General features: G+C 37.9%; 41 protein-coding genes and 1 pseudogene. 33 read left to right on the top strand and 9 right to left on the bottom strand.

Annotation, left to right across the window (positions count from 1 at the left end; translation table 11 throughout):
* The 4 genes from ACFIJR_RS07810 to ACFIJR_RS07795 form a co-directional block, all read left to right on the top strand.
* Positions 1-198: autotransporter outer membrane beta-barrel domain-containing protein (locus ACFIJR_RS07810; RefSeq protein WP_375652059.1), on the top strand; the 198-nt coding region annotated here is incomplete at its 5' end.
* Positions 199-1,367: 1,169 nt separating this feature from the next.
* Complete coding sequence (locus tag ACFIJR_RS07805) at positions 1,368-3,845, top strand: autotransporter outer membrane beta-barrel domain-containing protein (protein ID WP_375653928.1); 2,478 nt, start codon at positions 1,368-1,370, stop codon at positions 3,843-3,845.
* Between the two features lie 653 nt (positions 3,846-4,498).
* On the top strand, positions 4,499-6,910 hold the full coding sequence (locus ACFIJR_RS07800) for an autotransporter outer membrane beta-barrel domain-containing protein (RefSeq protein WP_375652061.1): 2,412 nt from the start codon (positions 4,499-4,501) through the stop codon (positions 6,908-6,910).
* A gap of 145 nt (positions 6,911-7,055) precedes the next feature.
* Positions 7,056-8,276 (top strand): autotransporter outer membrane beta-barrel domain-containing protein, encoded by a 1,221-nt coding sequence (locus ACFIJR_RS07795; RefSeq protein WP_375627446.1) that lies wholly within the window; start codon positions 7,056-7,058, stop codon positions 8,274-8,276.
* A 257-nt stretch (positions 8,277-8,533) separates the two neighbouring features.
* On the opposite strand, the gene ACFIJR_RS09330 is transcribed toward ACFIJR_RS07795, so the two are convergent.
* Positions 8,534-8,878 (bottom strand): hypothetical protein, encoded by a 345-nt coding sequence (locus tag ACFIJR_RS09330; protein WP_404978548.1) that lies wholly within the window; start codon positions 8,876-8,878, stop codon positions 8,534-8,536.
* A gap of 28 nt (positions 8,879-8,906) precedes the next feature.
* Between ACFIJR_RS09330 and ACFIJR_RS07790 the strand changes: the two genes are divergently transcribed.
* Together ACFIJR_RS07790 and ACFIJR_RS07785 are read left to right on the top strand one after the other, a co-directional pair.
* Entirely contained in the window at positions 8,907-11,492 is a 2,586-nt protein-coding gene (locus ACFIJR_RS07790; protein ID WP_404978547.1) for an autotransporter outer membrane beta-barrel domain-containing protein, read from the top strand.
* Positions 11,493-12,172: 680 nt separating this feature from the next.
* Positions 12,173-12,298 (top strand): hypothetical protein, encoded by a 126-nt coding sequence (locus ACFIJR_RS07785; RefSeq protein ID WP_375653925.1) that lies wholly within the window; start codon positions 12,173-12,175, stop codon positions 12,296-12,298.
* A gap of 189 nt (positions 12,299-12,487) precedes the next feature.
* Here the strand turns inward: ACFIJR_RS07785 and ACFIJR_RS07780 are convergent, their stop codons facing one another.
* Together ACFIJR_RS07780 and ACFIJR_RS07775 are read right to left on the bottom strand one after the other, a co-directional pair.
* On the bottom strand, positions 12,488-12,724 hold the full coding sequence (locus ACFIJR_RS07780) for an EexN family lipoprotein (protein WP_375626376.1): 237 nt from the start codon (positions 12,722-12,724) through the stop codon (positions 12,488-12,490).
* A gap of 1,046 nt (positions 12,725-13,770) precedes the next feature.
* Positions 13,771-14,511 carry a hypothetical protein gene (locus ACFIJR_RS07775; RefSeq protein ID WP_375626378.1) on the bottom strand — a complete coding sequence of 247 codons (741 nt, stop codon included), beginning with the start codon at positions 14,509-14,511 and terminating at the stop codon, positions 13,771-13,773.
* A 399-nt stretch (positions 14,512-14,910) separates the two neighbouring features.
* Here ACFIJR_RS07775 and ACFIJR_RS07770 point away from each other — a divergent pair, with 399 nt between their 5' ends.
* From ACFIJR_RS07770 to ACFIJR_RS07665, 22 genes are all read left to right on the top strand, one after another.
* Entirely contained in the window at positions 14,911-15,231 is a 321-nt protein-coding gene (locus ACFIJR_RS07770; RefSeq protein WP_375626379.1) for a TrbC/VirB2 family protein, read from the top strand.
* Positions 15,232-15,540 carry a type IV secretion system protein VirB3 gene (locus ACFIJR_RS07765; RefSeq protein ID WP_212112790.1) on the top strand — a complete coding sequence of 103 codons (309 nt, stop codon included), beginning with the start codon at positions 15,232-15,234 and terminating at the stop codon, positions 15,538-15,540.
* Positions 15,541-15,562: 22 nt separating this feature from the next.
* Entirely contained in the window at positions 15,563-17,917 is a 2,355-nt protein-coding gene (locus ACFIJR_RS07760; RefSeq protein WP_375653924.1) for a VirB4 family type IV secretion/conjugal transfer ATPase, read from the top strand.
* Complete coding sequence (locus ACFIJR_RS07755) at positions 17,914-18,435, top strand: type IV secretion system protein VirB5 (protein ID WP_375626381.1); 522 nt, start codon at positions 17,914-17,916, stop codon at positions 18,433-18,435. The genes ACFIJR_RS07760 and ACFIJR_RS07755 overlap by 4 nt, the downstream gene beginning before the upstream one ends.
* Entirely contained in the window at positions 18,422-19,408 is a 987-nt protein-coding gene (locus ACFIJR_RS07750) for a type IV secretion system protein (RefSeq protein ID WP_375626427.1), read from the top strand. Before ACFIJR_RS07755 ends, ACFIJR_RS07750 begins: the two co-directional genes overlap by 14 nt.
* Before the next feature lie 210 nt (positions 19,409-19,618).
* Complete coding sequence (locus ACFIJR_RS07745) at positions 19,619-19,921, top strand: type IV secretion system protein VirB7 (protein WP_375626383.1); 303 nt, start codon at positions 19,619-19,621, stop codon at positions 19,919-19,921.
* Positions 19,875-20,579 (top strand): virB8 family protein, encoded by a 705-nt coding sequence (locus ACFIJR_RS07740; protein ID WP_273788313.1) that lies wholly within the window; start codon positions 19,875-19,877, stop codon positions 20,577-20,579. The genes ACFIJR_RS07745 and ACFIJR_RS07740 overlap by 47 nt, the downstream gene beginning before the upstream one ends.
* On the top strand, positions 20,576-21,442 hold the full coding sequence (virB9, locus tag ACFIJR_RS07735; RefSeq protein WP_375626385.1) for a P-type conjugative transfer protein VirB9: 867 nt from the start codon (positions 20,576-20,578) through the stop codon (positions 21,440-21,442). The genes ACFIJR_RS07740 and virB9 overlap by 4 nt, the downstream gene beginning before the upstream one ends.
* A complete protein-coding gene (gene virB10 / locus ACFIJR_RS07730; protein WP_375626387.1) occupies positions 21,435-22,595 on the top strand; it encodes a type IV secretion system protein VirB10 in 1,161 nt (386 codons plus the stop codon). The genes virB9 and virB10 overlap by 8 nt, the downstream gene beginning before the upstream one ends.
* The gene (gene virB11, locus ACFIJR_RS07725; protein ID WP_015856713.1) at positions 22,592-23,662 is read left to right on the top strand and encodes a P-type DNA transfer ATPase VirB11; all 1,071 of its coding nucleotides are present in this window, start codon (positions 22,592-22,594) and stop codon (positions 23,660-23,662) included. Before virB10 ends, virB11 begins: the two co-directional genes overlap by 4 nt.
* A gap of 65 nt (positions 23,663-23,727) precedes the next feature.
* A complete protein-coding gene (locus ACFIJR_RS07720) occupies positions 23,728-23,943 on the top strand; it encodes an antitoxin VbhA family protein (protein WP_015856714.1) in 216 nt (71 codons plus the stop codon).
* Positions 23,944-23,953: 10 nt separating this feature from the next.
* A complete protein-coding gene (locus ACFIJR_RS07715) occupies positions 23,954-25,588 on the top strand; it encodes a BID domain-containing T4SS effector (RefSeq protein WP_375626390.1) in 1,635 nt (544 codons plus the stop codon).
* A gap of 155 nt (positions 25,589-25,743) precedes the next feature.
* Entirely contained in the window at positions 25,744-27,660 is a 1,917-nt protein-coding gene (traG, locus tag ACFIJR_RS07710) for a Ti-type conjugative transfer system protein TraG (protein WP_375653923.1), read from the top strand.
* Positions 27,661-28,813: 1,153 nt separating this feature from the next.
* Positions 28,814-30,412 (top strand): BID domain-containing T4SS effector, encoded by a 1,599-nt coding sequence (locus ACFIJR_RS07705; protein WP_375627375.1) that lies wholly within the window; start codon positions 28,814-28,816, stop codon positions 30,410-30,412.
* 313 nt (positions 30,413-30,725) lie between these two features.
* On the top strand, positions 30,726-32,039 hold the full coding sequence (locus tag ACFIJR_RS07700; RefSeq protein ID WP_375653921.1) for a BID domain-containing T4SS effector: 1,314 nt from the start codon (positions 30,726-30,728) through the stop codon (positions 32,037-32,039).
* Between the two features lie 325 nt (positions 32,040-32,364).
* Positions 32,365-33,648, top strand: a complete 1,284-nt coding sequence (locus tag ACFIJR_RS07695) for a BID domain-containing T4SS effector (protein WP_375653920.1) — start codon at positions 32,365-32,367, stop codon at positions 33,646-33,648.
* 210 nt (positions 33,649-33,858) lie between these two features.
* Positions 33,859-35,673: a BID domain-containing T4SS effector gene (locus tag ACFIJR_RS07690; RefSeq protein ID WP_375653919.1), complete on the top strand. Its 1,815-nt coding sequence runs from the start codon at positions 33,859-33,861 to the stop codon at positions 35,671-35,673.
* A 316-nt stretch (positions 35,674-35,989) separates the two neighbouring features.
* Positions 35,990-37,021 (top strand): Fic family protein, encoded by a 1,032-nt coding sequence (locus ACFIJR_RS07685; RefSeq protein ID WP_375653917.1) that lies wholly within the window; start codon positions 35,990-35,992, stop codon positions 37,019-37,021.
* Positions 37,022-37,142: 121 nt separating this feature from the next.
* Complete coding sequence (locus ACFIJR_RS07680; RefSeq protein WP_375653916.1) at positions 37,143-37,454, top strand: hypothetical protein; 312 nt, start codon at positions 37,143-37,145, stop codon at positions 37,452-37,454.
* Between the two features lie 236 nt (positions 37,455-37,690).
* A complete protein-coding gene (locus ACFIJR_RS07675) occupies positions 37,691-38,350 on the top strand; it encodes a Fic family protein (RefSeq protein ID WP_375653930.1) in 660 nt (219 codons plus the stop codon).
* Entirely contained in the window at positions 38,335-38,571 is a 237-nt protein-coding gene (locus tag ACFIJR_RS07670) for a BID domain-containing T4SS effector (protein ID WP_375652014.1), read from the top strand. The genes ACFIJR_RS07675 and ACFIJR_RS07670 overlap by 16 nt, the downstream gene beginning before the upstream one ends.
* A 154-nt stretch (positions 38,572-38,725) precedes the next feature.
* The gene (locus ACFIJR_RS07665) at positions 38,726-39,172 is read left to right on the top strand and encodes a hypothetical protein (protein WP_375653914.1); all 447 of its coding nucleotides are present in this window, start codon (positions 38,726-38,728) and stop codon (positions 39,170-39,172) included.
* Between the two features lie 289 nt (positions 39,173-39,461).
* Here the strand turns inward: ACFIJR_RS07665 and ACFIJR_RS07660 are convergent.
* Positions 39,462-39,693: pseudogene (locus tag ACFIJR_RS07660) on the bottom strand (integrase); the annotation flags it as partial.
* 334 nt (positions 39,694-40,027) lie between these two features.
* Here ACFIJR_RS07660 and murJ point away from each other — a divergent pair.
* From murJ to ACFIJR_RS07640, 4 genes are all read left to right on the top strand, one after another.
* Positions 40,028-41,599, top strand: a complete 1,572-nt coding sequence (gene murJ / locus ACFIJR_RS07655) for a murein biosynthesis integral membrane protein MurJ (RefSeq protein ID WP_375653913.1) — start codon at positions 40,028-40,030, stop codon at positions 41,597-41,599.
* 60 nt (positions 41,600-41,659) lie between these two features.
* Positions 41,660-42,730 (top strand): tryptophan--tRNA ligase, encoded by a 1,071-nt coding sequence (gene trpS / locus ACFIJR_RS07650; protein ID WP_375627368.1) that lies wholly within the window; start codon positions 41,660-41,662, stop codon positions 42,728-42,730.
* A gap of 62 nt (positions 42,731-42,792) precedes the next feature.
* Positions 42,793-43,284 (top strand): universal stress protein, encoded by a 492-nt coding sequence (locus ACFIJR_RS07645; RefSeq protein WP_375626412.1) that lies wholly within the window; start codon positions 42,793-42,795, stop codon positions 43,282-43,284.
* Between the two features lie 59 nt (positions 43,285-43,343).
* Positions 43,344-43,922: a NifU family protein gene (locus ACFIJR_RS07640; protein ID WP_015856727.1), complete on the top strand. Its 579-nt coding sequence runs from the start codon at positions 43,344-43,346 to the stop codon at positions 43,920-43,922.
* Between the two features lie 1,139 nt (positions 43,923-45,061).
* On the opposite strand, the gene ACFIJR_RS07635 is transcribed toward ACFIJR_RS07640, so the two are convergent.
* Together ACFIJR_RS07635 and ACFIJR_RS07630 are read right to left on the bottom strand one after the other, a co-directional pair.
* Positions 45,062-45,397, bottom strand: coding sequence for a zinc ribbon domain-containing protein YjdM (locus ACFIJR_RS07635; protein ID WP_375618296.1), 336 nt, complete (start codon positions 45,395-45,397; stop codon positions 45,062-45,064).
* Between the two features lie 1,056 nt (positions 45,398-46,453).
* Positions 46,454-48,082 carry an alpha-D-glucose phosphate-specific phosphoglucomutase gene (locus tag ACFIJR_RS07630; RefSeq protein WP_375653912.1) on the bottom strand — a complete coding sequence of 543 codons (1,629 nt, stop codon included), beginning with the start codon at positions 48,080-48,082 and terminating at the stop codon, positions 46,454-46,456.
* 216 nt (positions 48,083-48,298) lie between these two features.
* Here ACFIJR_RS07630 and ACFIJR_RS07625 point away from each other — a divergent pair, with 216 nt between their 5' ends.
* Positions 48,299-48,820 (top strand): peroxiredoxin, encoded by a 522-nt coding sequence (locus tag ACFIJR_RS07625; RefSeq protein ID WP_375626417.1) that lies wholly within the window; start codon positions 48,299-48,301, stop codon positions 48,818-48,820.
* 619 nt (positions 48,821-49,439) lie between these two features.
* Here the strand turns inward: ACFIJR_RS07625 and ACFIJR_RS07620 are convergent.
* The 3 genes from ACFIJR_RS07620 to pyrF form a co-directional block, all read right to left on the bottom strand.
* A complete protein-coding gene (locus ACFIJR_RS07620) occupies positions 49,440-49,985 on the bottom strand; it encodes a replication protein (protein ID WP_375627366.1) in 546 nt (181 codons plus the stop codon).
* Positions 49,986-50,556: 571 nt separating this feature from the next.
* Complete coding sequence (hisS, locus tag ACFIJR_RS07615; protein ID WP_375627365.1) at positions 50,557-52,044, bottom strand: histidine--tRNA ligase; 1,488 nt, start codon at positions 52,042-52,044, stop codon at positions 50,557-50,559.
* A gap of 534 nt (positions 52,045-52,578) precedes the next feature.
* The gene (gene pyrF / locus ACFIJR_RS07610; protein ID WP_375626423.1) at positions 52,579-53,424 is read right to left on the bottom strand and encodes an orotidine-5'-phosphate decarboxylase; all 846 of its coding nucleotides are present in this window, start codon (positions 53,422-53,424) and stop codon (positions 52,579-52,581) included.
* Positions 53,425-53,841 lie beyond the last annotated feature (417 nt).

Genomic DNA, 53,841 nt, shown 5'->3' with positions numbered 1-53,841 from the left:
GGTGATGATGGTACCATTCATATTGGTAGAGACTTTGACCTTGATCCTATGGGACCTGCAATTGAAGGCGGCATTGGTATCAATGCACAACTGTCTCACAATTTCTCCCTTCATGGTGATGTGAATTATCAACAAAAGCTTCAGAAAACTGGTATAAGTGGTGCAAACTTTTCAGGTGGAATACGCTATCAGTTTTAAGGAAAGGCTGTAAATAGCCTATTCATTCTATTCAATTTAATAAAAAGGCAGTATAGTATACTGCCTTTTTTAATCTATGTAAGCTACTATTCTTATCCCCTAAAACTTTTTTCTTTCTCCTCAATGATCTCCTTCTCTGCTATTTACACGAGTCACGCGGCATATTCATTATCGAATTTGTCTATACAGCTAAGCAAAGTGTATTTTTAGGCAATATAAAGAAAACAACATTGGAAAAGATAATGATAAAAGAAGTTCTCTGTTCATACCTTTGCTATCTGTTTCTTCAATCCATTAGCTTAACACCACCCTGTAAGAATTCATTTATATTTCCATGTACCGTTTTTTAGGCAAACCATTTTGACAATGCTTATCCCTATCATTCCATATAATATATTGATTTATAAATATAATTCTTTGTTTTACATGTTGTAATGAGAGTCCGGAATATCGTAGGATTCTCTCATTTCAAACTTGTTTTATGTTGAATCAATTAAAAATTTTCTTGCACGTTACAAGCGGAGCTGGCGTGTGGAGCAAAGTTATATAAGAAAAGCCTAAGAACTCCTATAATGAACTGTCTCAAGAACCAAGAGCTTGTCACAAACATTAGGAGCTAGCAAAGTGTGTGATGGGCTTGCTCTTTTATTAAGCTTAAAGGTATCAGCTTGCTCCTTCGTAAGCGTAAAGATGATGAGACTCTATGGCTTTAGCGTTATAGCATTCATGACCACATCGTCGCGAAATAAGCTTTGGTACCCTTAAAGAAAAGTCTCTTTAAAGAAAGCCTGTGAATAGCCCCCTCATCTCTTTTTCTTATAGCAGAGAAAATTTGCTGATCGTTTTGGTGAGTGCATAAAATAATACATCTCAATGCTATAGAGCTTTTATAACGATTATCCTTAATAGACAATTTTAAATATCATACTTCATAGTGTTTTTAGCATAAGCTTGAGCAAGCTAGGTTTTATGAAATCCATTTTTCCCGACTTCTTATGATCATTAAAAAGTTTTTCTTAAGAAAAACTTCAAATCATAGAGAACACCATAACTATAATTCGTTTTGTTGTTTACAATAAAAACATAATGATATAAAAACTGATTGGGTACTTGCGCCATCAGGGGAATGAAGTAAGCATCAAAGCATACCAAATATTAAAGGCATATCTATGTGTAAGAAATATATTTATAAGAAAAATTTTTTGTTATGTACAATTGCTGGAACTTTCATTTTTTCTCATTTTGCTCCAACTTATGCAAATAGACAACCTCCTGAAATTATTAGTGAGTTTAAGCTGGAAAAAGGAGAAGAAAAAACTCTTAATAACGTTTTTATCCGCAATGGATTGAGCGCAGTGCACGCCTCTGAAAAAGCAATTGCCACAATTACAAACTCAACAATACATTCAGCTTCGTTTGCTTTTGCTGTATCACAAGGTGGACGTATTAATGCTAAAGGAGTAAACGTCAATGCCTTGTACACTGGTCTATCGATTTCAAACGGTATCATTAACATTGAAGATTCATTCATAGAAAGCAAAAAACAATCCGGTATTATTTTTCATAGCATTTTAGATGTTTTTGTGAAAGATGGTGAAGAAGTTATCAATAAGGCAATTCTTAACAATACAAAACTTCTTGTGGAAAATGGTGTCGGTATTTTAGGACCATCATCTTCAAAGTCTGTTGCCGAGGTTCAACTTAGAAATTCAGAAATTCGTTCTGATGTACTATTACAAAATAATGTAAAAAAGAAAACAGATTCAGATCCTCATCCTGTGACTTTTGTATTAACCGCCGATAATTCGATTATGGAAGGAAGAGCAAGAACCTTAGCAGTAAATACAACTGTTTTTAATTTAAATAACAACAGCAAATGGTATTTAAATGTAAGTCAATACGACATAAATCGTGATTTTAGTTCATTTAATTATGCACTCCATGATATTAAGCAACGAGCACTATCTACCGTTTCAGTACTGAACTTCAATAATAGCTCTATTGTGTTTAATGCGCCACATAGGCTGGCAAAGGGTCAATATCAAACCTTGAGTGTAGGACGAACAATTGAGATCCCTAAACCACACGAAAACAGGGATTCCGCTATAAAAACCGTTTATAATGCGACAGGTAATGCAAGGATTTATTTCAATACAGAATGGAGTGATGGTTTAAAAAGAGAACAACAAAAAACGGACCGCCTTCTTGTCCATGGAGATGTATCAGGCACCACGACAATTAGTTTCAATAGTCTTTCAAAAGGTGAGCCATCAAAAGAAGAAGCTTCTATTCCCGCGAATATGCGTGGACTGTCGCTCATTCAAGTATCTGGAAAAACAGATGAAAATGCCTTCAAACTAGCAAATGGCTATGTCACAATGGACGGTTTGCCTTATAAATATATCTTAAATGCCTATGGACCAACATCACGTCTTGGAGAAGCAGAGAGCACACAAAGCCATTTAGGAGAAGTAACTCAACAATCACAAGAAAAGTCCTCAAAAACCGACACGACCCCCGTTGTATTAGGTGGTGTGGTTTTGAAGATTGAGGATAATATAAAAGGTGAATCAACGGCAAATTCTGAGCAAATAGGGAGCACACAAAACCATTTGAGAGAAAATCAGAATTTCTGGGATTTCCGCTTGCAAAGTGCAACGCTCGATGATGAAGGAAAGATCAGAGCTCTCGTTCCTCAAGTGGCAAGCTATTTGTCCATGCCTAGCGCACTATTCTCAGCTGGACTGGCTGATGTAAACAATCAAAACACTTTACTGAACACGATACAAAAAACAGGCTTTGAGAAAAAAAATCATAAAAACAAAGGGATCTTCTTCTCGACTTATGGAAATAAGATGACATTATCCTCTCACCGTACGCCATTGCAATATGGCTATGGTGCCGATATTCACTATGCTGCTTTACAAGCAGGCTTTACATTAGTAGCTCTAGAAGATCAAAACATAACCACCAATTTGGGTCTTTTCGGGACATATGGGAAATTAGCTTTCACCCCAAAAGATATGGAAGGTGCTGACAAGAGTACACTCAATAAATGGTCAATTTCTGCATATAGTGGACTGCGCCATAATAATGGTGCATATATCCATGCTCTCTTTTCTTATGGAATGCTCAAGGGAGATATCACCACAGCTCTCATAGGAAAGACTGCAGAATTGAAAAACGCTGATACATTCAGTGCATCGGCGACCATTGGACAAAAGTTCGAAACCAGTACAAAAGGATTGGTCTTTGAACCACAAGCACAAGTTGTTTATCAGCGTCTCATGCTTGGCACATTCTCAGATGTCGATGGCTTTGATGTAGATATGGGAAATCCTCATCAATACTTAGTGCGTGCTGGTGGGCGCTTAACACAAACGACGATTTCTATTGAAAAAGGCAGTATTCTTTCTCTCTATGGTAAATTGAATATTATTAAAGCTTTTTCTAACAATGACACCATACAGATTGGTGAATCATTCCACTTTGGTTCTATGGGGGCTTCTGTTGAAGGTGGACTTGGTGTGAATGCACAATTATCACAAAATATCGCCCTTTATGCTGATGTTAACTATCAACATAAGCTTCAAAAAACTGGTATATCTGGAGCAAGCTTTTCAGGCGGAATACGCTATCAGTTTTAAGAAAAGGCAAAAAACAATTTATAGTCTATGCATTTTTAATAAAAAAGCAGTACGAATGTACTGCTTTTTTGCAATCTATCGTAAAGAGCCATCAATAACGGTTCTTTCTATACAGCTTTCTCGAAAGGATTAATTTCATTCAAACCAAATGCAACAAAATTCCTTATCTCTCAATGACTGCTGAAGTCTCAAGAGAACTGCCTTTTTGATTTATAAAAATTTTTGTATATCGGTAAAAAATACAAAATATTTTAGCTTTTTTACATCAAAAAAATTCATAGTGAATAATTCTATATGCAAGAAAAACAACTGAACGATTTTTGTAAATGCACAACAAATCTTCTCCAAAAACTTTGTAGAGTTTTCATAACAACAGCCTTAAGCAATAAACATCCTTGTAAAATATTTTGATCCTTAGCACTTTAAAACAAAAATACTTATCAAGCTAGGTTTTCTGAAATCCATCTTCGCTGCATTGCGCTTTCTATTTTAAAAGCTCTTCTAAGACCAATTTTTAAACGATAAATAACAAAGCATAATATTCGTTTTGTTGTTTACAATAAAAATATAATGATATAAAAACTGATTGGGTACTTGCGCCATTAGGGGAATGAAGTAAGCATCAAAGCATACCAAATATTAAAGGCATATCTATGTGTAAGAAATATATTTATAAGAAAAATTTTTTGTTATGTACAATTGCTGGAACTTTCATTTTTTCTCATTTTGCTCCAACTTATGCAAATAAACAACCTCTTGAGATTCCTACGGTCCAAGTAGCTAATGGAGAAGAGAAGAGCCTTCATAATGTTTTTGTTCGTGGTAAGTATGATGCCGTGGTTGCTAAGAAAGGTCATATTACCATTACAAACTCAGTAATGCACTCAGGCTTTACTTTGCTTTCTGCAACATCAGGTGGTCAAATTAATGCCAAAGGAATTGTGGGAGAGGCAGAAGGGCATGGTTTGTCACTCACAAACGGCACAATCCATATTGAAGATTCAACATTAAAGGTCATAGGCCACAGCAGAGCCTATGGTATCAATTTTGGTTATATTTCAAGTTCTACAATAAAAGAAGGAGAAGAAGTTGTAAACAAAGCAATCCTTAATAATACAAAAGTTCTTGTAAAGGACGGTGTAGGTATTTTCGGACCTTATTATCCCAAAACGAATGCAGCGTACCTTAAAAACTCAGAAATTCGTTCTGATATGTTATTAAAAAATGAAGTCTCACCCTTCTTCGAGGTTCAACCTGCTACTTTTACATTAGAGGCTGATAATTCGATTATGGAAGGAAGAGCAAAAACGCTTCCTCAAAATACAACGGTTTTCACCCTAAACAATAACAGCAAGTGGCATTTAAAAATTAGTCTATTTGAGTTGGAAAATAGTTTTAGTCTATTTAATTATAAGCTCCTTGATCTTAAGCAACGAGCACAATCTATCGTTTCAGTCCTAAACCTTAATAATAGCTCTATCATATTTAATGCTCCGCATAAACTAGCAGACAATCATTATCAAACCTTGCATGTAGGAAAACATCCACAAAAAGCAGAGCAAAACAGAAGCTCCGATGCAACAACGGTTTACAATGCATTGGGGAACGCAAGAATTTACTTTAATACAGAATGGAGTAATGGTCTTACAAAAGAACAACAAAGAACTGACCGTGTTCTCGTTCATGGTGATGTCTCAGGCACCACAACGATCTATTTCAACAATCTTTCAAAGCATGCAGAACCATTCGATGATGAAGAAGATTCAATTCCTTTGAATATGCGTGGGCTCTCACTTATTCAAGTTTCTGGGCAAGCAAATGAAGATTCCTTCAAACTTGCCCATGGCTACACCACAATGGAGGGCTTACCTTATAAATACATACTCAATGTTTATGGACCAACATCCAGCCGTGGGAAAGCCGATAAGACACAAAGTCATTTAAGCGGAATATCACAAGAATCAAAACAGAAAGATGCACAAAATATCAATGCATCATCCCTTAAAAAAGAAAACTATGGACAAGCTCCCTTGGAAGAAAATGAGAATTTCTGGGATTTCCGCTTGCAAAGTGCGACTCTCGATGATGAAGGAAAGATCAAAGCTCTTGTTCCTCAAATGGCAAGCTATTTGGTTATGCATAATGCAATATTCTCCTCTGGCTTGGCTGATATAAACAATCAAAATACACTGTTAGATAATATGCACTCAATAGTTTTCGGATTAGAAGGTCATAAACAGAAAGGGATATTCTTATCGACTTATGGCAACAAGATAACGTTATCTTCCAGCCGTAGTCCATTAGAATATGGTTATGGTGCAGATGTTCGTTATGCTGCTATCCAAGCAGGCATGACATTAGCAACGTTAGAAAATCAAAATATGACCGCGAATCTTGGTCTTTTAGGCACATATGGAAAGCTTTCTTTTGCGCCAAAGGATATGGAAGGTTCTGACAAAAGCATACTGGATAAATGGTTTTTTACGGCATATGGGAACCTCCACCATGACAATGGTCTCTATGTTAATACACTTTTCTCTTACGGCATTTTAAACGGACATATTACAACAGCCCTTATCGGCAACACCACAGAGTTAAATAATACGGATACATTAAATATATCAGCTACCGTTGGACAAAAACTAGCAACTGGTGTTGAAGGAGTGTCCTTTGAACCACAAGCACAACTTATTTATCAACACATTACATTTGGCACTCTTTCAGATATTGATGGCTTCCAGGTTAATATAAAGACCCCTCATCAATGGTTGGTCCGTATTGGAGGGCGTTTAACGAAAACAATGCTTCCCATTGAAAAAGATCGTGTTCTTTCTTTTTATGGTAAATTGAATGTCATCAAAGCTTTTGGTGAAAAGCGCACTATAGATGTTATTGAATCTTTCTATCTCGATTCTATGGGCTCTTCCCTTGAAGGTGGGCTTGGCATTAACGCGCAACTTTCTAAAAATATCGCACTTCATGCTGACGTTAATTACCAACATAAACTTCAAAAAGCTGGTGTCTCTGGAATTAATTTTTCCGGTGGAATGCGTTATCGCTTTTAGAAATCTTAGCTCTCTATTTTGACGCATAAGCAGCGCTGAGATGAAAACAGTGCTGCTTATATTTTACTACATTACAAAAAACGTAGTGTGTCAAAAAGTGGTTTATTTTTAGCAAAACAAAGAAAATATCTTAAGGAACATCTCTATGCATAAGAATCTTTTGTTATGTACAGCCGCTTGTGCTTTGTTTTTTTCTTCTTTTAATTTTACGTCTACCAGTACCGCTTCTGGCTTAAACCCTCAAACACGCCATACCATTGATTTAATAAACACACCAACACAAGCATCGAAAACGACTCTTAACACATCCGCAAAAGCTCATGTGAAATTACCCACAAAAGTTAAGAGAACCGCTACCGCTGATACCGAAAGCACCTCTAAACTTACAGATAATGAAGCAGCCGCAACTTCTGCTTCTCTTGATTTGGCAGAAAAAAGAACAGTTCTTATGCCACAAAAAGAAAGCTCTTTAGTTATGCCTATCGCGATGTTTTCTGTCGGTTTTTCTGATTTCAACAATCAAAATATCTCGTTAGACAACATGCAAATAACGATGTTTGAACCCAAAGATCATCCAGAGAGAGGCGTTTTCTTATCCACTTATGGCAATAAGAGCACCTTTTCTTCCAGCATTCAAGAAAAACAAGATGGTGTTCAAGCAGATATTCGCTATGCTGCATTGCAAGCAGGAGCAACATTAATAGCGCTATACGATCAAAATATCAGCAGCAATTTTGGTCTTTTCGGAACATATGGGAAATTGTCTTTTACGCCTAAAAACAAAGAAAGCTCTCATAAGAAAATGCTTGATAAATGGTCACTCACTGCATATGGAAATATTCAACATGACAGTGGCCTCTATGCACATGCATTTCTCTCTTATGGAATTTTCAAAGAAAATAACACCAGAGCTTTCATCAAACATACCTCAAAAGTAAATAATAGTAAAACATTAGGGGCTGCTGCAACTGTTGGTCAAAAACTGTCAACCAGTTTGGAAGGTGTAATCCTAGAACCGCAAGCACAACTTGTTTATCAGCGTCTCATGCTTGGCTCTTTCTCAGATGACGATAACTCTAAAATAGACATAAGCAAACCTCATCAATGGTTGCTCCGTATTGGCGGACGTTTGACGCAAAACAAAGGCCATGCCCTTTCCTTCTACGGCAAACTGAACGCGATCAAAACTTTTAGTGAAAACCTTCCGCTTGCTGCTATGGGATTTTTAATCGAAGGTGGTTTTGGTATTCAGGCGCACTTATCTGAAAATATCGAGTTTCATAATGATCTCAGCTATCAACATAAATTCAAAAAAGATGGCATATCTGCAATAAATATTTCCGCTGGAATGCGCTATCACTTTTAAAAATACTTGTATTTGCATCTTGAAATACAAAGTACTCTCATTATGTTTCGTTTTGTCTCTTACAAAAGAAACATAATGAGGTTAAAGTTTTATCTTTTATGAGAGAGGGGAAATATTTAGGAATACATCTATATGAAAAAAAGTTTTTTACTATACACAGTTTCTGGAGTTCTGTTTTGTTCTTCCACCAGCTTGTCTTATGCTCTTCATGATACAGATGCACGATCTACAATAGATCTCCCGTCTCCACAACCCGCTCATTCAAATGCATCATCTTCATATCCACCTTTAACATCTAGCTCTACAAGAACGATCATACCCCCTCCTCTTACAAAGAGTGAATCTACAACGCCTACTCCTACGAGCACTCTACCTTCCACAACCAAACTTGAAGGAAATTTAGTTCGAAATACAATTTCTTCTTCAAAACAAAACTCTAATCTTAGCCAAGGAAATACACAAACATCAAAGACTAAAGTGGCAAAAAGTGTACAATCTAACCCTACAGCCACACAAGATATTCTTACACAATCTCCAACGACAGAAATAGCTCCAACAGCAGGAATGGAAGTAAAATCTAGAAGACGTTCGGGTGTTTCCACCTCTTCTACAAACTCTTCCAGAGAAAAAATGTCCGAAAATTCTGCTGTATCCTCACAGTCAGAACCTCCTCAACCTGCACCGAATTTACAACCAACACCTATAAACTTAAAACCTACAAGAGCGGAACCTACAAAACCGGCAACAGAGCTATCGCCAGCGCTTAAAGAACCAGAACTCGCACAGCCAATATCTTTAAGACCAGAAACTGGAAAACCAGCATTATCGGTACCACCAAAATCTGTAAAACCAGCGCCCGTACAATCTGCCTCTGCACAAAAAATATCTGAAAAATCAGAGCTTAAAAAACCAATATCACCAATAAAACAACCTGAAAATTCTACACAAATTGAGGATATAAGCTCCAGAATTGAGGCTGAAAACGGTAAGACCATAACGCTATATAACAAAAAAATTCAAGACAATGGTTTTGCTGTACATGCAGAGGGCAATAATTCAAAAATCAACATGATAGGGGGAACAGTTGATGCGCGTTTTGTTGCGCTAAGTGTATCAGATGGTGGAGAAATTGATGCTACAGGTATTACTGTAACAGCAGAAACAGTTGGTTTGCTAAACATAGAGGGAACAATCAAACTGAAAGATTCAAGCGTACATGTCACGGGTAATCATGAAGTGGACGGTATTATTTTCCGCAACAATCCGTATAGTGCCCCTAGAAAACGATATACACGCAATGCTGAAAGGAATGCCAACGCCGTTCAAGAACAAGATGGAGCCAATATTGCCGATAAAGTAACTCTAGAGAATACAAGGATTTTCGTTGAACATGGTAGAGGTATCAACCTTTATGGAACAGGCATAAACGGTGAAGTCAGCCTTAAAAATTCAGAAATTCATGCCGATATTTTATTAAAAAATATAAAAAACGAAAATGCTTTCACAAACACCCTTACACTGGTTTCTAACCACTCTTCTTTAGAAGGTGGAGTGAGAACTTCTAAAGATAATAGAACTGTTTTTGATCTAAAAGAAGGGACAAAATGGCTTTTAAAGGCGAATAAAAACGCCCAAAATAATGATAATGTTTCAGATGACCATGTACAGTTTGGTGTTGATAAAAAATCATACTCTAACCTTTCTGAATTGCGCCTTACAGACAGTGCCATTATGTTTGACAAGCCAGTGGAAGGACATTATCAAACTCTGTTTATAGGACCTAATCTTCCGAAAAGAAATGAAATAGCTCATACAGCAGCGGTTTACAGTGCAACAGGTGTTGCAGAAATTTATGTAAATACTCAATGGAATAAACATTCTCCTATCACGGAGCAACAAACCGATCGCATTGTGATTAATGGTGATGTCTCAGGGCGTACTGTTGTTCACATCAATCTCCGAAAAACAGATAAAAAAACAACCGATAGCTCTGCTGTTTGGGGAGAACACATGGCGTCACTTCCTTTAGGGACACATGGGATTTCAATCATTCAAGTTTCCGGACAAGCAAACGAAAATTCCTTCACGTTAGCAGGAAACTATATGACAATAGGGAAACAACCTTATAAGTATGTACTTACAGGCTATAAACCTGGAACATCTCATGAGAGCCAAAACCTTTTTGGTAAGAACAGTAATTTCTGGGATTTCCGCTTACAGAATGCCTACATTGATAAGGATAAAAAAGTTCGAGCACTTTTACCACAGGTAGCAAACTATTTAACCATATCTAATACTTTATTTTCTGCTGGATTTACTGATGTCAGCAATCAAAACACGTTGTTAGACAATATGCGAACAACAGTATTTGGGGCAAAAGACAATAAAAAGAATGGTATCTTTTTCTCTTCCTACGGCGAGAAAGTCACCTTATCTTCCAACCGCGATCCACTGCATTACGGTTATGGTGCTGATGTAAACTATACTGCTTTACAACTGGGTGCCATATTAGCCGCCTCGGAAGGCAAAGACATAAGCACACATTTTGGTTTTTTAGGAACATACGGAAAACTTGCCTTTACGCCAAAAGAGATGCAAGATTCTGAAAAGACAACACTTGATAAATGGTCTCTTGCCGCTTACAGCAGCATCCAACATAGCAATGGTATATATGTAAACACACTTCTTTCTTACGGAAAGTTAAAAGGAAATATTACCACAGCTCTTGTTGGAAATGCCGCAAAACTGGATGGTACTGAGATGCTTAATATATCTGCAACCATTGGTCAGAAATTAGCAACCAACACAAAAGGATTGGTATTTGAACCACAAGCACAATTCATTTATCAAAATCTCATTTTTGATATCTTCTCAGATGCCGATGGCTTAAAAGTAGACATGGGCAACCCGCATCAATGGTTGGTGCGGATTGGTGGACGTTTAACAAAAACTATAATGGCTGCTGAAGAAAATAAGGCTGTCTCCTTCTATGGTAAAATGAATGTGATCAGAGCTTTTGGTGATGGTAAAACCATAAAAATTGCTGATACCTTTCATGTTGATCCTACCGGCTCTTCAGTTGAGGGAGGCATGGGGGTGAATGCATATCTTTCTCAAAATATTGTATTAAACGCCGATATCAGCTATCGGCAAAAACTGCAAAAAGCCGGAGTATCTGGCACCAATTTGTCTGGCGGGATACGTTATCGTTTCTAAAGCAGAAGCTAATTTTAACTTAAATATAAAGAGCAGAACTTTGTGCTGCTCTTTATATTTAAACTTATATTTTTTTTAATTCTCAAAAATCATTATCACATTAAAGAAGATTTTGACTTATAATGTTTCTTTTACATATTGAATAAAAAACTGAATACCATAGCATTCTCTCATCAAAACACCCCATGCATAAAGTTTTTATACCTTACACCACACCTCAAACGATGATGTTTTTACAGCACAACAGAATAAGCATTCATGCGGATTTTAAAAAATTAGCCCCTTCTTCGCTGTGGACGCTCCATTTATTTTAGATGATCTGCATTTAATATACCTGCTATAAAGACTTGCTATCTGTTATAAATTCTTAAAGGCATATTTTTCCTCTAAAATCTCAATGCCACACCAACTCCACCATAAGACAATACATTGATTTATAAAGAGTGTTCATTGTTTTACATGTTAAATAAGAATCCAGAATAGCGTAAGATTCTTTCATTTCAGATCCGTTCCATGTTGAAGCAACAAAAACCATATCTCTTGCAAGTTACAAGCGGGCAGAGCCCTTTTGGATAAAAACTATTAAGAAAGGATTAAAAATACCCCTAATGAACCGTCTCAAATGCCAAGGGTTGTAGCAACACCCACGAGCTAGCAAATATGCACCTGCTTACTCCTTTATGAAGCGTAAAGATCGTGGTGCTCAATGGATTTACCTTTATACCATTCACGGACACCACCGTGAAATGGGATTGGTTGCCTTAAGAGATGTTTCTATAAGACAATGCTATCCTGTTTTCTCATGATCATAATCCTCAATCTAACAAAGATGAAACAAACAATAGGATTGCAAATATGATTTGGGGAGCTCATCTGAAAGATGAAAAATGATAAAAATCTCCGCTATAAAAATTAAAGAAGAAACTATTCGTTGAAACGTAACTTCTTTATTTTAGAATTTTTATATAACACTTTACTGTTGAGATGCATAACCGTTAAAACGCATGACCACGATCTGTAGAATTAAGCTTTGGCGAGAAAAACATTTCAGTATCTGCTTGTAAAACATTTTTACAATTTTTAGATTCCTTAACAGCTTGTCCTGAAAGAAAACACTTCTTTCCCCATTCTTCCCTTAATTTTGCATCTTTCTTAAAATCCTCTACGCTATAAGTTTTTTCACACCCCACAGCGAATAATAGAGCCATGCATAATAAAATAATTTTTTTCATTTTACCCTCTTTAAATACCTTATCTGTTAACATCATCCCCCAAATGGGTGTTAAGTTTTCATACTGTATGAGAAGACAGCCTTACTATCACTTACTTGCTTTCAAAGTGAGCACTCTGAGTAAAATAACGTAAGAAGAACTCACGACAGCCATCGTATGAGTTTGTCATAAAATATAATGAGAAGAAAAAAGCCCAAACTGAGTAAAAATGACAAAATCAGAAGACGCACTAATGTTTTTTTCCAACTGATTTCAAATAGTCACATTGCGATAGGAACCGCGCCCCTCACCCTATAAAAAGCCTATGAGCATTATAACGCTTAGTATCACGATCAATAGACTACAAAGCCATTACAAAAAAGTATGAGCTCTTTTTACCTATTCGTATGTTGATTATTGTTTCCCCCATCGAATGCTTAAATAAAAACATCTTGTAATATATAGAAAACAATCAACAATGCAAATCATTTTTACGAAGATTTCTTCGTGTGGAGTCTGTTTGAAATCCATCTTTTAGAAGTCTGAATTTAGAAGCAGATAATTATGAAAGCTTTTCAAGGAATGAAACAGTTTGATCACTCTTAAAGAAGTAAAAAAACGTGATCCAATCCTGAAGACAAAATTCTGATGAAAAAACTTTTGCTAGGAATTCTTTTAAGGCACTGTAAAATATTCTATCCGTTATATCAAACGTTACGCCATTTTGGGATCTATTCATTTTTCACTTTTATCAACTCTGCTCTAGAAATCCATTTCTTGAGCGTTTTTTATCGTCTCATTTTCTCCTTCAAACACAAATACTCAAAAACGTTTTGCCACCAACAATGAAATTTTCCTGCTTTTATAAAACACATAAGTAAAAATAGAAGAGCGATTTTGAGAGCCCCCCCTTGAAAATGGAAATATTATCCATTTACTTCACAAGCGGAAATAATCTCACGGTTTATTCAAACTTTCCCTATGGTCTTTTGCCCTATGCTCTGGTGCAATTTTATTGATAAAGTTTTCTCTATAAAAATTTAAGTAAATATGTTCGTTAAAGCCAATCACGGATTTTCAAAGGGGTTGTAAGATCCATTATCTCGCCGCCATTTTAAAGGTTCAGTGAAATCACTTGACCAAAGACCGATCTTGTTGTTGCGTGCTTTTTCTTCCGCATGATAGTACTGAGTTGGAATAGGATCTTTTCCCTCTTTTGAGAGGACCAACATACCTTCTGTAAGACCTGCCTCAGCTAAATCAACCCCTTGAACAAAACATTGCGCATAATAAACACCATTGTGCATCACAGCCTGTTTACAGGATAAATCCTGCCCAAGTGTTTTGGTGACAAGCCAAGCCGTTGTAACCGCACCACAGGGCCATTCTTGATCATTTAATCGTGCTTTTTGGCGTGGTGCGCACGTGTCTACACCATAAAGATGAATATCACGGGTGATATATGAGCGCCAAGATTGTGCAGCAGGCGTCAGTAATTTAAATGTAACCCCACTTGTAACAGAGGCCTTACCATGAAAAACAACAGCATTATTTGCAACATCGTTTGATGAAACACTCTTCTGCAAATCGAGAACTGGTTCATTTTTTTCTAATTGCTGTTTGGTGATAGATTTAACCAACTTTTCTTCTTCTCGATTTTTTTCTTTTCGATAAAAATTGAGAATATCTTGTATATCTTGCATCTCAAATGTTTTAAGAATACTGAAATCTATTTTATCTTTATACTGGCTTAATCCCCACACTATGGAACCCATAATGTAAATAATAACAATCAATTTAAATAGCATTTCTTAACACGCTCGCTCAAAAAATTCATTGTTTTTCTATCCTTTCACATTATTTATCACTAATCCCATTGTTTTTAAAGAAAAAAATCCAAATATCTGTGTTGCATATTAACTACATTTTGTAAAGAATAATATTCCTTACTTGCATTGTTTTAATATTATTGTCTTTACCAATACATACAACTTAAAATTGCCATTTTCATGTAACACAATCCAAGTTTGAAAAGACTTCTGTCTCTTTAAGAAAAAGAGTTTGAGAGTGAACAGATCCACTATCAAGGCTTTTAAAACAAACAAACGAGAAGATTAAACTGTTATCAAATGACAGCATTCTCCAGTTTGTTAGAGGAAATGGAATGTCGACATATGAACAAATATTATTTGTTAAAGAGAGGTAAAATGACAGATAATAGATTCCAAAACATCATTTTTATCGTGACCATGCTGCTTTTTACGGCAGTTTTTGTATCTGATCTTTCTTATGCTGCTCCTGCTGCTAGTGGAGGTGGTCTGGGAAATCTTGATGGTGTTTTAGGCAACATTGTCACAATGATGACGGGTGCAACGGCAAAGCTTATTGCAATTATATGTGTTGCTGCTGTGGGGATTGGTTGGATGTACGGCTTTATTGACTTACGCAAAGCAGCTTACTGTGTTCTCGGGATTGCTATTGTTTTTGGTGCCCCTGCTCTCGTTGGTAAATTAGCGGGCACAACATAAATGAACGAAGATACTCTTTTCCTTGCCTGTACGCGCCCAGCCATGTTTGCTGGTGTTACAATGGAAGCGATGGCGCTTAATGTCATGGCGACATCCATTCTTTTTATTTTGACGAGTGATTTTACCATGTTTGGTCTTGGGATTGGGATGCACTTTATTTTGCGAGAAGTGACAAAGTATGATCACAACCAATTTCGCGTATTATTTGCATGGCTCAATACTCGAGGAAAACAAAAAAACCTCAACCGATGGGGAGGAGGTTCGACCTCCCCCTTGCGCCTTATCCGAACTTATAAGGAACTAAGCTGAAGGAGCCAAGCCGGTGAAACAGATGTCAATAATGAAACGGGAAACTTTGCCTGAAGAATATATTCCCTATATACGCTACATCAACCAACATGTCGTTGCTTTAAATTCACGCTGTTTAATGGTTGTGATGGCTGTTGAGGGTATAAATTTTGACACTGCGGATATTGATCAATTAAATTCTTTACACAACCAATTAAACACCCTTTTAAAAAATATCGCAGACGAACGGCTTGCTTTATATTCTCACATCATCCGCCGCCGTGAAACGATATACCCAGAAGGTCACTTTCTTTCATCTTTTGCAACAACATTAGATGAAAAATATAAAAAGAAAATGGTTTCGCAAGAACTGTATAGAAATGATCTATTTATTTCACTGCTTTGGAATCCGGCAGCGGATAAAACAGAAAAGCTGGTTTCATTTTTTCAGCGCTTGAGCAAAGCGAAGAAAACACAATCTGAACCCGATGAGGAAGCTATTCGTAAACTCGAAGAGTTAAGTCAAGACCTTATGCAAGGTTTAGAAGAGTATGAAGTCCGTCTGCTATCAATCTATGAACATGAAGGTATTTTATTTTCTGAACAAAGTGAATTTCTCCACCAGCTGGTGGGGGGAAGACGTGAGCGTATTCCTCTCACATTTGGAACTATTGCTTCAACGATTTACTCGGATCGTGTTATTTTTGGGAAAGAAATTATCGAAATTCGCCATGAAAGTAATGAACGCTTTGCTGGCATGTTTGGATGGAAAGAATACCCTTCTAAAACACGCCCTGGTATGACTGATGGTTTGCTTACGGTACCATTTGAATTCATTTTAACACAATCCTTTGTCTTTAAAAGTAAGGCGGCCGCCGGTGCGATTATGAGCCGCAAGCAAAATCAAATGATCAATGCAGCTGACCGTGCTAGTTCACAAATTGATGCACTCGATGAAGCGCTAGATGATTTAGAATCAAACCGTTTTGTTTTGGGCGAGCATCACATTTCTTTAGCTGTTTTTGCTGATCATCCCAAAATATTGTCTGAAAACTTATCAAAAGCACGTTCCCATTTAACCAATGGGGGAGCCGTAATTGCCAGAGAAGATTTAGGATTGGAAGCAGCATGGTGGGCACAGCTTCCTGGAAACTTTAGCTATCGTGCGCGTTCAGGCGCCATTACCAGCAGAAACTTTGCCGCTTTATCGCCCTTCCATTCTTTCCCCGTTGGCAAACTGAACGATAATGTTTGGGGGGCTGCTGTCGCATTGCTAAAAACACAGGCTGGTTCACCTTACTATTTTAATTTTCATTATGGCGATCTTGGAAATACGTTTGTTTGTGGCCCATCGGGATCTGGTAAAACAGTGATTGTTAATTTTCTTCTTGCACAATTACAAAAACACAATCCAACTATGGTTTTTTTTGATAAAGATCAAGGAGCAGAGATTTTTGTACGAGCTGGAGGAGGGAAATATAAACCTCTAAAAAATGGGCAGCCCACAGGGATTTCTCCCTTAAAGGGCATGGAATACACTGAAAAAAATAAAATCTTTCTTCGTAATTGGATCTTAAAGCTGGTAAGCGCTGAAGGGAAAATCGTAACAGAAGAAGAGCGACAAGATATCGCCAAAGCCATCGATTCTTTAGAAAACTTACCCCCAACACAACGTTCTCTTGGTGCACTTCAACTGTTTTTTGACAACACATCAAAAGAAGGTATCGCCATACGACTACAACGCTGGATTAGGGGCAATGATTTAGGGTGGGTTTTTGATAATGATCAAGATGATCTCAATTTAAACGCACAGTTCATTGGATATGACATGACCGATTTCTTAGACAATGAAGAAATTCGGCGCCCCTTAATGATGTATCTCTTTCACCGCATTCTTGATTTGATTGATGGGCGGCGCATCATTATTGTCGTTGATGAATTCTGGAAAGCTTTGGAAGATGATTCATTCAAAGCTTTTGCGCAAGATCGGTTAAAAACAATTCGTAAACAAAATGGCATGATGCTCTTTGCAACACAAAGCCCTAAAGATGCTTTGAACTCAACAATCGCGCACACAATTATTGAGCAATGCCCCACCCAAATATTTTTTCCAAATCAAAAAGCAAATTACAATGATTATGTCGAAGCTTTCAAACTTACTGAGCGTGAATTTGAACTGATACAGTCAGAATTAAGCAGAGAATCTCGCCGTTTTCTCGTCAAACAAGGACAAAGTTCCGTCGTTGCAGAACTTAACTTACGTGGAATGAATGATGAGATCGCCGTTTTAAGCGGCACAACAAAAAACATTGAACTCATGAATGAAATTATCAACGAATATGGAGCAGACCCTGACAAATGGCTGCCCATATTTTATCAAAGGAGAAAAAATCAATGAAAAAATATGGCTTAGTTACACTGTTATCTTTTTCTTTTATTTCACATGCAATATCACAAACGACACCCGATGCGGATGAATATTATAAACAAGCACTCGAGAATACACAAAAATTAGATGCTGCAAAATCAGAAACAGCTGAAAGCGTATATAAAACTGCAACTGAAACTGCAAAAAAAATTAAAGCAATAAGTCATCAACTTGAACAACTTAAGTCACAAACAGATATAACAACAACAGAAGCTGTAAAAAAACCTAGCCTTGAAGAATTGCAGAAGCTTCAAGCTCTTCAACAAGAGCTTCAAGTAAAACTTTCTCTTCTTCAAGCCGATCTTCAAGTGGCTTCTCTAAAACTTCAGTCTCTTGATATGATTCAAGCAAGAGATACGAAAACAAAAGACGAAATGCGTGAAGAAAAGGAACAACAAAAACATAAATACCTTGAGGCACAATTAAAAGAAAAAGAAAAACAATTAAAAGAAAAACTTGAAAGTACGAGTACAAATGTCAGACTTTAGTTTTTCTCCATTTGAAAGCATTTCTGGGTATATTTTAACCCCTCTCGATAATGTGATGGACACAACGGTGAGAGGGTTATCTTCTGCTATTTCAGCGCCCTTAAATCTCGCCGCAATCATTTTTATCTTTCTTTATGGCTATAATGTTATGACAGGTCGCGTTGCGCTTTCCATGCATAGTCTTCTCAATAATGTTGTTAAAATCGTTGTTGTGACAACAATGGCAACGAATGCGGATACATTTAATACTTATGTCAAGGATATTTTCTTCAAAGATTTATCCAATGCTATTGGAAATGCGCTTAACAGCAATCCTGCAAGCTCCAATGTTTTTGATTATATTTTGTTAAAGGCAAATACTCGCTATCAAGAAGTTTTATACAACGCTTGGTTTTTTGAAAAGATCGTTGTGGGGCTTCTTGGTTCTATCATGCTTTTAGCCGTTATTCTTTTTTGTATAGGTGGTTTTATTGTGCAAATGTTTGCACAAGTTGCACTCGTAATGATTATAGGTCTTGGTCCTCTATTCATTAGTTTATATTTGTTTAATGCAACGCGAAAATACACCGATGCATGGATTACAACTTTGATCAATTTTACCATTTTACAGGTTCTCGTGATCATGCTTGGAACAATTATATGTCAAGTTATTCTACAGGTTCTCAAAGTTTCATATGAATCAATCTATGTTCTTTTCCCCCCTGTCCTCGTCATTTCGATCATAGGGGTTATTATCTTCCGTGCGCTTCCCGGTATTGCAACAGCGCTGGCCTCTGGCGGACCATACTTTAACACTGGTGTCTCTTCAGGAGGACAGGTTTTCACAATGCTTGCCAATGGTGCAAGAACGAGTGCGAATACAGTAAAAAATGCCGCTTTACAAATCTCAGGTGCTGCCGGTAACGCTTCTAAAGGTGCGGCAGGCGCGGCAGCAAAAGCAGGAAGATCTGGAGGTGGTCGTGGTCGGTTTTAAGATAAAGCACCTCTTTAAAAGAATAAGCACTTTTGTTTTAGCCTTGCGTGCGCCCTTTGGCGCACGCGCCATGGTCCTGTTCCAGATAAGACCTAACATCTCGGGTCTTACAACAAAACCAATCAAAGTCTTGCATCACATAGACTTGTAAAAGTGTCCAAAATAAAGGCTCTCATGCATTGTATTCCAAGATATTTGTGAGTTCAAAAAATGAAACGAAAAATAACTTTTGTTATGGTCCTAACAATCGCTCTTACTGGTTGCGCCTCTTTGAGTGGCCCCAAAAAACCACCACGCTGTAATGGCAAACATACACGTGCTTTAAATAAAGATAAGTGGAATTGGGACAATCAAAACGTTGTCCACCCAGAAAAGAGCGTAAAGACTGTTACAACTCCTATCATTCTCAATACTTTGGAAAGTGAAAAAGCAACAGCAAATTCAGCTTTATTAAAGCCGGTTATTCATGAAGCACGATCTGATAAAACTGTGGAGGTTACGCGTGAAAAGTGATGCCCTTGAAGAATATATAAAAGAAGCCCGCTCATTTGACATTGATCGCATGCATAGCATGCGCGTGCGAATGAAAATTTCCATGGCTTTAACAGTGCTTTTTGGATTGATGACGATTGCGCTGGCTTTAGCTGTCGCAGCTTTGACGCCTTTGAAAACGGTAGAGCCTTTTGTTATCCGCGTTGATAACTCAACAGGCATTATTGATACTGTAAGCGCCCTCAAAGAATCCCCTAACGACTATGATGAAGCGATAACGCGTTATTTTGCCAGCCAATATGTTCGTGCCCGTGAAGGTTTTCAAGCATCCGAAGCAGAAAACAATTTTCGCTTAGTTTCTCTTTTATCTTCTCCAAAAGAACAAAACCGTTTTGCAAAATGGTACGCGGGCAATAATCCAGAAAGTCCGCAAAATATTTATCATAACATGATTGCTACCGTCACAATCAAATCAATCTCTTTTATAAGCAAAGATCTTATCCAAGTTCGTTACTATAAAACGGTCAGAGACTTTAATGAAAAAGAAAATATTTCCCATTGGATTTCAATCTTAAATTTTTCCTACGTGAACGCACACATTTCAACATCTGACCGTCTCATCAACCCACTTGGTTTTCAAGTATCGGAATATAGATCTGATCCAGAGGTGATAAAATGATCAGACTTTTACAAACAATCTTTTTAATTTTTACGATTACTCTCAGCTTTCACACAGTCCTCTCATTTGCGGAAACAGCGCCTGTCAGTGCACGTAAAGATAACCGCATCAGATTTGTCAATTATGACCCTTACAATGTTGTGCAAATCATTGGCTCCATTCGCTCTTCAGTTCAGCTAGAATTTGCCGACGATGAAGAAGTAACCTATGTAGGAATTGGAAATTCCGTTGCTTGGCAAGTTGCGCCGGCTGGTCACTTTGTTTTTCTCAAGCCGCGTGAAGTCCAACCTGTGACCAATTTACAAATTGTCACAAGCCGCCAAGATGGTACACAACGCTCTTATCAATTCGAGCTGCAAGTCCGTGAAGGCGATGTTTCAGCCGGCAATGAGACGTATTTCTTGGTAAAGTTTCGTTATCCAGAAGATGAAGCCTTACGTAAGAAATTAGCCGAAGCAGAAAAAGCAAAACAACGTGAAGAAAACTTTGTCAATGATGTTTTAAATATCCATGAAGATTTTGGACCACGCAATTGGGCTTATGAAGCCCAAGGCTCATCCCTCATTGAACCTGCGTCTGTCTATGACAATGGAAAAACAACAACCTTTACCTTTTTAGGCAACATTGAAATCCCTGCCATTTACATTGTATCGCCTGATGGGCAAGAAGCGCTTATTCCCAAATCGATTAAAGGCAACAAAGTTATTGTTCATGCAACAGCTGCACAATTCACGCTACGGCGTGGGAATGAAGTATTGTGCATCTTTAATAAAAGGTTCGTACCAGAAGGAATTAACCCTGAAACAGGTACGACATCACCATCTGTACAACGTAAAGTGAACCTAGGAAGCAGCCATGAATAACGCCGTGGATGAAAAAAGCATCAATGATCGCGATACAATAAAAAATGCTCAAGGAAAAAGTCAACAGAACAATGTAGGGAAAGCTATTGCTCTTATTATTCTTTTCAGTGTCTGTCTTTATTTAGCCTATTCAACACTTGTTACAGAAAAAAAACAACCAATTGAATCTTCAAAAGAAGGAAAAGTTATAAAACAAACAGAGCTTTTTCGCCCTGCAAAGCCTACCCCCTCCCCCCTTGAACAGCCTCAACGAAATAACGCTCTATTGCCAAAAGTCGAGCTACCAACACCAAACATCAATCAATTAAATTCTGATGACTCACTTCTGGAAGCAGCACAACGTGCTCCTGTATTAGCTTATGCAAATACACAACAAGGCAAAATAGATTCACAAACAAATAATGGTGTATTGCCTCACCAACTTGAAAGTAAACCTGATGAAACGACACAACGTTTTAATCATCTTCTCAAACCCACAGTGCTTGAAGGTATTCGTGCTTCAACCCTTGGCAATCGAAACTACATCATCGCGATGGGAACTTCTATCCCTTGTATTTTAGAAACAGCCATCAACAGTGATCAACAAGGTTTTGCCAGTTGTATCGTCTCCAGAGATATCTTATCAGACAATGGTCGTGTTGTCCTTCTTGATAAAGGTACCCAAATTGTTGGTGAATATCGCGCCGGCTTGAAAAAAGGCCAAACACGTCTCTTTGTGCTATGGAATAGAGCAAAAACCCCTAATGGTATCATTATATCCTTAGCTTCACCTGCAACAGACAGTTTAGGGCGTTCTGGTATAGATGGAGATATTGATAACCATTGGCTCGAGAGGATTGGATCTGCGCTTCTTGTCTCCCTGATAAAAGATGCGACAAACTATGCCAATAAACGTTTATCAAAAAAACAGGAAAAAGAAGAAACTGAAACAATCTCTTCAGGACAAAACATCGCAAACATTCTCGTAGAAAATTACGCCAATATTCCTCCAACATTATCCAAAAACCAAGGGGAAATGGTGAATATCTTTGTTGCCCGCGATTTGGATTTTTCCAGCGTCTATAAATTGAAAGTCATCGAAAATAAAAAACAGATTACCAATCGAGCTGTTTCAAGAAACTTTTACAAAAATTCTGTGATACCTTTAAAATGAACTCAAACTTACATACCATGAGCGATGAAACCATCGCGATTGTTCTCACAAAACTTGAACCCATCCGTGCTTTTTTGAAAGATGAAAGTCTTTTTGAAATTGTTATCAATCGTCCCTATCAAGTAATGACGGAAGGTATTGATGGATGGAAAACAATAGAAGCACCGGCTCTCTCTTTTAATGAGCTTATGGGGATTGCGAAAGTTGTCGCATCCTATTCCAAGCAAAACATATCAGACAAGAATCCAATATTATCGGCTACTCTGCCAGGTAATGAGCGCATTCAAGTTGTTATTCCGCCGGCTGTCGAAAAAAACACGATTAGTATGACAATTCGCAAACCATCATCGCAGAGTTTTTCTCTCGAAGAGCTCGCGAATAAAGGTCTGTTTTCACTGTGTGAACAGATATCTTTCACGCCATTGAATGATTATCTTTCTCGTTTTAACGAACTCAAAATCATCGAGCATAACTTAGCTCATGCCTACTGCAATAAAGACTTTGTCTCCTTTTTAAATCAAGCTGTAAAATGCCAGAAAAATATTTTAATTGCAGGAAAAACTGGTTCGGGTAAAACAACATTATCAAAAGCATTAATCGCCAAAATTCCTCAAGAAGAGCGTATTATTACCATTGAAGATACACAAGAATTGGTGATACCGCACCCTAATCATGTCTCGATGTTCTATTCAAAAGATGGACAAGGCTTAGCCTCTGTTGGACCCAAAGAGTTGCTTGAATCATCTTTACGGATGCGTCCTGATCGTATTCTTTTGCAAGAACTTCGAGATGGTACAGCCTTTTATTATATCCGCAATGTCAATTCAGGTCATCCAGGTTCCATTACAACGGTTCATGCCTCAACAGCCCTTGCTGCCTTTGAGCAAATGACCCTTTTGGTCAAAGAAAGTGACGGAGGAGGTGATTTAGAGCGTGATGATATTCGAGGACTGTTGATTTCAATGATTGATATCATCATCCAATGCAAACGGGTTGAAGGAAAGTTTAAGGTCACAGAAATTTATTATGATCCCTTCAAACAACGAAACATCTTTGGAGGAGACTAAAAGAAGATCACATCGGTTGCTAAAGGCTCTTTTAAAGCAACGATTGCACATAAAAGGAAAAATGCATGAAAACCAAAGCAACAGAAAACAGCGAAAACCTTTTACCTATGACAGTAGAAGAATTAAAACAACGCCGTGAAGCGGTTGAAGCAGCCATCAGCACCCATGCAATAGAGGGAATAGCGCTACATTCCAAAACGCTAAAAATTTTAGAAGAATATGCAAGGGGGAATATTTCACTCGAGGAATTTAATACTCTCATGGACAACGTAACATTATAAGGAAGCTACGATGCCGAAAGCAAAAGAAAAAACAAAAAATATACAGACAGTTTCTCCTCATCATTATGTCTACCCGAACACCACAACACTCAAAAATAAATATGGAATAAAAAACTTTAAATCCTTTCTGGAGAAATGCTCGCATGATACAGCAAAAGCGATGGTTAATCTGCGTGCAGCCCCCCTACCAGAAAAATTTGATACCTCCTATCTATGCTCTATTCATTATCAGTTATTTAAAAATACCTTTGAATGGGCTGGTCATCTTCGCCATCTTCCCTTTACATTTGAAGATGGTACCACAGCCGCTATGCCCGAAATGAAAAGAACAGGATGGGAAAATCCTTTTGCACTCGGTGATGAAATCCCTGAAGGTTTACAAAAATTAGATCAAACACTTGCCGAAAAAGATAATTTGCAAGGCTTAACGCGTGAGAAATTTAACTCTGAAGCAATAAGTTTATTTAACTTCCTTAACCAGCTCCATCCTTTTAGAGAAGGCAACGGACGTACACAACGGGTCTTTTTTGAAAAGCTCGCTCAAGCAGCAGGCCATCAGCTTGATTTTTCACTTGTTACAAAAGAACGCATGATGCTCGCCAGTGTTGCTGTAGCAGAAAATGGTGATCTAGAACCAATGCAACATCTATTTGAGGATATCTCTAATCCCAATAAAATACTTCTTTTAAAGGAATTCATGAACAACATGAAAGAACTTGGGCGCAATGTTAATGATCGTCCCGTTATGGTTGCAAAAGAAGGTGAAACCTACACAGGAATGTATAGAGGTGCTGGTTATGATAGCTTTGCATTCAATGTGAAAGGGGCTTATATCATCGGCAATAAAGAGCATCTCACACCAGAACAACTCAAAACATTAAAACCCGGTGACAAATTTACCTTTACAGTTCCAAAAACAAAAGAGCTTGAAAGCATTCTCATTCCAGAAGAAAGATTAGCTCCTTTGACAGAAAATAAAAAAGCCGAAATGGTTGCAGAAGATTCTTGCGTCCACGCAAGCTTAAAACAGGTCCAGAAATTGGCAAAAATTGTTTATGGTAAAGAAAAAACATTAGATAAACAGATGCTAGAGATCATCAAAAATCCAAGCTTAGGCCAACAGCTCGCCAACCAGATTGAAAGAGCACCGCACTCTGTTTCTCATCTTGCAGGTTTCAGTTTATGTGGACTACAAAATCAAGCACGTGCAAACGCTAAAAATCATCTTGAGATGCTCTGTACTACCGTTGCAAATTTCGCCCATGCTGTAAAACATGCGGAGAAGGAAATTACTCAAGAACATGCAACAGAACAAAGTCGTCGTGCAAAAATAGTAAAAATGCCAAGCAAAAGCTTACAAGAGCTCTTCACCTTGCCAAAAGAATTACAGCAAGAAGCTTTAGCAAAAAATCCTTTACTTCAAAAAGAGCTTACCGACTTTGTAAAAAACATCAATAGCCGTCTCTCACTAACTGAACATAAAGCTGTCAAAAATAATGAGTATGAAACACTGGCTCAAAGCATTGGTGTATCAGAAAATAAAGCCAAACAAATTACACAAACCGTTAAGCAAGCCAAAGAGCTACATCAGCAAACACAAGTATGCACAATGCATCGTTCCAAAGCATTTGCTATGGCTTGCTAAGAATGGATAAAAGCTTCCTCCTTTATAAGAAGGGCTCATAAACGAGAACTGTTTGGCGTCATCTGCACCTTTGCAAAAAGAGATGAGAGTTAATATCACACACCTGAAAAGAGAGCTTTTCGCAGCATGTTCTGATAGAATTGAAAGTAAATACAATGAAATATACCAAGACACAAATGGTACTCATTTTAACACCAATCGCTTTAGGTGCTTTAACGATATTCTTTGTTCCTCATTTTTTGTTGTTTATAACAAATGGACTAAAGAGCAATCAAATTTATTGGACACTTCGTTCAGAACCTTTACTAGTCTTAGCACTAACAGCTGCTGTGTCATTGTTTTATAGTCTCTCGCAAAAGCTGCACTTACGTAAAGGAATTACTTTCGTTTCCCTTATCTTTTTTGGAACCGCAGCTCTTTATTATATTGGTGGAGAAATAAAACGTTTAAGTCCCTATGTTGGACAACAAGGAATAACGTGGAATTATGCGCTTCAATTCATGGACCCCATGATTGTCTTTGGCATCATCATTGGTGTTTTTTTTTCCGTTATTCAATTGATAACAACCTCTCCACCTAAAAATAAGGTCAGGCGAGCAAAAAAAGGTGTGTTTGGTGAATCCGCGTGGATGAATTTAAGAGAGGCAGCGAAAATTTTTCCTGCCAATGGGCAAATTGTTGTGGGTGAAAGATACCGTGTTGATCAAGATAATGTGTGCAAAATTCCCTTTGCACCTGGCAATAAAACAACATGGGGAAAGGGTGGGACAGCCCCTTTGCTAACCTTTAATCTTGATTTTGGCTCAACTCATATGATCTTTTTTGCTGGTTCTGGTGGCTATAAAACCACAAGTACAGTAGTTCCTACGTGCTTAACCTATCCAGGGTCTATTATTTGTCTTGATCCTTCAACAGAAGTTGCCCCAATGGTCAAATTTGCGCGTCAAAAGATGGGGAATAGAAATGTCATTGTTCTCGATCCCAATTCATTTTTAACAAAAAATTTTAATGTCATCGATTGGCTTTTAGACGACAGCGTACCACGCACACAACGCGAAGCAAATATTGTAAGCTTTTCTAAGTTGCTTCTTACAGATAAAAAATCAGACAATTCTTCAGCGGAATATTTCTCGACACAAGCTCATAACCTTTTAACAGCTCTTCTTGCTCATGTTATATTTTCTGATGAATATAAAGACAACGAGCGCAATTTAAAAACATTGCGTGGAATTCTCTCTCAATCAGAAACAGCTGTTGTCAATCAACTACGTATGATTCAAGAAACAACACCTTCTCCTTTTATTCGCGAAATGGTTGGCATTTTTACAGAAATGGCAGAGCAAACCTTTTCAGGAGTCTATACAACCGCATCAAAAGACACTCAATGGCTTTCTTTGTCCAATTACGCAGATCTTGTCTGCGGAGATGATTTTTTTTCCTCAGATATTACAAATGGCAATACAGATGTTTTTCTCAATCTCCCCGCAAGCATTTTAAACAGTTATCCAGCTATTGGACGCGTGATTATTGGCGCCTTTCTCAATGCCATGGTTACAGCAGACGGTAACTATAAAAAGCGTGTTTTATTTGTCTTAGATGAAGTTGATCTTCTAGGCTATATGAATATTTTAGAAGAAGCGCGCGATCGTGGACGTAAATACGGTACATCCTTAATGCTTTTTTATCAATCTTCTGGTCAGTTGGTCAATCACTTTGGAGAAGCTGGAGCACGTTCATGGTTTGAAAGCTGCTCCTTTGTCAGCTATGCTGCCATTAAAGACTTCCAAACTGCCAAAGACATTTCAGAACGCTGTGGACAAATGACCGTTGAAGTAACCGGAACAAGCAAATCAAGAGGCTTATCTTTAGGAAAGGGTTCATACAACGTCAATTACCAACAAAGAGCTCTGATTTTACCCCATGAAGTTATTCAAGAAATGCGTCAAGACGAACAAATTATCCTTATGCAAGGACAACCTCCTTTGCGATGTGGACGCGCTATCTATTTCAGAAGAAAAGAAATGTTAGCCGCAGCTGCAAAAAACCGCTTTGCCCCACAAAAGAAAAACTAACCTCCTCTTATGAGATCTTGACTATGAAAAGAACAAAAACAATATACATTTCTGTTTTTTAAAAGCCCGTTAACAAAAAGTTTTTACCCGCTTCCTCACACACATAGGGAAAACATGATAAAAAAAATCCGTGTTTTTTCCTTTTTGTATTTTGTGTATCATTTTACCAGCGCCCATCGTCTTTATAAAAAACACCAATCCCCTCATCAAATCACCTATAACTAAACCAACATCTCCACTGAGGAAAGTCTGCAAATACATTCCTCCAAAGCTTTTTGTGTATAATTTGTCCCCTACAAACAACCCAAAATTTAATCTTTGAGATAAGAACTCTCAAGACACCTACATTCAAGAACATCGACTTTTCCAAAAAAAACATTTTAGATATACATCAAAATGAATAAATCATCCTTATACAAGCTTTTCCCCTTTACGATATCATAAAGTGTTCTACTTTAATGATAAAGCGCTGAAAAAAAGCCTTTCTCCCCAACCAAAGAAAGGGATTCCTCTCTTATGGATCTTAAAGAAGCGCAATACGATAAGAGCAACAATCAAAATAAAAAACAATTTGTTTCAAACATACACAAACGAGATGTTCATATGGCAAGATGTTCGTATGGAGCAATAAGAAAAACATAATGGAGAAAGATTCTTGATGACTGCTTTTGCCCATAGATTCACTAATCTAAGTACTGTGTATGAAAAGTACCAACTCCATCCGCAAACCAAGAGCGATTGCACCCGCCATATCCACGATCTTCATCAAAGCGCTCTTACAAATAACTTTATTAAAAGAAAAAAACCAACAATTTTAAGCAACGTTTTTCTTTTTGACCTCTTCCTTACACCTCAAAGAATGGAGTTTTTTCCAGAGTCAACTTGTAGATAATCCATTTTCTGACCACTCATGGGATTCATACCAGCACCTTCAATACCAGTATTTTACAGCACAACAGGATAATAAACAAAAAGAAACATCAGAAAACCTTTCAAAAGTATCACAAAACGATCGATACAACCATCCATACACTTGAGGGAAAAGCACTCCCTCTCATAACACCAAAAATCTCAAAAGAATACGCGAAGGGGAATTTTTCATATGCAGCGTTTAAGACGCTTATCAACCACCACCCTACTTAGGAGAGATTATATGTTAGAGCAAAATTATTTATATAAAGGTACCTTAACACTCAAAAATAAATACGGCATAAAAAATCCCAAAAAACTGTATGAACGCTGTGCCCATGATACCGCCAGAGAAGCTGTCAATTTTCGCCATGAACCACTTCCACAAAAATTTGATTCCACTTATTTAAAATTAATTCACTGGAGCCTCTTCCACAAAACTTTTGAATGGGCTGGAAAAACCCGTGATGTATCCTTTACATTTGAAGACGGAACCTCTGCCCATATGCCGGCGATGCGTCCCAAAGGTTATGAAGTTCCTTTTGCTGTCGGACCGCAGATTCAAAAAAAACTAAAACAACTCGAAAAAACACTTAATGAGAAGAACAATTTAAAAGGTTTATCGCGCCAAGAATTTGCTGAAAATGCCGCTGAAGTTTTTATGGTGCTCGAGCACGCACATCCTTTCCGAAAAGGGAATGGGCGCGTAAATCGAATGTTTATGGAAAAACTTGGACAAGCAGCAGGACATACCATTGACTTTTCTTTCATCACAAAAAGACGCATGACAGCAGCTTGTATTGAAGCCATGCAATACGGCAATCCCCAACCGATGAAGGATCTTTTTGAAGATATCACGCATCCGCAAAAATCCCTTGTTTTAAAAGAATTCATCTCCCAAATGAGAAATGCTGGACTAGATGAAATTAACAATCGTATTGTTGTTGCCGCAAAAGAAGGGATCCCCTATGAAGGCATCTTTAGAGGTTTTTCAGCAGAAGGTTTTGTCATGGAAGTAGACGGTGCTTTCGTCGTCGGCCACAAAGATGATCTCCCCCCAGAACTCGTCAAAACATTACAAAACGGTGCCCGCCTCTGCTTTCAAAAAAACAACGTTCAAAGCTTACAAGAAACACTGATCCCAAAAGAGACATTAGCACCTCTCACACATGAAGAGTTATTCACAAGGATTTCAAATGACCCTTATGTTGAAGCATGCCGAAAAGAAATCGAAAAATTATCAAAGATTGTTTATGGTAAAGCCCACGCATTAAAGACAAAAACGGATATCTTAACGGCAGATCCAAGCTTAGGAAATCAGTTTGCCAATGAAATTTTACAAAACCCTCAATCAATTTCTAAACTTGCAGGAAGAAAAATACTTGACATGAAAAGTCCAAATCGCAGACAGGCGGAACAAACTGTTCCACAACTCAGCCAAGCCCTTAAAAATTATGCCACAATAACAGAACAAACAAAAGAAGAAACTTTAGAACAACATCAAAGAGAACAAAAACGCCTGAGCCACACCGTCGAAACACCTGGAAAAAATTTACAAAACCTTTTTGCCTTACCAGGAGAACAACAAAGAGAAGCTTTATTGCATTCTCGTTCACTGCGACAAAAACTCCATCACTTTTCGCGCCAACTACATAATCGTCTATCCTCAGAAGATCGTAAAGCCATACAAGAAAAAGATTATACCAGACTAGCTTGCCTACTTGGAACATCAGAAAGCAGAGCAAAAGAAATTGCGAATACTGTAAGGAACACCAAAGAAGCACAATGTCAAGCTCCCACCTTAAAAGTTAATCGCTCTTCATCACTTGCTCTTACCGGCTAAAAACGCGTGAACTTTTTTCTTCCAACTAACTCTTGGCGCAAATCATTTTATCTCCATTGCGCCCACCAGTTGTTTTAGAATGTTACAAAAAATAGTCCTAAAAATGAATCCTGTAATTTACTATAACTTATTGATAAAATTTCATAAAAAAACTGTATAAAAGACATAAATGTCCACTACATATAAATATGAATAGCGCGAAATCTTTGGAGGTCATTCAATTCGATATCTGCCTTGTGTCTTACAGTTATCAAAAAGTAGGGAATGCGCCAACGCCAAAGAGGTTTTCTAAAAATATTGAAAGGAAACAGCCATGAAAAAAAGTTACCCAACCGCTTCTACCAATGTAGATGAACTAAGACGACAATTTGAACAACAAAATCTAGGAGCTTCTAATGTAGAAGACCTCTACGCAAAGGTTAATAAACCACCCAAAGAACAGCGCAACCCACAACAATATACACTTCAACAACCACCAACAACGGTCTATGCTCCCAAAAAGCCACTAGAACAACAAAACCTAGGAGCTTCTAATGTAGAAGACCTCTACGCAAAGGTTAACAAACCACCCAAAGAACAGCGCAACCCACAACAATATACACTTCAACAACCACCAACAACGATCTATGCTCCCAAAAAGCCACTAGAACAACAAAACCTAGGAGCTTCTAATGTAGAAGACCTCTACGCAAAGGTTAACAAACCACCCAAAGAACAGCGCAACCCACAACAATATACACTTCAACAACCACCAACAACGATCTATGCTCCCCAAAAGCCACTAGAAAATCCCTATGACAGACTTGGTGGAGAACCAAGTGATGGGCGACGCGCCGACAAACTCGTAGATCCCTATGCAGTAACGGATCTGGAGGCGAAAGGTTGGCAAACGTCCCCTTACGAGACAATTGGTGAAGGTGCACAAGGTGGACGATATCCCCATGAACCAGAACATCTCTATGCAGAGCTTGAATTTGGTGAAAGTGGTGGGCGCTCCCCCCAAAGACCGCTAGAATCTGTCTATGCAACGGTTGGCATGGGTGCTGAAGGCGGGCAAGAGTCTGAACAACGAGAAAATCCCATCTACCAAGGCGTTGGCAGAGGAACGACAACATCTCCCAGAACCCCGAAAGATGAGATTACAACAAAGCTTTTACAAAACACAAGTTTTCAATATGGTGTAAGAGAAACCCAAGAGTGGTGCAACGTTGTTTACGGTAACGAACATGCTTTGAATGAACACTTGGCTAAGATTCTTGACGATCCAAAAAATGCAGAAAAAGTCTTGCGGGACCTTGCAGAAAATCCCGAAAGCGCGGGTAAGCTTGCTGGTAGGAAAGCACTTGGCATAAAAAGTCACGCACGCAAAGAAGCTGAAGAGGGTTTTTCTCCCCTTTGCTCAGCTCTTGAGAGACATATCCATACTACACAAAAGCTCCATAAACAGTTTACACGGGAGCAGGAAAGAGAAAGAGGTCAAAGACACGAAAGTCCAGAAAGAGACTCAGAGCACAGACATCACCACCATCATCGTCGTCATCACACAAGAGGACAAGAACAAAATAGTCCAGAGCACAGCCCACAACGGCAAAGACATGGCGAAAAAGGAATGGCTTTTGCCATGTAAGTGAGCCCCCGTAAAGTACATAAATTTTTATTTTTCATTGAATTTCTTGGCGCAAATCGTTTCATTACGATTGCGCCAAGAGTTGTTTTAAAATATTACAAAAAATAGTTCTAAAAGTGGATCCTGTAATTTATCATAACTTATTGATAAAATTTCATAAAAAAACTGTATAAAAGACACAAAGTCCCACTACGATGATGGTAAATAGCGTCGTTCTTTGGAGACCACTCAATTTTGATATCTTCTTATAAAAACCATAAAAGTATAAAGGGCGAGAGTGTGCACCAAAGAGGTTTTCTAAAACAATTCTTGAAAGGAAACATACATGAAAAAAGATCACCCTCACCCTTTTCCATCTCCTTCAATACAAGAACTTATAGAGCTCTATGAAAAAGCAGCAGCAGAAGTATCAGGCGGTGACTCCCTCCCTAAAGAAACGCTTTCACAAAGCAAAAGACTGTCATCCATACTGGAAAAAGATGAGGAAAGACAATCTCTTTTAGAAGAAGAAACTGTACATGCATCAACAAATCCAACAACGCTTCTAACAAGAGGCAACTCTACCAAAAGGCAGAAACAACTTGAAACGACACACTCAACAGTTACTTCACAAGTTTCTCAAAAAAGGGCAACAAGAATTCTCTCAGAGGAAGAAATCATTCAATTGCTTCCACACCATTCATTGGTTCAAACATATCGAGAGGAAATCCAACGTTTATCCGCAAGTGCATATGGCGATTCAAATATTTTGCAAGAAAAAATGCAGGAAATTCAAAAAAATCCTGCTGCAGGAAAGGAGCTCTCATGGCGCATGGCAGCCCATCCTGAAAGTATTGCTAAACTTTCAGGCACCAGCACGTTTGGCTTCAAAAATCGAACGCGCAAACAAGCGGAAGAAGATTTTTCCGCCCTTTGCGTCACCGTTGATTGTTATACAAAAGCTGTAAAACAGGCAAGAGAGAGCCTATTGCAATCTCCAGAGCAAGAACTCAAAAACTATGAACGTTTAATGGGAAAGGCAGCAGTCACTGAACTTCTGCAAAAACCAGATCAACGTGAAAAAGAAACTCTTTCAGAAGCAGAAATTTCTACCAAAATTCAACAACATTCAAAAGTCAAAAGGCACTATGCCCAGATCAAATATTGGTGCGAAGTTGTTTTTGGTAACGCAAACATTTTGCAATCACAAGTGGAAACACTTTTTCAAAGCCCTGAAACAATAGAACCACTTGCACAGCAACTTGTCGGAAATCCTCAATCTTTTCACAAGTACGCTGGTGTCAGTCTTTTTGGCTTTAAAAATCAAGCACGCAGACATGCTGAAGCTGGTCTTTCTCACTTAATTGACGCCGCTGACAATTATGCAACGGCTGTAACACAAGTAAGAGAGAGCATTTTGCAAACCAAACAGGCAAAACAAAAGCGCCATGAACCATCTTCTGAACAGGCGCAAGATTTGCATCAACAACAACGCTTATCACAATCTGTTGAACGCACTGAGCATTCAACAGTAACTCGTGAAAAAGCAACAACCTCTACTCAACAAAGAGAAACAGATATTCGTCCTCGCAAAACTGCGATACCAAAAGCGATGGCTTTTGCCACCTAAACAGACATAAGTTTTCACATTGAATTCAACATCTTGGCGCAACACATAGCAAAGATCATTTGCGCCAAGAGAACCGATTATTGTGGAACCATTCAGTTTCATATCCTCTCTCATAAAAGCAAGTGAAAAAGCATAAAACAGAATAAAAACCAACGCATATTTTTAAATAGTATTTAAAAACAATATTGGAAGAGTTTGAAAGGAACATGTATGAAAAAAAGAAATCCTTCCCCTTTTATCACCGAAATGATGGAAAAATTTCAACAACCGGCTGAACAATCCCCCACCAGAACCCCTCCTTCCCAAGTTTTTCAAAGTTTGCCAAAACCAACTGTAGAAAAACGCCCAGAAAATTTATCACACCACCCAAAGGTTGCTCCACCGCCCCCCCCACGCATGAAAACCCCAGTGCAAACCAGCACAATACCTCCTAGCACCAAAAAACAAGAGACGCCTCCCCCACAAAAAAACTCCTCTCCGCATACACAAGCAGCGCCACAAAGACCTCCACGTGCAAAAGAGAGGCAACAAAACAAACCAACAGTTCAAGAGCCCCCCTCCCTACAGACAAAAGTGGCTCCGCCCCCTCCTCCACGCATGAGAGAAAAAACACAAACTGGCACAACAATCCCCAGCTCAAAAATCCCCAGTTCAAAAATCCAAGAAAACTCCTCTCCGCACACAAAAGCAGCTCCACAAAGACCTCCGCGTGCAAAAGATAGGCAACAAAACAAACCAACAGTTCAAGAGCTCCCCTCCCTACAGACAAAAGTAGCTCCACCCCTTCCCCCACGCATGAGAGACAGAGTACAGAACGATGCAAAAATCCAGAATTCTGAAACACTCTACCCAAGTGTTAGCCCCAAAACACCATCACATATGAAAGTCAGGCAACAAAGCAGTTCATCATCACAAGACAGTGGAACATATACAGCCCCTCCTTCACGAAAACCACACCGTATGGAAAACAGAAAACAAAGCGATGCTGTCATCCCAAAACCTGCCTCTCCACACACAGCAATTGAACAGCCAAAACCGTCTCACGGACAAAAAACATCCATTAATACAATGGAAAGAGAGCTATTGCTCGTAGCATATCAAGAAGAAATACGATTTTTGTGCGAAAAGGTTTATGGCGACCGGCTTATTTTAAATGAAAGAATAGAAGCAATCAAAGAAAACCCCGATATGGGAGAACAGCTCTTATGGGATATTACAGAACGGCCTAAGTCTATTTCTAAGCTTGCTGGTAGAAAAGTTCTTGGCATAAAAAATCATGCGCGCAGAAAAGCTGAAGAAAATCTTCCTACCCTACGTACTGCAATTAACGATTATGTGTATACTTCAAAATATACAAAAAGTGAAAAGATTTCACAAGCTTCTCACACGGAACAACAACATCAGCGACAAGCACAAGAGGAAGAGCCAATAAATCAACATTTACAAAATCCGCTCAACTCAGAAAAGAAAATAAAGCCTCTCTCAAATCAGGAAATTGCCCGCAGAGTTCAACAAGATCCATCGATTCAATATGGTCAAAGAGAGGTCCAATATTGGTGCCAAATTGTTTATGATGATCCATTTGTTTTGCAATATAGACTAGAAGATATGCACAAAATTCCAGAGGTGGGAGAAGAGCTTGTATTTCAAATTGAAAAGGATTCTACATCTTTTGCTCCACTTGCTGGTAGAAAAACCCTTGGCATAAAAAACGGAGCACGCAAAGCCGCTGAAGAAAATATCCCTACCCTTTGTACCGCCATTAAAGATTATGCTGATACAATAAAACAGTTAAGAGAAACTATAGTGCAAAACCATCAGGAAGAGAAACAAAAACGTCATCAACCACTTACCGATCTCGATAAAAAATTACAAAAGCAGCAAAGCTTATCGCAGCCCCCGAAGTTACCTGAACGCTCAACAGCAAAGCAGCATCAAGAGGTTGCAGAAACTTCTAGACAAGAAGACCAACTGCACGTTCGACCGCGCAGAGCCGAAACATCAAAAGCTATAGCTTTGTCGTGATAAATCTCCTAATTGTTGGCTTTTCATACAAAACTTTGATGCAATTATCTTGCCAAGATTGCATCAAAGACGGTGTATGAAATACAGCAGACTTTGAATAAGACACCCCATTATTTTACAGAATTCATTGATAAAATTTCACGATAATACTTCATAAAAATTACACACTTTAACTTTGTTTCATGCGAATAAGGTCAATTTTTTTCAATCATTAAAATGGGCATTCTTCTTTGAAGAAAACACCATGAAATAATAAAAGGCAAAAAATGTAAAAAAGCTTTCAAAAAATAATGTTATCCTTTGAAAGGAAATATACATGAAAGAAAATACAGAACATTGTGCCTCTTCCATACAGGAAGAATTGCAAGAACAACACCCTGCAATCAGTGCAGCCATTTCAAAGAAAATCAATGAAGCATCGCAGAATTTCTTTTATCCCAATAGCAAAGTGCTTAAAAATAAATACCGCATCAAAGAGCAAGAAATATTAAAGGAACAATGTTGTGATGATGTAAAAAAAGAAATGATAAAACTGCGCCAAGAACCTCTACCTGAGCAGTTTAATTCCTCCTATCTAAAATATCTTCATCAACGCCTCTTTTCCCGTGCATTTGAATGGGCCGGACAAACACGCGAAAAACCATTTACATTTGAAGATGGTACTGTTGCTTCTATGCCCATTTTGAAAAGAAAAGAATTTACAAAACCTTTTGCGATTGGCAGAAAAATACAGGAGGGACTAGAAAAGTTAGATAAAACGCTTGCTGAAAAGAATAATTTACAAGGCTTAACTCGCGAAGAATTCGTTGAACAAGCAGCTGGAATAATGATAGATTTGCACCACTTGCACCCTTTCAGAGAGGGCAATAGGCGCACAAATAGACTGTTTGTTGAAAAACTCGCTCAAGCAGCAGGACATGAGCTAGACTTTTCTCTTGTGAGCAAAAAACGTAAAGACTTTGTCCGCGCTGCTGCCATGGAACATAGCGATCCAGAGCCTATGAAGCATCTGCTTGAGGATATCTCAAATCCAGAAAAATTGCTCATTTTACAAGAATTTACCAAATCTATAAGAAATCTTGGATTGGATGAAAAAAATTATTATCTCGCTGTCGTCGCAAAAGAAGGAGAAACCTATCATGGTACCTACAGAGGCAGTGGACCCAATGGCTTCATGCTTGATGCCAATGGGATTTTCATCTTGGGAAATAAAAAAGATCTCACCCCAGAGCAAATACAGACATTAAAAATCGGTGACGCCCTCTCCTTTACAGCGCCCAAAACTCAAAACCCAGCAAAAAACATTGCTTCCAGAAAAAAAGAGCCGTTCTTACAAACGATGAAATAACTAAAAAGAGCAAAGACAACGCATCCATTCAAACAAAGAAAAAGCTCATTTTTCACCATGGATTGCCCCTCATGCTTTACATGACAGCATTGAAGTTATGTCCCAAAGTTTGCAAGAACAAATGACCAAACCAATTGCTCAATCTGCTTCCTCCATGAGGCAAATGCAAAAAGATTTCCAAAAAAACATTTTACAGACCAGCAATACAGCGACAAATAATCCAATATCTGCCCAAATGACAAAGGAAAAATGCTCTGATCATCAAGAAAGAACGAAACAGCCCCCCAAAAAAGCAACGGCATACTGGGACACTGGTACAAAAAAACGAACACCGTCCCTCTCACCTTACAAGAAAAATTATCCTCATCGCCTGAAACCGAAGAAAATAAGACAATGTACCGTAATTTCTTTTGCCCTAATAGTATCACTTTAAAAAATAAATATGGAATAAAAGACTATAAAAAATTAAAAGTGCAATGTGCCCATGATACAACAAAAGCAATCATTCATCTACGCCAAGAAGCGCCACCGCAAAAACTAACTTCCACATATCTCCAATTATTCATCACACCCTATTTAAAAATACTTTTGAATGGGCCGGACAAACACGGGAAAAACCATTTACATTTGAAGATGTTACCGTTGCTTATATGCCAATGATGAAAAAAGCTGGTATTTTTTGCCCCAGCAAAACAGATACAAGAGGGACTAGAAAATTTAGATAAAATACTTTCTGAAACGAATAGTTTAAAAGGCTTAACCCGTGAAACATTTGTTGAACATGTCACTGAAATGTTAATACAGCTCAACTATACGCATCCCTTCAGAGAAGGTAATGGACGCACACAACGAATGTTTTTTGAAAAACTTGGGCAAGTTGCTGTCCACACACTCGACTTTTCTCTTGTAACAGAAAAACACATGAATCTTGCCAGCATTGCATCGCTAAAACATAATGATAAGGAAGAGATAAAACATCTGCTTGAGGATATCTCAAATCCAAAAAAAATACTTATTTTAAAAGAATTTATGGACAATATGAAACATCTTGGGTTTGAAAATATTCATCATCATCTTATTACAACAGCGAAAGAAGGTCATACCTATAAAGGCTTCTACAGAGGCAGTGGACCCAATGGCTTCATGCTTGATGCCAACGGGATTTTCATCTTGGGAAATAAAAAAGATCTCACCCCAGAGCAAATACAGACATTAAAAATCGGTGACGCCCTCTCCTTTACAGCACCAAAAGTTCAAAACCAGCAAGAAGTGCTTATCCCCGCAGAAACAATAGCCCCCTTACCAACAATGAAATTACCACAAGGATAAAAAACAACGCATCCATTCAAGCAAGAAGAAAAGAAATCGAAACTTTGTGCCAAATCATTTATGGCAATCGTCATATTTTGCGGGAAAGAATTGAGATGATCCATGAAAATCATACTGAAGGAGAACAGCTCACCTATCAAATTGCCACCTCCCCCCAATCTATTTCTAAACTTTCTGGTAGCAATGTATTTGGCATAAAAAACAACGCGCGCGCATGCTGAAGCAAATATTTTGCCCCTCTGTAGAGCCATTGATCGTTATATCAATATTTTTAAACAAACAGAAAGAGACATTCTCCATACCCATCATGTAAAACAAAAGCGGTGTGAACAGTCGGTAAAATTTCCTGAGGCTTGGATGAAAAATCTCTTTTCCTTGTCAAAAGCACAACAGCAAGAAACCTTATCAAACTCTCCTGAATTAAGGGGGGAGATAAGGACTTATCTCAAAAAAATCAATGAGCGCTTATCCTCAAGCGAGCATGAAGCTATAAAGGAAAATAATCCTGAAAGACTTGCGAAGAGTCTTGGCACATCAACCGTTAAAGCAAAAGAGATTATGGAAATAGTCAAGCAAATAAAAGAGATAGAACAGCATATACAACCCATGTATTTTTATAACCATAAATTCGATGAGCGCCTAGCACCAAACCAGCATCAATCTATAAAGAAAAATAATGAAAAAAAATGTTCCAACACTCTTAGTAACGAAACAATTAAAGTGCAAAAAATGACAGAAACCGTCAATCAGAGTTCTAAAAGACAAGAAAATATTCAACCTCACAAAACAAAGCACACAAAAGCAATGGCAATGAATATCTAAAGGGTTCATAAACTTTAACTTTTTTCCCTCTCTGGTAAAAGTGATAGCCTCTACCCGCCTGCTTTCATTGGCAAATCAATCGCACCTCAACGAGAATGGAAACCATGAGAGAACAAATTTATCTTATTTCCTCAGATTTTATCCTCATTAACTGTGAAAAGAAACCTGAACAGGCAAAATGAAAGGATCAATCATTTTTGAAAATGATAATTAATCACTTTCATTGCCTGTCGTGCTAAAAACAGACAAAACGCTGTTGAAAGATCATGTCTTCCTATCCTTTTGTTTATGTAATCTCTAGAACGGGAAGGCAGCCTAATTTGGGGAGAATATAAAGCTGTAAAAGTAAAAACCAATCACGAGCTTTGCCATCACCTTTTAGCTCAGCCTTACGACTTTTAAAAACATCTAAAGTACTGTCTTTTAAATAATGGATAAATAATGAAGATTGCGCATTGCTTCACGCTTTTATTTTATTTGCGTTCTTTAATAGGGTCACGCCCCTCACGTAAAACAGAACGGGTATTGGGTTGTACTATTCACGACATCACACCATAAAGAGGAATTATCATTATAGATCCCCATATGTCCCTTCAAACTGTTATGATATCGCCCCCATATTTCAGTTTGAAAAGAAATTTTAATTATTTTATGGCAAAATAAAAATTGTAATGCAACAGTAAACAAGGAGCATAAAAAAGTCTTCAAGCACCATTGTTGACAGAAAGATAAACACCGTCGTACAACGCTTACAAAAAGTATCCTTGATTGGGATACAGATCAGATTTTTACGATTTAAAACGGTTTATTTCTCCTGTCATCGCTTCTCTTTTACAACAAAACCGATATATCTTTATGACATTGATAAAAAAAATTGCAACAGTTGCTTCCGGAACCCTTATGAGCCGTATTTTTGGCTTCGTACGCGAAATGCTTATGGCAGCAGCGCTAGGGACCGGTCCTGTTTCTGATGCCTTTAACGCTGCTTTTCGTTTTCCCAACACATTTCGTCGTTTTTTTGCTGAAGGTGCCTTTAACGCTGCTTTCATTCCTCTTTTTGCAAAAAAAATCACTGAAGATGGTCAAGAAACGGCATGCAAATTTGCAGAAGAAGTCTTTGGCGTTCTCTTTTCGCTGCTCTTACTGTTAACGATTGCGATGGAACTGAGTATGCCTTTTCTGGTACGAACCATTATTGCCCCAGGTTTTACCGAAGATGCGACAAAATTTAACGCTACAATTCACTTTACTGCGATCATGTTTCCCTATTTAACCTGCATGTCGCTTGCTGCCATGATGGGGGGCATGCTTAATGCTCTGCGACGCTATTTTATTGCCGCCATTGCCCCACTCTTTTTAAACATTATTCTGATTGGTGTGCTTGCCTATGCTTGGATTTATAAACTTGACGCTTGGCATATTGGCTTAAATCTCTCTTGGGGTGTATTGGCAGCAGGGCTTCTTCAACTCACCTTAATTGCCCTTGCTTTGCGTCAAAGTGGAATGAAAATATCCTTCCGCTGGCCCCATTTAAGTCCTAATGTTCGCAAGCTATTAACTTTAGCATTCCCAGCGGCTATCACGGGTGGCATCACACAAATCAATTTGCTCATTAATACCAACATTGCTTCTAGTCAATCGGGTGCTGTCTCTTCTTTGATGTATGCTGATCGTCTTTATCAATTGCCTCTAGGCGTAATCGCCATTGCCGTTGCAACCGTTCTTTTACCAGAATTAACACGCGCTTTGCGAAGCAAAAAGCATGAAGAAACCCACCATTTACAAAACCGCTCTATTGAATTAACGCTATTGTTAACACTTCCAGCATCCATCGCTTTTTTGTTGCTCTCCACTCCCATTGTCAGTTTGCTCTTTGAGCGAGGACAATTTACCAGTCAATCAACACACCATGTTGCACAATTACTGGAACTTTATGGACTGGGACTTCCAGCTTTTGTTCTCATTAAGGTCTTTATTCCTAATTTTTTTGCCCATGAAGATACCAAAACACCGATGATTTTTACAGGTATTTGCGTTTTCATCAATATCAGTCTCGCCTTAACATTATTTCCTTCTTTTTCTGCACGAGGCATTGTTATTGCTGAAATTACTTCTGGATGGGTCAACGCCCTGTTGCTTTGGGGTGTCCTTCTCAAACGCGGTTATTGGAAATACGACTTCCAACTGATAAAGCGAATACTATGTCTCATGATAGCAACCCTTTTGAGTGCACTGGCCCTCTATTACGGATTGAATGTTTTTAGTTTTTTGTCTTTTCCTTTATCCTCACAAGCATCCTTTTTATTGCGCGCCAGCACCTTAGTTGGGATCATGCTTGGCATATTCTTGATCTATTTTAGTGCCTATTTTTTATTCAACACCCATTCCTTTTTTCACATGCTTAAAAATTTGAAAAAACGCCCATAATATCTATACTTTGTCAAAAACAATAAAACAAATAACCTTAATTGAAGAAAGAGCACTCCTATGGATACCTTCACACCACTTGTCTTTTCCGGCGTACAACCGAGTGGTCATTTACATCTTGGCAATTATCTTGGAGCCATTCAGCGTTGGGTTGAACTGCAAAACTCTCATCACTGCCTCTATTGTGTTGTGGATATGCATGCGCTCACAGTCAACCCAGATCCCCTTACTTTACGGGAATCCACCAGAACAGTGACAGCCGCCTTTTTAGCCTGCGGTATTGACCCTCAAAAACACATTATTTTTAACCAATCACGTGTTTTTCAACATGCTGAACTCGCCTGGATTTTTAATTGTGTTGCCCGTATCGGCTGGCTTCAACGCATGACACAATTTAAAGATAAAGCAGGAAAAGATCGCGAAAAAGCATCCCTCGGGCTTTTTGCCTATCCCACTTTGATGGCTGCTGATATTTTAGTCTATCGTGCAACGCATGTTCCAGTAGGCGAAGATCAAAAACAGCATGTTGAACTCACACGCGATATTGCACAAAAATTTAACAACGACTATGCACAACGTATTGCCGAATTAAATTTTGGTATCTCTATGCAAACGGATGAAGAAAAAAGGCAATGCTTCTTTCCCCTCCCAGAGGCGCTTATTGGAACAACAGCCACACGCGTTATGTCTTTGCGCGATGGGACGAAAAAAATGTCAAAATCAGATCCTTCAGATTTTTCACGCATTAATTTGACCGATGATGCTGATCTTATCGCAAAAAAAATACGCAAAGCCAAAACGGATTCGGCTCCTCTTCCCGATACCCTGACCGCTTTAAAAGAACGACCAGAAGTGGATAACCTGCTTGGTATTTATGCCGCCTTTGCTAACGTCAGCAAAGAAAAGATTCTTTTAGAATTTTCTGGTCAACAATTTTCGCATTTTAAAACAGCCCTAGCCGACCTTGCTGTCCATAAGCTTGCCCCTATAACAGAAGAATTACGTCGACTGCATCAAGAAAGTGATTATATCGACTCTGTTTTGCGTGATGGCGCTAAACGTGCTAGTATGCTCGCAGAAGAAAATATGAAAAAAATTCGTGAAATTATTGGATTTTTGCACGATACATAAAGATAATAAAACTAAAAACTGTAGAGAGCAAAAAAATCGTTTGTACAAAATAGAGAAAGTGCATGATTTCCAAACCAAAAAATCCGAAAAAAGAACCCAAGAAAAAGAACTTAGTCATTATTGATGAAACACCAGAGTGTCGGCGTGCCGTTGCGTTTGCCGCACAGCATGCCCAAAATACCAATAGAACATTGGTATTACTTTGTGTCGTTGATAGTGTGGAATTTCAACACTTTCTGGGTGTAAACAACGTTATGCGCACAGAATCAACGCAAAGTGCTCATAAAATATTAGGAGGCATTGCCAGTGAAGTCCGCACCACCCATGCGCTTGAAACAGAAATAGTGGTGCGTGAAGGAAAAAAAATTGATGAGATTTCCAAACTGATCGACGAAGATAAAAGGATTGCACTAATTGTTTTAGCAGCCAGTGGACATACAGAAGGACCAGGACCCCTTGTTCAATTAATCGGGAATAAAGGGACAGCTTTTTCAATTCCTGTCATTGTTATTCCTAGCAATCTTGCCGATGACGATATTAGATCTATTGCCTAAAAAATATAATATTCTACAATGTAAGATCTTCCTAATCCTTCATTATAAAAGGAGAGTCTATGTTTATTCAAACTGAAACCACACCAAACCCTGCAACACTTAAATTTCTGCCAGGACGCGTGGTTCTTTCTGAGGGCGTATTAGAATTTCGTGACCCTGAAGAAGCAGCTAAAAACTCACCTTTGGCGGCTAAGCTGTTTAATATTCCCAATATCAATGGTGTTTTTTTAGGCTATGATTTTATCACCGTAAGCAAAAAAGAAGGAGAATGGCAACATCTCAAGCCCGTCATTTTAGGCACAATCATGGAACATTTTCTATCCAATGAGCCAGTAATCACCACCAACGCTACAATACAAGCACAAACCCATGCCCTTAACGAAGAATTTTATGACGAAAAAGATGCTGATATTGTCTTAACCATTAAAGAGCTGCTTGAAACGCGTATCCGCCCAGCAGTTGCCAATGATGGTGGAGACATTACTTTTCGCGGATTTGAGAATGGTATTGTTTATCTCAATATGCGGGGTGCCTGCGCTGGATGTCCCTCTTCAACGGCAACCCTCAAACATGGTATTGAAAATCTTTTACGCCATTTTATCCCTGAAGTTTTAGGCGTTGAAGCCATGCCACAATAAATATTGACCTCAATAGGTAAAATAACCACACCGATTGCCCCTCTTCAACAGCGCTCAAACATGGAGTGCAAAAATCTTACGTCATTTTATTCCTGAAATTTTAAAAGTAAGCTATGTAGCCATAAAAATACAGTACTGTTAAAAAAGTCTGTCCAATAATAATACCTTCACTCACCTTTCACCTCCATATATGCCTTAAAAAGATTTCAAAGCCCCTTTTAAGAAGCATCGGTTGTTTCACAACAAACCCAATAATGATATCCACAGAAGTACAAAACATGGGCATGCACTTTAAATTTATTTTGTTTCATAATCTTGTCATGCAATTTTAACTAGGAAAACACGACCCGTTACAAAAAAAGAAAACCCAAAAAAGAAAACATTGTAAGATAGAGTGCCCATTTGCTCCATCTTTCTCACTTCTCCCAACGATAAAATCACGCAAAATACTTCTTGTAGCAGCCAATCAACAAAGATCACATTTTGCAACTTGAATGAGAATTCTGGCATTCTTCTTATTTCAATTCTGTTTTTATTGTATCAATCAAAATCGTCCGCTTACACAGCACAAACTGGATAATAACAAAAACTATTTTTAATAGCTCTTATACACACTTTTTATAAGAGACTGTTGCAGCACTAAAAACTGGAAAATGCATAACCGTACGACCTTATCAAGATCATACCGTCCTTTTTCTATTCTTAAAATCAAGAATTTCCCCTCTATCATTTTCAATCTCATTTCCATAAATATGACGCAAACGGTGGAATTACCTGTAAAAAATAAATACATTTAAGCTAGATCTATTATGATTGTTTGAGAAATTATCTAATAAAAAATGAGAATATTTCTTCAATCCAGTAGGAATAAGTTTGTCTGCTTTACCGCATTGTTCTTCTCATAAAGCACATACTTTTACTGTCGCATGTACGTCAACATCCAACTTCACCCATAACTGCGTATTAAAAGAAAAGACAGAGCCACTATTCCTCTGCGATACATGGCTTTGCAATAAAGGAAAATATATTGCCTCTATCTGATTGGTGTAATCTGTGAAACAACAAAAAAAGCCCATTCGAGAAGAATGTAAAAATAAAAAACCAGCGAAATGCAAAAACAATTGCAAGGGGATAAATGCCTAAACTTTTTTCACAAACTCCGACTTTAAACTCATCTGACCAATCCCTGGAATTTTGCAATCAATGTTATGATCCCCATCCACCAAGCGAATATTCTTTACCTTAGTACCACCTTTTAAAACAGATGAAGCGCCTTTTACTTTCAGATCTTTTATCACCATAACGGTATCTCCGTTTGTTAAAATCTGACCATTGGCATCATAAACAGTATTGACAAGAACAGTATCATCGTTTTTTTGTGGCCATTCATGTGCGCATTCAGGACACACAAAATTTTCACCATCTTCATAAGTATAAAGACAATCACAACGAGGACATTTGGGATATTGGGTCATAAATTCCCCTTTTAAAAGAAAAATCATTTGTTATGACTGGTCATAAAGCAAGAAGTACTTATTGTCCATTATTTTAGAAAAACATTTCCCTTTGTTTCAACCTTCATCTGCCAACTGTGTTCATGAATACTATCATCACATACCATACATGGGTTTATAAAAATGATTGATCATTATATAACTTAAATAAGCCCCCGCATATCATAAAATTTACTCACTTCATTCTCTCTCATAAATGAATCAAAATCATTTTCTTATACATCACCAATACAATTAACGAATGAATAAAAAACAATTAGAAAAGGAACATCTCTGAATAAAAACGCTTCCAAAAAGCTAAAAACTGAGAAACAAGAAAATGATAGACTCAACTTGACCTTTTATTTAAGTAAAGCATTCATAATGTTAGAGAACAAACTGATTTATGATCATAGTTAATGGTTTTGTATATTGAATGAGAGCCCCCAATATCGTAAGATTCTCTCAACCTCTTTTACATTGAATAAACCAAAGCCTTTTCCTTGCATGTTACAAGTAGGAAGAGCCGTGTAAAACAATTATTCAAAATACTAAATACTCTCAAATATAAGAGCCAACATTGAAAGCGGGCAAAGTGAATGATGGTGCTGGTCTTACTCTCTCATAAGCATAAAAATGGTGCTGCTCAATGGATGGCCGGTTATCCCTTTCAAAAGTAACACGCATAAGATACGTTTTTAGCGTTTTGAGAGAGAAGCTTCTTTAAGACAACCATATGAAATGTGCAACAATGATCGTATTTTGTTGTGTATGAGCCCCCCCTATTAAACAAATATTTCTATCAAACCATTAGAAACCATTGGACATAAATTCCCCGATTATGCCTGATTATAATTACCTACAGCATTTGGTTTTAAGAAGCCAGAAGTTTTAGGAATCCAATTGACATGTAAAAGAGGAAAAAACAAAACGAGCTTGAAAATGGAAGCTCTGCCTTATGGCCAATAAAATCACGTCCCTAAAAACATACCTCATGTGATCAATCATCATACCTTTACAAAAAACATTCCACTGATCTTAGGTGATAATATCAGGGCGATCTCGCCCCAATGCTTGTTGTATATTTAACAGTTTTAGTGCCACCTGTTGCAAAGGTTGGAGAACTTCTTGCGGATTAAAATTGTGTTTGCGCGGATCACTTTCATACTGTTCAAAATAAAGTCGTAAAGTAGCACCTAGCGTCCCTGTTCCCGACAAACGGATCACCAACCGTGCTCCGTTCTCGAAAAAAATACGTATACCTTGCCGCGTGCTAACGCTCTGATCAACAGGATCATGATATGTAAAATCATCTGCTTTTTTGACGAAAAATCCAGCAATTTCAGTTCCTGCATGTGGTAAGTGCGTACGCAAATGTTCTATAAGTTCCAAAGCTTTATCTGCTTCGACTTCTTCATAATCATGCCGTAACGTGTAAAAACGCCCATAGGTGTACCAATGCTGCTGAACTATTTGTGCGACAGTTTTTTCTGTTATCGCTAAAAGATTTAACCAAAATAAGACAGCCCATAAACCATCTTTTTCGCGGATGTGATGAGAGCCAGTTCCAAAGCTTTCTTCACCACAAAAGGTTACTTTCCCCGCATCCAAAAGGTTTCCAAAAAACTTCCATCCCGTTGGCGTTTCAAAAAAGTTTAATCCGTGTTTTTCCGCAACCAGATCAGCAGCACGTCCCGTCGGCATAGAACGCGCTATCCCCACAACACCTTTTCGATATCCTTTAATGAGGTGTGCATGCTCAGCCATAATAGCCAAAGAATCTGAAGGCGAGACAAATTGCCCACGACCAATAATGAGGTTACGATCTCCATCACCATCAGAGGCTGCGCCAAGATCTGGTCCTTTCTCTGACATCAATAAATCATAAAGAGCCTTGGCATAAACCAAATTGGGATCCGGATGACCGCCTCCAAAATCTGGCAAAGGAATACCATTAACCACCGTTCCTTCAGAAAATCCTAAGCATTTTTCAAAAATTTCATGAGCATAAGGCCCTGTTACCGCATGCATAGCATCAAACCGTAAAGTAAGACCTCGAGCGACGGCCTTGGCAATACAGTCAAAATCAAAAAGCTCCTGCATCAAAGCAACATAATCAGCAACAGAATCAATAATATCAATCCGCATGGCTCCCATAAAGATCGTACCTTGCCTATCTAAATCAATATCTGGTGCTTCAAGAATTTTATAAAAGGAAAGACGTTGCGATGTTGCAAAAATAGCATCACATAAAGAATTAGGAGCGGGTCCACCATTAGAAACATTGTATTTGATACCACAATCTCCCTCTGGACCACCAGGATTATGGCTTGCAGAAAGAATAAGTCCACCATGAGCATGGGTTTTACGAATAAGATGCGAAACAGCAGGTGTAGAAAGAATACCGCCCCTTCCCATTTTAACACAAGAAACACCATGCGCCGCTGCCATCTTCAACACAATCTGAAGGAGAGTACGATTAAAAGTGCGCCCATCGCCCCCAAGAATCAACATTTTTCCTTCAAGAGGTCCAATGTTATCAAAAAGAGACTGTATAAAGTTTTCTACATAATGAGGTTGTTGAAAAACAGACACTTTTTTGCGCAAACCAGACGTTCCCGGTTTTTGCCCCTCAAAAGCCGTGGTCAAAACTGTCTTTATGGTCATGTAAATACCTTCATATTCTTTCCTTTAATTTTAAGGTGAAGAGTATCCAAAGTCGACCATTAATTCTACTTGACGGAAGTGTGAAATATTTGCACACTCGTTAGAAGTCAGAATTTTTAAAGAATCCCTTTTATTTAAACCGTTCTTTCCGATATGCTTTTAAAGACAAAAGCTGTTTTAAAACGAAATTTTTGTAAAAAATATAGGAGCATCCTTATGATGAAAAAAACTGTTCCCAATGTAACATTCCATACACGTGTCCGAGATGAAGTGGGTGAAAATAATTCTTATCGGTGGCAAGAAGTTAACAGCGATTCTTACTTTAAAGGAAAGCGTGTTATTCTTTTTTCTCTTCCTGGAGCATTTACCCCTACTTGCTCAACCTTTCAGCTGCCTGACTTTGAAAAACTCTATGATGAATTTAAACAAGCGGGTATTGATGAAATTTATTGCCTTTCCGTCAATGATGCTTTTGTCATGAACGCTTGGGGAAAAACACAAAATATCAAAAACGTGAAATTAATTCCTGATGGCTCTGGTGAATTCACACGCAAAATGGGTATGCTGGTTGCAAAAGACAATGTTGGTTTCGGCATGCGATCATGGCGCTATGCTGCCGTTATTAATGATGGTGTGGTTGAGCAATGGTTTGAAGAAGCGGGTTTTTCAGACAATTGCATGACAGATCCTTACGAAGTCTCTTCACCACAAAATGTTTTAAAAGCTTTGAAAAGCTAATTCCGCCCCCAAAGTCGTCCATTTAAACAAAATTTAACGACACAAATTTCCTTAGTAAAGAAAATTTGTGTCGTTTGTATTTTTTGAAACATCTATTTGTCAAAGCAGACACTATAATTTGGTTGAGCGTTTTCGGTAAGAAAATATCCCAGCAATAAATTTTTAATAGGTATTTCACGTTTTAACTGCTTTGAAAAAACTTTGTGTCAAACAATAATTTGATTTATAAAGATAATTTATAATTTTTCATGTCGAATGAGAGGCACTGAATATCATAAGATTGTTTTATTTTATCCCTTCTTATATTGAATCTCTTAAAACTATTTTCTTGCTCATTAGCACGTGAGATTGGCATATGAATAAACGGTTAAAAAGAGTATAAATGCGTCTCATAAACGCTCTAAAACACAAAAGCTATGAACATCATTACTGCAAGCTTCACAAAAGCATCAAGAAAAAAATATGGTATAAAAACGGCTCTGCATAAATAACCGTTCATGAAGAATATTAAATAAAAACAGATCCCGTAAACATTCCAATTCACATACAATAAACAGATTCATTGCTGTTTTAATAGTCATTTATTCTAAGCTTTTATTTTTCTCTAAGAGAAAAACAGTTAAAGAAGGCGTCTATTTGGATATTCTACCATAAAGTGTTTTTTCATTTCTTCCTCTTCTATCTCTTCCTCTTCATCGAGCTCAAAATCTTCATCACATTCAGGAAGACCAAAAATATCTGGATTAATGAAATAACAATATTTTTTTGTCCCCTTCGCTACAATTTTATTCTCTTCTAATTCTTTGATACCTTCTTTAAAACTTTCAAAATTAAGATATTCTGGTTCTTGAATTGAAAGATCACAAATCAAAAATTCATTGAGAGTATCCTCATCTAATCTTACCTGATCAAACCATAAATCCACATCATCTTCATCTGACATTTTCCCTACCTGCCACAACATCACAAAAAATGCTTTCATACCACTAAATGATAGCCCAAAAATCATACGCCGGCTATCGGACGCTCCTGAAAACGTAATTTGCGGAAGATCTTCAAATCCGAAATTTGAAGGAGGAAGTTTAAATGATTTTCCAATATCTTCAGGTTTTTTCAAAATAAAGGGATTTCTTTCATATAACACTGTAAAATCATATTGGGCCATTTTCATTTCTCCGTAAAAAATTGATTTGTTATAATAAATGAATAATTTCAAATGGTTTTCATTATAATCTCTTATAATGCCTCCCATATTTTTCCTTTAAAAATTGTCTGATTTAAGTTATTCGTTGCTTTTGAAACTAAAAAAATCTTCTAAAATAAAACTCTTGAGATTTCTTTCATCTCTCATGGATGTGAGATTGTAGACTGCCGACAATAAAACAGTAGAAAATATGATATCAGCAAATGAGAATTCAAAAATTAAATCCATATGAATGAATGATGATCAATATTGCTATAAACTATTGGGTTTCTGTTATTGATCATCAATTTTTCTAAACAGGGTTGCGTCAAGGACCTCAAATGCTTCAGTGTCCAGTATTTTGCTTTACGAAGGTGCTTACCTCGCGTCCTCAAAAGCATTTTCACCTTTAAAAATTGCTTTTATGCCGCAGGAACTTTAAAAAAAATAACGCGATTTTAAGAATATCTAAACAAGTAAAATACAAATTCTGAAAATTGAAGAAGAAATGTTCAAGCTTTTCCTAACAATTTCTTTCACAAAACTTTTATCATTATCGTTTTTGGGCTGCCAAAATATCTTGTACTGTTTGAACCAATTGCTCTTCATCAATCATCACTTGCGCAGGACGGCTTTCACGCCATGTTTGATTATCTTTGATCTCATGAGACAACCGCGCTCCTTCAATCAAATCTTTAATCTGTATTTTCCCGCTCTCACGCTCTTGTGAACCTTGGATAACCACACAAGGCGCTTGACGTCGATCTGCATATTTCATCTGCGCTTTAATTCCCGATGCCCCCAAATAGAGCTCAGCACGAATTCCCGCATTTCGCAATTGCATCACCATTTTTTGATAACCAGCAACCGCCTCTGGTTCTTTATCCATCCTCAGTACCACAACCGGCCCTGTTGTGTCCTTCATAGGCAACTTTCCAAGATTTTGCAAAGCAGCGATCAAGCGTGAAACACCGATTGAAAAACCTGTTGCCGGAATATTTTCACCACGAAAGCGTGCCACCAATCCATCATAGCGCCCACCACCACCAACGGAGCCAAAAACAACTTTTTGCCCATCATCATTGAGAACATCAAAAAGCAATGCCGCCTCAAAAACAGGTCCCGTATAATATTCCAATCCACGAACCACCGAAGGGTCAATTTTAATGCGATTGTGATAACCATTAGCGACAAAGATTGCTTGCATTTCCTCAAGCTCGCGAACCCCTTCAAGCCCCTGAGCACTCTGACCAACGACTTGTCTGAGAACATCAAGGATTTCTTCTGCCGTTTTTGCATTTACAGTCAGTAAGGAAAGAATACACTCAATCTCTTTATCCTTAAGCTCGGCCCCTTTTGTAAAATCACCACTTTCATCCAAACGCCCCTTGCCTAGAAGCAAACGCACGCCTTCAGGACCAAATTTATCCAGTTTATCCATTGCTCGAAGAACAATTAAGCGCCTTTCAATCTGCTCCCTTTCCCCTAAACCAATCAATTCTAAAACACTTTCCAGAATTTTTCGGTTATTCAAGCGAATGGCATAATCATGCTGGTGAAACCCTAACTTTTCCAAACTGTCTGCTGCCATCATACAAATTTCGGCATCCGCTGCTACCGTTGATGTTCCAACAATATCCGCATCAAACTGCATAAATTGCCGAAAGCGCCCTGGTCCAGGTTTTTCATTGCGAAACACAAAACCAAGACGATAACTGCGATAAGGCTTTGGCAAAACTTCAAAATTCTCTGCAAAATAACGAGCAAGAGGAGCAGTTAGATCATAGCGCAAAGACATCCATTGCTCATCATCATCTTGTAGCGAAAAAACGCCCGCATTTGGACGATCTTCATCAGGTAAAAACTTACCCAAAACATCCGTATATTCAAAAATTGGTGTTTCCAGTGCCTCGAAGCCGTAAAGTTCATAAACTTCACGAATTTTTGTAATCATTGTTTCAGTTGCATACAACTGTGCACTTGTACGATCCACAAAACCACGGGGTAAACGGGCTTTGGTTTTTTCTTGTTTCAATGACATGTTATTCTCTAGCAACAATATGTGTTCACGAATAACCATTATCCCATAGAAACCAACGCTGCAATGACTTTATCAATCTAAAAACTTTTAATAACATGTTAGAGTCTTTTATTTTACAAAAACAATATCCTTATAAAGCGATATTCTAAAAGAGTTTATCCTGTAAGATGAATCATAGCCCTTAAACTAAAATGTTCCCAAAACGAATACACTCTCCAAGCCCTCTTATGCCTCATCTTTTAGCACTGTTCAGGTATTCCTTGCATTTTCTTCCTTATATCTTGTCTTCCTTGAAGCAATTTTTCATATATTTCCAAGATTTCTGCATTTTTTTTCAAACATTTGCTTTCCGTATTTGATCCTCCCAATCCCAACAGAAAATAAGAAATATATGAACACTTTTTGAAAAGATCAAAAATAACTCTTGACTTTAGATAAAGCAAATCACTTTTTGAAAGAAGTATCTGACTTAAAATTTGATAAGCCCCCTTCTTTTATAAGAGCTTTTTTTCTTTGATAACTTAGCAAAAAACTTTAAGATAGAAGCGTATTTTTAGATTGCTCGGCAAAATCATGAATAACATTTTTTAAATCAACACTATTTCGACCAACCTGTGTAATCGATCTTGAAATGGAAGGAATAAGATTCTGCCATAGCCTTTGAGGAAACTGCTGAGTTAATTGTGTTATTGTTCCCCCTTGAGCCCCAATACCAGGAACGAGAAATAAGTTATTTTCTAACTGTTCGATTGTATCTTTTGCTTCATTGCCCAATGTTGCTCCAATCACTGCCCCAATAGGACCAACATGATGATATTGACTTGAAGATTGGCTATTATATTCAAAAATACGCTGTGCCAAATGAACAGAAACTGTTTGATCACCAATGCGCGCATTTCGAATGTGCCTTCCCTCTGGATTCGAAGATTGAACAACCATAAAAACAGCCGTTTTTGTTTCTTCTGCAATCTTTATTAAAGGAATGAGAGCATCAAATCCTAAAAAAGGATTGACTGTTATAGCATCTGCTTTAAACGCACTGCTTGAACCAAGCCAAGCTTTACCGTAAGCCTCAGCGGTAGAGCCAATATCCCCTCTTTTCGTATCAACGAGAACCAACAAACCTTGTGCCTGTGCATTTTCAATAAGCTCTTTGAGAATTTGAAGCCCTTCCACCCCATATAACTCAAAAAATGCGGCTTGAGGCTTTATCATCCCCACTTTACCCACAACCGCTGCTAAGAGAATATCACAAAAATCTTTTAGACCTTTATAATCACAGCTTAAATTCCATGATTGCAAAACTTTATGACTCGGATCAAAACCAACACAAAGCGGTCCATATTTCTCACTATTTTTAAAAAAAGCTGAACAAAACATTTTATATCCTAACACGGTCTGTCTTTAAACCTTTTGATACAATCAAAAAGAAAAGCATTTGTCAAAAGAATACAATGCTGAAAACACAAAGAAAGAGCTCTCTATACAAAGTGTGCTTTTATTTGTGAAAGAATATAAACAAAAAAAACATCCATATTATTTTGTTCAATGAACTCATAAATCCCAATAGCGTGCCTTGTCGTTTTTACACCCCTTTTTTATGATCAACAAAAACTCTCTATGAACGTGCTTTAAACAAAAGTTTTAAAAGAAAATGCCCTACCATGATGATCACCGTCTTGTGTTCGATCTTTCCTATCCCTTTTTATCGGCTATTTACCACTTTTGGAACATAATTGGCAAAAAGACATTGTATCTCCAGCATATTCAAGGAGATAAAACATGGAAACTCGCATT

Origin of the sequence: Bartonella sp. OD88NMGDW, from assembly GCF_042193775.1 — a bacterium.
Lineage (GTDB): Bacteria > Pseudomonadota > Alphaproteobacteria > Rhizobiales > Rhizobiaceae > Bartonella > Bartonella grahamii.
Note: the sequence above shows the minus strand (reverse complement) of the source record. Positions and strands in the feature narration are given on the sequence as shown.

What these genes read in the sequence shown, in the direction of transcription:
- ACFIJR_RS07805 (WP_375653928.1), top strand. Translation starts at nt 1,368, where the DNA reads ATGTGTAAGAAATATATTTATAAGAAAAATTTTTTGTTATGTACAATT.
- ACFIJR_RS07800 (WP_375652061.1), top strand. Translation starts at nt 4,499, where the DNA reads ATGTGTAAGAAATATATTTATAAGAAAAATTTTTTGTTATGTACAATT.
- ACFIJR_RS07795 (WP_375627446.1), top strand. Translation starts at nt 7,056, where the DNA reads ATGCATAAGAATCTTTTGTTATGTACAGCCGCTTGTGCTTTGTTTTTT.
- ACFIJR_RS07790 (WP_404978547.1), top strand. Translation starts at nt 8,907, where the DNA reads ATGTCCGAAAATTCTGCTGTATCCTCACAGTCAGAACCTCCTCAACCT.
- ACFIJR_RS07785 (WP_375653925.1), top strand. Translation starts at nt 12,173, where the DNA reads ATGAAGCGTAAAGATCGTGGTGCTCAATGGATTTACCTTTATACCATT.
- ACFIJR_RS07780 (WP_375626376.1), bottom strand. Translation starts at nt 12,724, where the DNA reads ATGAAAAAAATTATTTTATTATGCATGGCTCTATTATTCGCTGTGGGG.
- ACFIJR_RS07775 (WP_375626378.1), bottom strand. Translation starts at nt 14,511, where the DNA reads ATGCTATTTAAATTGATTGTTATTATTTACATTATGGGTTCCATAGTG.
- ACFIJR_RS07770 (WP_375626379.1), top strand. Translation starts at nt 14,911, where the DNA reads ATGACAGATAATAGATTCCAAAACATCATTTTTATCGTGACCATGCTG.
- ACFIJR_RS07765 (WP_212112790.1), top strand. Translation starts at nt 15,232, where the DNA reads ATGAACGAAGATACTCTTTTCCTTGCCTGTACGCGCCCAGCCATGTTT.
- ACFIJR_RS07760 (WP_375653924.1), top strand. Translation starts at nt 15,563, where the DNA reads ATGTCAATAATGAAACGGGAAACTTTGCCTGAAGAATATATTCCCTAT.
- ACFIJR_RS07755 (WP_375626381.1), top strand. Translation starts at nt 17,914, where the DNA reads ATGAAAAAATATGGCTTAGTTACACTGTTATCTTTTTCTTTTATTTCA.
- ACFIJR_RS07750 (WP_375626427.1), top strand. Translation starts at nt 18,422, where the DNA reads ATGTCAGACTTTAGTTTTTCTCCATTTGAAAGCATTTCTGGGTATATT.
- ACFIJR_RS07745 (WP_375626383.1), top strand. Translation starts at nt 19,619, where the DNA reads ATGAAACGAAAAATAACTTTTGTTATGGTCCTAACAATCGCTCTTACT.
- ACFIJR_RS07740 (WP_273788313.1), top strand. Translation starts at nt 19,875, where the DNA reads ATGAAGCACGATCTGATAAAACTGTGGAGGTTACGCGTGAAAAGTGAT.
- virB9 (WP_375626385.1), top strand. Translation starts at nt 20,576, where the DNA reads ATGATCAGACTTTTACAAACAATCTTTTTAATTTTTACGATTACTCTC.
- virB10 (WP_375626387.1), top strand. Translation starts at nt 21,435, where the DNA reads ATGAATAACGCCGTGGATGAAAAAAGCATCAATGATCGCGATACAATA.
- virB11 (WP_015856713.1), top strand. Translation starts at nt 22,592, where the DNA reads ATGAACTCAAACTTACATACCATGAGCGATGAAACCATCGCGATTGTT.
- ACFIJR_RS07720 (WP_015856714.1), top strand. Translation starts at nt 23,728, where the DNA reads ATGAAAACCAAAGCAACAGAAAACAGCGAAAACCTTTTACCTATGACA.
- ACFIJR_RS07715 (WP_375626390.1), top strand. Translation starts at nt 23,954, where the DNA reads ATGCCGAAAGCAAAAGAAAAAACAAAAAATATACAGACAGTTTCTCCT.
- traG (WP_375653923.1), top strand. Translation starts at nt 25,744, where the DNA reads ATGAAATATACCAAGACACAAATGGTACTCATTTTAACACCAATCGCT.
- ACFIJR_RS07705 (WP_375627375.1), top strand. Translation starts at nt 28,814, where the DNA reads ATGTTAGAGCAAAATTATTTATATAAAGGTACCTTAACACTCAAAAAT.
- ACFIJR_RS07700 (WP_375653921.1), top strand. Translation starts at nt 30,726, where the DNA reads ATGAAAAAAAGTTACCCAACCGCTTCTACCAATGTAGATGAACTAAGA.
- ACFIJR_RS07695 (WP_375653920.1), top strand. Translation starts at nt 32,365, where the DNA reads ATGAAAAAAGATCACCCTCACCCTTTTCCATCTCCTTCAATACAAGAA.
- ACFIJR_RS07690 (WP_375653919.1), top strand. Translation starts at nt 33,859, where the DNA reads ATGAAAAAAAGAAATCCTTCCCCTTTTATCACCGAAATGATGGAAAAA.
- ACFIJR_RS07685 (WP_375653917.1), top strand. Translation starts at nt 35,990, where the DNA reads ATGAAAGAAAATACAGAACATTGTGCCTCTTCCATACAGGAAGAATTG.
- ACFIJR_RS07680 (WP_375653916.1), top strand. Translation starts at nt 37,143, where the DNA reads ATGACCAAACCAATTGCTCAATCTGCTTCCTCCATGAGGCAAATGCAA.
- murJ (WP_375653913.1), top strand. Translation starts at nt 40,028, where the DNA reads ATGACATTGATAAAAAAAATTGCAACAGTTGCTTCCGGAACCCTTATG.
- trpS (WP_375627368.1), top strand. Translation starts at nt 41,660, where the DNA reads ATGGATACCTTCACACCACTTGTCTTTTCCGGCGTACAACCGAGTGGT.
- ACFIJR_RS07645 (WP_375626412.1), top strand. Translation starts at nt 42,793, where the DNA reads ATGATTTCCAAACCAAAAAATCCGAAAAAAGAACCCAAGAAAAAGAAC.
- ACFIJR_RS07640 (WP_015856727.1), top strand. Translation starts at nt 43,344, where the DNA reads ATGTTTATTCAAACTGAAACCACACCAAACCCTGCAACACTTAAATTT.
- ACFIJR_RS07635 (WP_375618296.1), bottom strand. Translation starts at nt 45,397, where the DNA reads ATGACCCAATATCCCAAATGTCCTCGTTGTGATTGTCTTTATACTTAT.
- ACFIJR_RS07630 (WP_375653912.1), bottom strand. Translation starts at nt 48,082, where the DNA reads ATGACCATAAAGACAGTTTTGACCACGGCTTTTGAGGGGCAAAAACCG.
- ACFIJR_RS07625 (WP_375626417.1), top strand. Translation starts at nt 48,299, where the DNA reads ATGATGAAAAAAACTGTTCCCAATGTAACATTCCATACACGTGTCCGA.
- ACFIJR_RS07620 (WP_375627366.1), bottom strand. Translation starts at nt 49,985, where the DNA reads ATGGCCCAATATGATTTTACAGTGTTATATGAAAGAAATCCCTTTATT.
- hisS (WP_375627365.1), bottom strand. Translation starts at nt 52,044, where the DNA reads ATGTCATTGAAACAAGAAAAAACCAAAGCCCGTTTACCCCGTGGTTTT.
- pyrF (WP_375626423.1), bottom strand. Translation starts at nt 53,424, where the DNA reads ATGTTTTGTTCAGCTTTTTTTAAAAATAGTGAGAAATATGGACCGCTT.